Origin of the sequence: Pseudomonas sp. SC3(2021), assembly GCF_019856535.1 — a bacterium.
GTDB classification, from domain to species: domain Bacteria; phylum Pseudomonadota; class Gammaproteobacteria; order Pseudomonadales; family Pseudomonadaceae; genus Aquipseudomonas; species Aquipseudomonas monsensis.
In genome coordinates, this window is sequence record NZ_CP082236.1 from 279871 (window position 1) to 335539 (window position 55669).

Genomic DNA, 55669 nt, shown 5'->3' on the forward strand with positions numbered 1-55669 from the left:
TTCATCCCCGTTCGACTGCGAAGCAGTCGCAAATCCCGATCACGCATTTACCGGGCTGTCGGGGAGGCGCAGCGCGCCCAACGGGGATAAATCCCCTCGCCACAAAAGCACTGTGAACCGCGCAAACGAGCCATCTTGGTGCAACGCATTTACCGCGCCCGTTTCCGTGCACCAATCCCCGCCTCGCCATCCTTGCGCCACCTTTTAAAACACTTGTTCGGGACTCTGGTTCGGAAATTGCTACTTTCTATGTGTCGTACGCGTTCCAGTAACAATAATTCTGCGCCACAAGCGCTCATATTGGTTCTTAGGGATTGAATAATGAAAAAAGCATTGCTGACCCTTTCTGCACTGGCGTTGTGCATGGCCGCCGGCTCCGCGCTGGCCAAGGAATACAAAGAGCTGCGCTTTGGCGTTGACCCTTCGTACGCACCGTTTGAGTCGAAAGCGGCCGACGGCAGCCTGGTGGGCTTCGATATCGACCTGGGTAACGCGATCTGCGCCGAACTGAAGGTCAAGTGCAAGTGGGTCGAAAGCGACTTCGACGGCATGATTCCGGGCCTGAAAGCCAATAAATTCGACGGTGTGATCTCGTCGATGACCGTGACCCCGGCCCGCGAAAAAGTCATCGACTTCTCCAGCGAACTGTTCTCCGGCCCGACCGCTTATGTGTTCAAGAAAGGTTCCGGTATCACTGCAGACGTCGCGTCCCTGAAAGGCAAAACCGTCGGCTACGAGCAAGGCACCATTCAGGAAGCCTACGCCAAAGCCGTGCTGGACAAGGCCGGCGTGAAAACCCAGGCCTATCAGAACCAGGACCAGGTGTATTCCGACCTGACTTCCGGCCGTCTCGACGCGGGCATTCAGGACATGCTGCAAGCCGAACTGGGCTTTTTGAAGTCGCCACAGGGCGCCGACTATGACGTCAGCAAGCCAGTCGACAGCGAATTGCTGCCAGCCAAGACCGCTGTCGGTATTAAGAAAGGTAACACTGAGCTGAAGGCCCTTTTAGATAAAGGTATCAAAGCGTTACACGATGATGGCAAATACGCCGAGATTCAAAAGAAACACTTTGGCGATCTGAACCTGTACAGCGGCAAATAATGCCCCGGCGCCCATCACTCGATGGGCGCCTTTTCCATCCGCTCAGGTTGCTGATTTATGTTCGAAAACCTCTTACAAAATCTGGGGCTCTCCGCCTTCAGCCTCAAGGGCTTCGGTCCTTTGCTGTTGGAAGGCACCTGGATGACCATCAAATTATCGGCGTTGTCGCTGCTGGTGGCCGTGTTGCTCGGCCTGATCGGCGCCAGTGCCAAGCTGTCCAAAGTCAAACTGGTGCGCCTGCCAGCCCAGCTCTACACCACGCTGATTCGCGGGGTGCCGGATCTGGTGCTGATGCTGCTGATCTTCTACAGCCTGCAAACCTGGCTGACTTCGCTCACCGACTACATGGAATGGGAATACATCGAAATCGACCCGTTCAGCGCCGGGGTGCTGACCCTGGGCTTCATTTATGGGGCGTATTTCACCGAGACCTTCCGTGGCGCGATCCTCGCCGTACCGCGCGGTCAGGTCGAAGCGGCCACCGCCTATGGCCTCAAGCGTGGCCAGCGTTTTCGTTTCGTGGTGTTCCCGCAAATGATGCGCTTTGCCTTGCCGGGCATCGGCAACAACTGGATGGTGATGCTCAAGGCCACCGCGCTGGTGTCGATCATTGGCCTCGCCGATCTGGTCAAAGCCGCGCAGGACGCCGGTAAAAGCACTTATCAACTGTTCTACTTCCTGGTTCTCGCTGCCTTGATCTATCTGCTGATCACCAGTGCTTCCAACTTCATTTTGCGTTGGCTTGAACGTCGCTACGCCGCCGGTGCCCGGGAGGCCGTACGATGATCGAACTTCTGCAGGAATACTGGAAGGCCTTCCTTTATACCGACGGCAACAACATAACCGGGCTGGCGATGACGATGTGGCTGCTCAGCGCGTCGATTTTCTTTGGTTTCCTGGTGTCGATTCCATTGTCGATCGCTCGGGTTTCATCGCACTTCTACATTCGCTGGCCGGTGCAGTTCTACACTTACCTGTTCCGGGGCACGCCGTTGTATATCCAGCTGCTGATCTGCTACACCGGGATCTACAGCCTGGCGGCGGTACGAGCGCAGCCTTTGCTCGACAGTTTCTTCCGCGATGCGATGAACTGCACGATCCTCGCCTTTGCCCTGAACACCTGCGCCTACACCACGGAGATTTTCGCCGGGGCGATCCGCAGCATGAACCATGGTGAAGTCGAAGCGGCCAAGGCCTACGGACTGACGGGCTGGAAGCTGTATGCCTACGTGATCATGCCTTCGGCGCTGCGCCGTTCGTTGCCGTACTACAGCAATGAAGTGATCCTGATGCTGCACTCGACCACCGTGGCCTTCACCGCGACCATCCCCGACATCCTGAAAGTTGCGCGGGACGCCAACTCGGCGACATTCTTGACCTTTCAGTCGTTCGGCATCGCCGCGCTGATCTACCTGACCATTACCTTCGCGCTGGTCGGCCTGTTCCGCCTCGCCGAACGCCGATGGCTGGCCTTCCTCGGGCCGACTCACTAGGAACCTTGTAATGCGACACCAGATCCATGACCTGCTGGCCCCGCTGCCGGGGACCGCAAGACAGATCCACAGCTTCCACTTCGGCCCGGAGCAGGCTAAAGGCAAGATCTACATCCAGTCGTCGCTGCATGCCGACGAACTGCCCGGGATGCTCGTCGCCTGGCACCTCAAGCAGCGCCTGGCGGAGCTGGAAGCCGCCGGGCGCCTGCGCAGCGAAATCGTGCTGGTGCCAGTGGCCAATCCGGTCGGCCTCGAACAAGTGCTGATGGACGTACCGCTGGGCCGCTACGAACTGGAGAGCGGGCAGAATTTCAATCGCTGGTTTGTCGACCTCAGCGAAGAAATCGGCAACGACATCGAGGGCAAGCTGAGCGATGACCCGCAACGCAACCTTGAGCTGATCCGCGCCAGCCTGCGCAACGCCCTCGCCCGCCAGACCGCCGGCACGCAACTGCAATCCCAGCGCCTGACCCTGCAACGGCTGGCCTGTGACGCCGACATGGTGCTGGACTTGCACTGCGACTTCGAATCAGTGGTTCATCTGTACACCACGCCGGAAGCGTGGCCGCAGGTCGAGCCTCTGGCACGCTACATCGAGTCACAGGCGAGCCTGCTGGCCACCGATTCCGGCGGCCAGTCGTTCGATGAGTGCTTCACCCTGCTGTGGTGGCAACTGAAGGAGCGCTTCGGCGAACACTTCGACATTCCGCTGGGCAGTTTCTCGGTGACCGTCGAACTGCGCGGCCAGGGTGACGTCAATCACCCGATGGCCAGCCGCGATTGCCAGGCCTTGATCGACTACCTGATCCAGTTCGATGCGATCGTCGGCGAAACCAGACCGCAGCCGCCCTTGGCATTCCCGGCCACGCCACTGGCCGGCGTCGAACCGGTGACCACGCCGGTCGGCGGCCTGCTGGTGTACACCGCAACGGCCGGTCAATACCTCGAAGCCGGGCAACAGATCGCCGAAATCATCGACCCGATTCACGACCGGGTCACCCCCATTCATTGCACCAGCGCCGGCGTGATGTACGCCCGCTCGCTGCGACGCATGGCCACTGCCGGCATGGTCATCGCCCATGTTGCGGGCGCTGAAGCCTATCGCAGCGGCTACCTACTTTCGCCTTGAGGATGTCTGTCCCATGTACAAACTGACCGTTGAAGGCCTGCACAAAAGCTATGGCGACCATCAGGTGCTCAAAGGCGTTTCGCTCAAGGCCAAGACCGGCGACGTGATCAGCCTGATCGGCGCCAGCGGCTCGGGCAAAAGCACCTTTCTGCGCTGCGTCAACTTCCTCGAACAACCCAACGACGGCGCCATGAGCCTTGATGGCCAGGCGATCCGCATGATCACCGACCGCCACGGCATGCACGTCGCCGACGCCGATGAATTGCAACGCCTGCGCACGCGTCTGGCGATGGTGTTCCAGCATTTCAACCTGTGGAGCCACATGACCGTGCTGGAAAACATCACCATGGCTCCGCGCCGGGTGCTGGGTTGCAGCAAACAGGAAGCCGACGACCGTGCCCGGCGCTATCTCGACAAGGTCGGCTTGCCGGCGCGGGTCGCCGATCAATACCCGGCGTTTCTCTCCGGAGGCCAGCAACAGCGCGTGGCGATTGCCCGCGCGCTGGCAATGGAGCCGGAGGTGATGCTGTTCGACGAACCGACCTCGGCGCTCGATCCGGAATTGGTGGGGGAAGTGCTGAAGGTGATTCAGGGGCTCGCCGAAGAAGGCCGGACGATGATCATGGTGACTCATGAGATGAGCTTCGCCCGCAAAGTCTCCAGCCAGGTGCTGTTCCTGCATCAGGGATTGGTTGAAGAAGAAGGTGCGCCCGAAGATGTGCTCGGCAACCCGAAAAGCGAACGCCTCAAACAATTCCTCAGCGGCAACCTCAAATAGCCATTAGTGCAAAACCCTGTGGGAGCGAGCTTGCTCGCGAAAGCATTCTGTCAGTCACATTGATTTTGAATGTTCCGCCGCCTTCGCGAGCAAGCTCGCTCCCACAGTGGAGCTCCGCAGCCTACAAAAATCAAACTTGTCCGCCCGCCCCGTGGTCTCTGGAAGAACACCTCCAGAGCGCGCGCAGCCCGCATGGCGAAATCCTCCGACCTCGCAAAAACCTGGTTCAGCGCCCGTGGCTGGAAGCCGTTCGCCTTTCAGAAACAGCTGTGGGCTGCGGTCAAAAACGGCGAATCCGGCTTGCTCCACGCCAGCACCGGGGCCGGTAAAACCTATGCGGTCTGGTTCGCCGCGCTCAATCGCTTTGCCAAATGCGCCGCCGTCGTTGAAACGCCACGCAAACGCAAACCACCGGCCGAACCGCTGACCGTCTTGTGGATCACGCCTATGCGTGCCCTCGCCGCCGACACCGCGCGCGCCTTGCAAAGCCCGGTCGATGATCTGCGCCTGCCGTGGAGCATCGGCCTGCGCACCGGTGACACCAGCAGCAGCGAGCGTGCCCGCCAGAGCCGACGCCTGCCGACAACCCTGATCACCACTCCGGAAAGCCTGACCTTACTACTGGCCCGCGCCGACGCCCGCACCGCGCTCTCGACCCTGCGCATGATCGTGGTGGATGAATGGCACGAACTGCTCGGCAACAAACGCGGCGTGCAGCTGCAACTGGCCCTCGCCCGCTTGCGTCATTGGCAACCCGAGCTGATTGTCTGGGGAATCTCCGCGACCCTCGGTAATCAATCCCACGCCGAGCAGGTGCTGATCCCACAGGGTGGCGGCGTGTGTGTGCAGGGGCAAAGCGAAAAATCGCTGACAGTCGACACCCTTCTCCCGACCGCCATCGAGCGTTTTCCGTGGGCCGGGCACATCGGTCTGAAGATGTTGCCGCAGGTCGTGGCCGAGCTCGATGCCTGCGCCAGCAGCCTGGTGTTCACCAATACCCGGGCGCAGTCGGAAATCTGGTATCAGGCCTTGCTTGAGGCGCGGCCGGACTGGGCCGGGTTGATTGCGTTGCATCACAGCTCATTGTCCCGCGAGACCCGTGACTGGGTTGAGCACGCCTTGAAGGAAGGTCAATTGAAGGCAGTGGTGTGCACGTCGAGCCTGGATCTGGGGGTGGATTTCCTGCCGGTGGAACGCGTGCTGCAAATCGGTTCGGCCAAGGGTGTTGCGCGGTTGATGCAACGCGCCGGGCGCTCGGGCCACGCACCGGGACGCACCTCAAGGGTGACCCTGGTACCGACACACAGCCTTGAACTGATCGAAGCGGCCGCCGCCCGCGATGCTGTCGAGCAACGGCGCATCGAACCGCGCCAGTCACCACACAAGCCACTGGATGTGCTGGTGCAGCACCTGGTCAGCATGGCATTGGGCGGCGGATTTGTTCCTGATGAGCTGTACGAAGAGGTCCGTGGGGCCTGGGCCTATCGTGACCTGACCCCGGCGGATTGGGCCTGGGCGCTGGCTTTCGTACGTCATGGCGGGATGTCTCTGACGGCCTATCCGGATTACCGTCGGGTCGAACCGGACGAACACGGCGTCTGGCGCGTACCCGATGCACGCTTGGCGCGCCGCCATCGCATGAGCATCGGCACGATCGTCAGCGATGCAAGCATTCATCTGAAGTTCTGGAGCAAGGGCGGTGGCGGCAAACAACTGGGCAGCGTCGAGGAAGGTTTTATTGCAAGGCTGAAACCGGGCGACGGGTTTCTGTTTGCCGGGCGTTTGCTGGAGTTGGTGCGGGTGGAAAACATGACCGCTTACGTCAAACGCAGCACCGCGAAAAAAGCCGCCGTGCCACGCTGGAATGGCGGGCGCATGCCGCTCTCCAATGAACTGGCCGAGGCCGTGGTCAGGCGCTTCAGCGCCGCCGCAGAGGGCGCGTTCGCCGGCCCGGAAATGCACGCCTTGCGGCCATTGCTGGACACCCAGACACGCTGGTCTGGCCTGCCCACCACCGATAATTTGCTCGCAGAAGTGCTGAAGTCCCGCGAAGGCTGGCACCTTTTCCTCTACCCGTTCGCCGGTCGTCAGGTGCATCTGGGGCTCGCCAGCCTGTTGGCCTGGCGCGTCAGCCAGCGCCAGCCGCTGACGTTCTCCATCGCGGTGAACGACTACGGGCTGGAATTGCTCAGCGCCACGCCTGTGGACTGGGCCGAGCAACTCGATACCGCGTTGCTCAGCCCCGAACAGTTATTGAAGGATGTGCTCGCCAGTCTCAATGCGGGCGAGTTGGCCCTGCGGCGCTTTCGCGAAATCGCCCGAATTGCCGGGCTGGTGTTCGCCGGTTACCCCGGCGCGCCGAAAAGCACCCGTCAGGTGCAGGCCTCCAGCGGCCTGTTTTTCGAAGTGTTCAAACAATACGACGCCGACAACCTGTTGCTGGCCCAGGCCGGGGAAGAAGTCTTACGAGAAGAACTGGATATTCAACGTCTGGAACAGACACTGGAGCACATCAACCGGATGAAACTCGACATGCATCAGATAAAGCGTCCTACGCCACTGGGGTTTCCACTGCTGGTGGAACGCATGCGCGAAAGCATGAGTTCAGAGAAACTCGCTGACCGCATCAGACGTATGGTCGGTGACCTGGAAAAATCCGCCGACAAGGGCAAATCCCGATGAGCGCGCCCTACCCTGTGCGGTTGGCAGGTGAAGACCTCTGGTTGCTGCCGGAGAAGGCGCTGTACTGGCCAGCGCAACAAGCCTTGCTGATAGCCGATGTGCATTTCGGCAAAGCCGCCGCTTACCGCAGCCTCGGTCAACCGGTCCCGCAAGGCACCACGGCAAGCAATATCGCGGTGATTGATCGATTGCTGGCGAAACTGCCCTGCCGGCAACTGATATTTCTCGGCGATTTTCTGCACGGGCCCGGCTCCCATGCAGCGGGTACGCTAAACGCCTTGGCGCAATGGCGAGCGCGCCACGCCGAACTGCCGATGACACTGATCCGTGGCAATCACGACAAACGCGCGGGCGATCCGCCTGATTCGCTGAATATCCGGGTCGTGCCTGAACCGCTGCTGATAGGACCGTTCGCTTTGCAGCATGAACCGGACCCGCATTCTGAAAGACACGTGCTGGCCGGTCATGTGCATCCCGTGTATCGGCTGCATGGCAAGGGTCGACAAAGTTTGCGCCTGGCGTGTTTCAGGCTCAGCGAAGGCATCAGCCTGCTACCGGCCTTTGGCGCATTTACCGGGGGTTATCCGGTCGAGAAGGAGAAAAGCTGCAGGATTTTCGTCATCGGTGACAACGAAATATGGCCAGTCAGTTGAAGTCGTCGCAGCCCTCGACTGACTGGCCATTGGTTTTCAACGCAGATCAGGCAACCGGTGCCGGTGGCGGCTCGTCCGGAAGGATAGGATCGCCCGGCTCGGTTGGTTGTTCGTTGGGGGTATCGGGGTCGGGCTGACCGGGAATTCCACCGGCCATGCTCAGAGGCGGGTGCGCCAACAATGACCAGGCCAATACGCCAACCTGATTGGGCTCAAGCCTTGCCAGTTCGGCAGTGATTTGCGGATCGATCTTCATAGGGCACTCCTCGGCGAAGGCCCGTTTCGACAGAAACAAAAACGGGCAGTACACCCCATAGAGTGTCTGCCCGCCAAAGAATTCCCGTGATCTGTCGGATGGACGGATCAGGTACGCGGCAAGGTCACGCCACGCTGGCCCTGGTACTTGCCGCCACGGTCCTTGTAGGAAACTTCACATTCCTCGTCGGACTCAAGGAACAGCATCTGTGCCACGCCTTCGTTAGCGTAGATTTTCGCCGGCAGGTTGGTGGTGTTGGAGAACTCCAGGGTCACGTGACCTTCCCACTCTGGCTCGAGCGGGGTGACGTTGACGATGATGCCGCAACGCGCGTAGGTGCTTTTACCCAGGCAGATGGTCAATACATTGCGCGGGATGCGGAAATACTCGACGGTGCTGGCCAGGGCGAAAGAGTTCGGCGGGATGATGCAGACATCGCTGTGGATGTCGACGAAGCTGCCGGCATCGAAGTTTTTCGGATCGACGATGGCCGAGTTGATGTTGGTGAACACCTTGAAATGGTTGGTGCAACGCACATCGTAGCCGTAGCTCGACACGCCGTAGGAGATCACACGGCTGTCGTCGCTGCCGCGCATCTGACGCTCGACGAACGGCTCGATCATGCCGTGTTCCTGCGCCATGCGGCGAATCCACTTGTCCGATTTGATGCTCATGGCGGGTGTCCTGAATAGCGAGGTGGAAAAATTCTGTCCGGCATCTTACCGGGCGCGCCGCCGCGTTCAAAGTGCGGGGTGCAATTCTCGTCGAACACCCTGGAATGACAGGCTCTGGCGACGAACCGTCGCACCGCCGATCCTTAAAACAGAGAAACCTGTGCAAGAAGCATTGGCACGTCTCGGAAAAAGGGTTAAGGTGGCGCCACTGTGCTGCTTGTGTCACTGAGAATCTCTACACGATATGTTGAATTTCGATCCAACCATCTACAAGAATTTTTCCTGCTCTTTGCACTCAGTCTCGGCCAGGGTTCTTCCTGAGTCGCAGTTATCTTTGTTCAAGGAGTTACACCATGTCTAATCGCCAAACCGGTACCGTTAAGTGGTTCAACGATGAAAAAGGCTTCGGCTTCATCACTCCACAATCCGGTGACGACCTGTTCGTTCACTTCAAAGCTATCCAATCCGACGGCTTCAAAAGCCTGAAAGAAGGCCAACAGGTTTCTTTCATCGCTACCCGCGGTCAGAAAGGCATGCAAGCTGAAGAAGTACAAGTTATCTAACTTGTAGCTTCTTTAGAAAAGAGCCCCGCCCTTAAAAGCGGGGCTTTTTTGTGGGCGCTTGTTTTCCAGGCGTAAAAAAAGATCGCAGCCTTCGGCAGCGCCTACAGGATGTACATTAATCCTCTGGAGCTGCCGAAGGCTGCGATCTTTTTGCCTGTGCCTTACCAGGCCACGCCAAACCCTGCGGTATAGCGGGTCTTGTTCAGGTCCGCATCCTGGGTTCCGCTGATGATGTCGCGCTCGGCCTTGAGGTTGAGCGACGCCCAGTCGGTGACCTTGTAGCGCAAGCCCAATTCGGCATCCAGCGCGTAGTTGGCGACGTCGGAGAGCGGCTTGCCCAGCTCGCCACTGGTGAAGAACTCGACTTTCTTGCCAATCAGGTAGCGGTTGTAATCCCACTTCATCGCGACCGAGTAGAAATTGTCCTTGCCGCCATCGCTGTACTCGTAATCGGTACGGTTGAGCAGCGAACCCAGCGAGAACGCGCCCAGTTCGTCATCCCAGAACTGGTAACCCGGACCTGTACCGACCACGCGCTGACGCGACAGCTCTTCGACGTAATCCCGCTTGTAATTCAGACGCCCCTGCCAGAACCACTTGTCGGTCAGGAAGCGGTCGAGGGCGTATTCAGCGCGCCAATTGTTAGTGGTGACCTGTTCGTCCTGCACTTCGCGGTTGTATTCGCCTTCGCCGGTGTGGCGCCAGCGACCATGACGTGCAGTGGTCTTGAAGTCGATGTCATAGTCGTCGGTGTCCTTTTCCGCGCGCTGATAATCCAGGGCGAGGCCGACGTTGCCCTTCCAGACCAGATCCTCGACCACCGGTTTCGGCTTGAGAATCTGCTGAATGCTCGCCAGCTCGACGGTTTTCGGTGCTTCGCCATTGGCCAGGGTGACCTTGCCGTCATCGGCTGCGGTCAGTGACTTGGCTTTTTCACCGGTATAAGCATCCTGTTTGACCAACAACTCTTGATCACTTTCCAGGGTCTTGACCTGTTTCCAGTCGATCGTGACTGCACCCGCATATTGGGTCTGGATCAGCAATTTACCGCCATCGAACAGGGAAATTTTGCCACTGAGCTTGTCACCGTTCTTCAACCAGACGGTATCGGCAAGCAAGGGCGTAGACGCGCTGAAGACAGCAAGGCACAGCAAGGTTCTGGACAACATAAGCGGACTGAGGGCTCAGGATTGCAAAAAAAGATCGGCATTATCCGTAGGAATAATGCCCTGACAAGGACTGACCGGGCGATTTCCATTGAGTTCATTTCTCAATAGCGCTCCGAGGGATTACGCTTGAGTCATCAACATGAGCATGCTCAGGAACCGCGTACGTGACAGACCCGACCCACGCAGACGAAAGCGAAGCGCAAATCCGACGCACGGCGCTCTACTCGACCCTCGCCCAAGTGCCGGAAGGCAAAGTCGTCAGCTATGGCCAGTTGGCTGAACTGGCCGGTTTAGGGCGCGCCGCCCGCTGGGTCGGCCGCACCTTGAGTCAATTGCCAGGTGATACGCGCCTGCCCTGGCACCGTGTGCTGGGTGCCGGCGGTCGGATCAGCCTGCCGGCGGGCAGCCCTTCGGGCGATGAACAACGGGCAAGATTGCGCATGGAAGGCATCACCGTCCTGAACAATCGTGTGGATATTCAGCGCCATGGCTGGCGTCCGGTAGAGCACAGCGGTTAGAGTGCGCGCTTTGTTTTCGCAATCTTGAGGCAGACTTCAGCCCATGCCCCGTAAAACCTGGCGCGCCGCGCTAGCCGCTTATGCCAGTCCTTCGACGCTCGTGCTGTTGTTGCTCGGTTTCGCCGCCGGCCTGCCGTACATGCTGGTGTTCTCTACGCTTTCCGTCTGGCTGCGTGAAGCCGGTGTCGCCCGTGAAACCATCGGCTACGCCAGCCTGATCGGCCTGGCTTACGCGTTCAAATGGGTCTGGTCACCGCTGCTCGACCAATGGCGCCTGCCGTTGCTGGGCAAACTTGGCCGACGACGTTCCTGGCTGGTGCTGTCGCAGACACTGGTGATTCTCGGCCTGATCGGCATGGGCTTCTGTGATCCGCAGAAACACCTGTCCTGGCTGATCGCCATCGCCGTTGTCGTCGCCTTCGCCTCTGCAACCCAGGACATCGCGGTCGACGCCTATCGCCTGGAAATCGCCGATGACAGCCGCCAGGCCGCACTGGCCGCCAGTTACATGTCCGGCTACCGCGTCGCCGCCCTGCTGGCCACGGCCGGTGCACTGTTCTTTGCCGAAGGCTTCGGCTCGACCGGCTTCAACTATCAACACTCGGCCTGGACCGGCACCTATGCCCTGTTCGGGGTGCTGATGATCCCTGCCCTGCTGACCTCGCTGCTGATGCGCGAACCACCCGTACCGCTGCGCACGCAGTTGCAGGCCGGCCGCTACAGTTTTGTGCATCAACTCGCGTCGGTATTCGTACTGATCGTGTTACTGGTGTCGGTACCGGCGATGTTCACCCAGCTCTACAACACCGACTTCGCCGAAGTGTTGTTTGGCACCATGAGCCCGCTCGACCTGTTGCTCGAAGACCGCGCCTTCCTGCGTGCGATCCTTTACACGCTGCTCACCTGGATGTGCCTGTCGGCGATGGGGCGTCGTGGCCTGGCGCCGGTGCTGACTCCGGTCAACGACTTCATCCTGCGCTACCGCTGGCAGGCGCTGCTGTTGCTCGGACTGATCGCCACCTATCGGATGTCCGACACCGTGATGGGCGTAATGGCCAACGTGTTCTACATCGACCAGGGTTTCACCAAGGACCAGATCGCCAGTGTCAGCAAGATTTTCGGCCTGATCATGACCCTTGTCGGCGCGGGCATGGGCGGCCTGCTGATCGTGCGTTTCGGCATCCTGCCGATCCTGTTCATCGGCGGTACGGCCTCGGCGGGCACCAACCTGCTGTTTGTGATGCTCGCCGACATGGGCCCGAACCTGCAGATGCTGGTGGTGACCATTTCCCTCGACAACTTCAGTTCCGGGCTGGCCACCTCGGCGTTCGTCGCCTATCTGTCGAGCCTGACCAACCTCAAGTTCTCCGCGACGCAATACGCCCTGCTCAGCTCGATCATGCTGTTGCTGCCACGCCTGATCGGCGGCTATTCCGGGGTGATGGTCGAGAAGTTCGGTTACCACAACTTCTTCATGATCACCGCGTTGCTCGGCGTACCGACCCTGGTGCTGATTGCCCTGCACTGGTTCCAGGAAAATCGCCGCGAGGGCCCTACGCCCACCCCCGAGCCGGTGCCGACGCCGGTTGCGGAAGAGTCGTAAGACATTTCACCCACGGCGGGAGGAATCCCGCCGTTGGACCTCACCGCCGGCCACGCTTCTGTACGTCAGCAAAACTCGCCGGTACACTGCTCCGTCATTTCCAGTCATAGCAACCGACAACGGCCAACCATGCGCACCAGTCAATTTTTGCTCGCCACACAGAAAGAAACGCCTTCCGATGCGGTCGTGATCAGCCATCAGCTGATGCTGCGCGCCGGCATGATCCGCAAACTTGCCTCGGGCCTGTACACCTGGCTGCCGATGGGCCTGCGAGTCATGCGCAAGGTTGAAGCCATCGTTCGCGAAGAAATGAACGCCGCCGGCTCTCTGGAAGTGTTGATGCCGAGCACCCAACCGGCCGAGCTGTGGCAGGAATCGGGGCGCTGGGACGAATACGGCCCTGAGCTGCTGCGCATCAAGGATCGCCACGGTCGCGACTTCTGCGCGGGCCCGACCCACGAAGAAGTGATCACCGATCTGATGCGCAACGAGTTGAGCAGCTACAAACAGCTGCCAATCAACCTGTACCAGATCCAGACCAAATTCCGTGACGAAATCCGCCCACGCTTCGGTTTGATGCGCGGCCGCGAATTCATCATGAAGGACGCCTACTCCTTCCACGCCGACCAGGCATCGCTGCAGGTCACCTATGACCGCATGCACCAGGCGTACTGCAACGTGTTCACCCGCCTGGGCCTGAAATTCCGTCCGGTTGAAGCCGACAACGGCTCGATCGGTGGCGCCGGTTCGCACGAATTCCACGTACTGGCCGAATCCGGCGAAGACGATATCGTCTTCAGCAACGGTTCCGACTACGCGGCGAACATCGAAAAAGCCGAAGCGGTGCCACGCGAAACTTCGCGCGCCGCTCCGACCGAAGAGCTGCGCCTGGTCGATACGCCAGACACCAAGACCATCGCGGCGCTGGTGGAGAAATTCAATCTGCCGATTGAAAAGACCATCAAGACCCTGATCGTGCGCGCCGAAGAAGAAGGCAAGCTGATCGCGCTGGTCATCCGTGGCGACCACGAACTCAACGAAATCAAGGCTGCCCAGCAACCTGGCGTGGCCAGCCCGCTGGTCATGGCCACCGATGCCGAACTGCGTGACGCCATCGGCGCCGGCGCCGGTTCCCTCGGCCCGCTGAACCTGCCATTGCCGATCATCATCGACCGCTCGGTCGAGCTGATGAGCGACTTCGGTATCGGCGCGAACATCGACGACAAGCACTACTTCGGCGTGAACTGGGAGCGTGACCTGCCGGTTCCGACCGTCGCCGACCTGCGCAACGTCGTGGCCGGCGATCCAAGCCCGGACGGCAAAGGTACCCTGGAAATCAAGCGCGGCATCGAAGTCGGGCACATCTTCCAGCTGGGCAACAAGTACAGCAAGGCGATGAAGTGCGAAGTGCTGGGCGAGAACGGCAAGCCTGTCACCCTGGAAATGGGTTGCTACGGCATCGGCGTGTCCCGCGTGGTTGCCGCCGCCATCGAGCAGAACAACGACGAAAACGGCATCATCTGGAGCGACACCCTGGCGCCGTTCCAGATCGCTCTGGTACCGCTGCGTTATGAAACCGAGCAGGTGCGCGAAGCCACCGACAAGCTGTACGCGGAACTGACCGCTGCCGGCTTCGAAGTGCTGCTGGACGATCGCGACAAGAAAACCAGCCCGGGCATCAAGTTCGCGGACATGGAGCTGATCGGCATTCCGCACCGGATCGTGGTCAGCGACCGCGGTCTTGCCGAAGGCAACCTGGAATACAAGAGCCGTACCGAGGCCGAAGCGCAAGCGCTGCCGGTCGCCGATGTAGTGCCCTTCCTTCAGGCCCGTATCCGCCGCTGATTCCAGATAGAGACCTCATGTTCAAGCGAAACACCTTGGGCCTCGGTGGCACCGCCCTGTGCGGTGCCCTGCTGGTCAGCGGCTGTGCCAATCACATGTCACAGCGCAGCGAGCACGAAGAGCGGGTCGAGCGCAAACTGCTCGACCACAGCCTGCAGATCGATGTCGGTGAGCCCAAGGAGCTTGAGCTGCCGCAGCGACGCGTGAAAATCAACGAACAGAAGACCTTCGAAGTCACCGAGTTCGAAGTCACCCGTCGTTACGACCGTTACACGCCTTACCAACCCTGGCGGGAGGTCTACGAGATTCCGCTCGGCGCGGTGGCCGTGGTGGCCGGTATCGGCGCGAATGTGGTCAATGTCTTCGCTCTGGGTAACCTGCCGGACAGCGTGACCAAGGATTGGCTGAACTACGGCATTGCCGGGGTCAACCCGTTCATGAACGTGCAGTCCCATGGGCGTGCGCAACAGAACCTGGCCGGCATAGATGAAGTCCAGCGCGACAAGCGCATGGAGTATTCGAGCCTGCCGTGGAGCGAGCGGCCGGTGCAGGTCAAGGCCGGCAAACAGACCTTCGACATGACCACCGACCGCAACGGCGTGCTGCGCCTGAACCTGCTGGACAGTCCGTTCGCCGAAAATGACCTCAATCATGTCGGCAAACTGCAGATCAGCGTCGAGGACGGCAAGGATGACGTGCACAGCGACTCGTCCCTGACCATCAGCAGCCACCTGCGCAGCAAGTTGCTGGAAGCGCACGGGCTGATTTACGACGATCTGGAAGACGACGAAGTGAGTCAGTGGGTCCACCGGGTCAAACGTCTGTCGGAACTGGGGCTGGAAGAAGAAGCCAGCGAGCTGGAACAAAGCCTGATCGAACTGACCCGTAACGATCCTGAGTTGCAGACCGAGTTTCTCAAGTCGCTGACCAAGGATGCCGGGCGCCTGGTGGCGGATCCGGGACCGAATTAAAAGCTAAAAGCATCGCGGGCAAGCCCGCTCCCACAGTGTTTAATGGTGAAACACACATTGTGTGAACTCCAAAAATCCCTGTGGGAGCGGGCTTGCCCGCGATGACCATCCGAAATTTGTCGCAAAACTACCGCTCAAACAACTCCATCTGCTCAAACCCGCCGCGCAAATCCTCCAGCCTTACCCCGACCCCGAGCAACCGCACCGGTTTCCCGCCGCGATTGAACGCCTGCGTCAGCATCAACTGATAACTGCCCAGATCGCGCCCTGCCCCGGCCTGCTCCAGCGTGGTCTGGGTAAAGTCATGGAATTTCACTTTGACGAATGGCTTGCCCGGTCGATAACTGCTGTCGATGCGCGTCATGCGGGTTTTCAGGGTTTCCAGCAGTTCGGGCAATTTATCCAGGCAACTGCGCAGATCCGGCAGGTCAACGTCGTAGGTGTTTTCGACGCTGATCGACTGACGCCGACTGTCATTGTGCACTTGCCGGTCATCAATCCCGCGGGCCAGGCTCCAGAGTCGCTCGCCAAAACTGCCGAATTCGCGCACCAGCGCCAGTTTGCCCCACTCACGCAACTGCAGGCAGTCGACGATACCAAGCTTGCCCAGCCGGTCGGCGGTGACCTTGCCGACGCCGTGCAACTTGCTCACTGGCAAACCGCTGACAAAGTCCTCGACCTGGTCCGGGGTGATCACGAACAAGCCGTTGGGCTTTTTCCAGTCGCTGGCGATCTTTGCCAGAAACTTGTTTGGCGCCACGCCGGCGGAAACGGTGATGTGCAACTGATTGGAGACGCGTCGGCGGATGTCCTGGGCAATGCGCGTGGCGCTGCCGCCGAAATGCGCGCTGTCAGACACGTCGAGGTAAGCCTCATCCAGCGACAGTGGCTCGATGAGGTCGGTGTAGTCGGCAAAGATCGTGTGAATTTCCTTCGATGCTTCCCGGTACGCATCCATGCGCGGCTTGACGATGGTCAGGTCCGGGCACAGCTTCAAGGCATGCCCGGAGGCCATGGCCGAGCGCACGCCGTACGCCCGCGCCTCATAGTTACAGGTGGCAATCACCCCGCGCCGGTCCGCCGACCCTCCCACTGCCAATGGCTTGCCCGCCAGCCGCGGGTCATCGCGCATCTCGATGGCGGCGTAGAAACAGTCACAGTCGATGTGGATGATTTTTCGCTGAGTCATGTCAGAAAAGGGAACGTGGCGAACCGGATCAGCAGTATCTCACTGAGACCTGTATATAGCACCAGTGGTTTGAATGTTCTTTCCCAGCGGTAGGAAAAGTCCTTTGAATTTGTTTTTTCAATTGAAACTGAGCACCCAATAGAGCTGAAAGCCTTGCCCCACCTGCCCTACGGCAGGACAAGGCACCTGTGAAGGAACGCTAACCGATTGAACCTCAAGAGATTTTATCCAAATCCAGGTTGACACTCCGGCGATCCTCTGTAGAATGCCGACACACAGACGCGGGATGGAGCAGTCTGGTAGCTCGTCGGGCTCATAACCCGAAGGTCGTCGGTTCAAATCCGGCTCCCGCAACCAAACATCAAAAAAGGCTACTCGAAAGAGTGGCCTTTTTTGTGCACGTGTGTTTTTGCAGATCGACCTGCCCACAATGCTGCAGGCAAACAGGAATTCGTTGTATTTCCGAAACTTAACCCATGACCTGCGACCGTTTGCCGCGATTTCACGCTTATTTGACCCTTTTCGGGATTAGCGGTTGACACTCAGCCGTTCGCCTGTAGAATGCCGCCACACAGACGCGGGATGGAGCAGTCTGGTAGCTCGTCGGGCTCATAACCCGAAGGTCGTCGGTTCAAATCCGGCTCCCGCAACCAAACATCAAAAAAGGCTACTCGAAAGAGTGGCCTTTTTTGTATCTGTTGAAAAAGTCCTTTCGCAACAATGATCTGTCACTGTGCAGTGAATCGTCCAGGATCATCAGACCCGCCCACTTGCGACTATGCTTTGCGTCGCGGGCAAGCAGTCTGCAATCCATGACTGCCCTCGCCGATACCCGGTGAGAGGCGTAGTATTTTGTGATTATTTTTTTCTACAGGGATTGGTAACTTGGCTGGATACCCCCATCCTGTCGCGCACAATCCAAGAGGTGATTGATGCGCGCCAACTCGTCTGATCCACAAGACACCGTCACAGCGGAAAATCCGATCAAACCCGAGCGTTTGCGCTTGCTGGATCGGCTGAGCAAATACCGTCAACCCATCGGTCTGGTGGTCACGCTGCTGCTGTTTACGATTGCGCTGATTGCCTGTCGTCATCTGCTCGTCGAACTCGATCTCGACGCGCTGCACGACTCGATTCTCGACGTGCCGAAACCGGCCCTGCTCGGTGCATTCGGTGCCACCGTCGTCGGTTTCATCATTCTGCTGGGCTACGAATGGTCGGCCAGCCGCTACGCCGGGGTCACCTTGCCACCGCGCACACTGGCGCTGGGCGGCTTCACCGCGTTTGCGATCGGCAATGCCATCGGCCTGTCGCTGCTGTCCGGCGGCTCGGTGCGCTACCGTTTATACGCACGACTGGGACTGGGGGCGTCGGAAGTCGCGCACATGACCCTGTTTGCCAGTCTGTCGCTGGGCTGCGCGTTGCCGCCGCTGGCTGCGCTCGCCACGCTGAGCGACCTGCCCGCCGCGTCCCAGGCGCTGGGATTGTCGCAAGGCCTGCTCGGCACCGTCGCGGTGACCGTGTTGCTGGCTGGCGCCATTCTCGCAATCGGCATCTATCGTCGGCGCCTGCCGGAACAACCCTACCGCGACAACCTGTTGGTCAAGGCTGGCCGCCGCACACTGCGCCTGCCGGGCCGTCGCCTGACGTTCCTGCAACTGGTCATCACCGCGCTCGACGTGGCTGCCGCTGCCACCGTTCTGTACCTGTTGCTGCCGGAAGCACCGCCGTTTGGCGCCTTCCTGCTGGTGTACCTGCTGGCCCTGGCGGCGGGTGTACTCAGCCATGTCCCGGGTGGCGTGGGGGTGTTCGAAGCGATTCTGCTCGCCGCCTTCGCCGATAAACTCGGCGCCGCGCCTCTGGCTGCTGCGCTGCTGCTGTATCGGCTGATCTACGTGGTGCTGCCGCTGCTGGTGGCCTGCGTTCTGCTGCTGATCAACGAAGGTCAGCGCCTGTTCCAGACCCAGACCATGCGCGCCGCGTCTGGCCTGGCCGCGCCGATTCTGGCGGTACTGGTGTTCCTGTCCGGCGTCGTGCTGCTGTTCTCCGGCGCCACACCGGAAATCGACACTCGCCTTGAACACATCGGTTTCCTGATCCCGCATCGCCTGGTCGACGCCTCGCACTTCGGCGCCAGCCTGATCGGCGTGCTCTGCCTGTTGCTGGCCCAGGGCCTGCGTCGGCGCCTGTCGGCCGCGTGGATGCTGACCACCATTCTGTTGCTGGTGGGCGCCCTGCTCTCGCTGCTCAAAGGCTTCGACTGGGAAGAAGCGACCCTGATGACGCTGACGGCGGCCCTGCTCGGGGTGTTCCGTCGCTCCTTCTATCGTCCGAGCCGCCTGACCGAACTGCCCTTCTCGCCGCTGTATCTGGTGTCCAGCCTCTGCGTGCTGGGCGCCTCGACCTGGCTGCTGCTGTTCGCCTATCAGGACGTACCGTACAGCCATCAGCTGTGGTGGCAATTCACCCTCGACGCTGACGCCCCACGGGGTCTGCGTTCGCTGCTCGGTGCCGCCGTGCTGTTGCTGGTGATTTCCCTGACCTGGCTGTTGCGCACCGCACGTCCGGTCATTCATCTGCCGACACCGGACGAACTCGATCGCGCAGCAAAGATCCTCATGGCTTCGGCGCAACCTGACGGCGGCCTCGCGCTGACCGGTGACAAGGCGCTGCTGTTCCACCCCAACGACGAGGCGTTCCTGATGTACGCGCGTCGTGGCCGCAGCCTGGTGGCGCTATACGACCCGATCGGTCCTGGTCAGCAACGCGCTGAAATGATCTGGCAGTTCCGTGACCTGTGCGACATCCATCACACACGGCCGGTGTTCTATCAGGTGCGCGCAGAAAACCTGCCCTACTACATGGACATCGGCCTGACCGCGATCAAGCTCGGCGAAGAGGCCCGCGTCAATCTGCAGCGCTTTGACCTGGAAGCCAAGGGCAAGGAAATGAAGGATCTGCGCTACACCTGGAACCGTGGCACCCGCGATGGCCTGTCGCTGGAAATCCATGAGCCGGGTCAGGCGCCGATGGACGAGCTGAAAGTGATTTCCGATGCGTGGCTGACCGGCAAGAACGTGCGTGAGAAAGGTTTCTCCCTCGGCCGTTTCAGCGACGATTACCTGAAGCATTTCCGCATTGCGGTGATTCGCTTCGAAGGCCGTCCGGTGGCGTTCGCCAACTTGCTCGAGACTTACAGCCACGACCTGGCCAGCCTCGACCTGATGCGCGCGCACCCGGATGCCCCGAAGCTGACCATGGAATTCATGATGGTCGGCCTGATTCAACACTATAAGAGTCACGGATACGCGCGCTTCAGCCTGGGCATGGTGCCGTTGTCAGGGTTGCAACCCCGGCGCGGTGCACCGCTGACCCAGCGTCTGGGCTCGATGGTTTTCCGCCGTGGTGAGCAGCTGTACAACTTCCAAGGCTTGCGCCGCTTCAAAGACAAGTTCCAGCCTGACTGGGAACCCCGTTATATGGCCGTGCCCGCGGGACTTGATCCGCTGGTGGCGCTGGCCGACACTGCTGCCCTGATCGCGGGCGGCTTGACTGGATTGGTGAAACGCTGATGATTCAACGCTCCCTGAAGTACATCCTGGCCGCATTGATTGTGCTGGCCGTGATTGTCGGCGGCGGTTACTGGTACCTCAAACGTCCGGCCCCCCAACCGACCCTGCAACCGCTGACGGCCGCCGACGGCACCGTCATGACCCGCGTGATCCCGGGCACCCAGCCCAAGGCGCAGGTGCTGGTAGCGGTCAATGACGACCAGAAGCTGACCGACAACCAACTGAGCACCCTGAGCCGCAGCGCCTCGGCGCAGATCGTTCAGGTGATTCTGCCCAAGGACTGCCTGCAACAAAGCCGCGCCCTGCAGACCGGCCTGCGCGAACTGAACGGCCCCGCTACGCTGGTCAGCGGTATCGGCCCTGGCGCCGTGCTGGCGTGGCGCTGGTTGTCCGAGCAGAAGGACGACAAGGCCCAGGCCATCTCGGTTGACCTGGCGCTGGAAAAACCCGGCTGCACCCACCTGCTGCCAAAATCTGCGGCTCACGGCCACTGGCTGGTGGCGTGGAACGACAACCCGGACGACACCAGCGCCGGTTTCGTGCGCGATCAACCAAACGCCGAAACCAGCATCAGCGACTACGACATCAACCTGCCGCAAGTGCTGAACAACGAACTGCGCAAGATCCTCGTCGGCGGCGACAAGGCCAACGGCGGCCTGGCGATTCCGGTGGTGGAAGTGCCGGCAGGCCAGGCGAAAGACACCGTGACCCTGTTCCTCTCCGGTGACGGCGGCTGGCGCGACCTCGACCGCGATGTGGCCGGCGAGATGGCCAAGATCGGCTACCCGGTGGTCGGCATCGACACCCTGCGCTACTACTGGCAGCACAAGAGCCCGGAGCAAAGCGCGCTGGACCTGACCGAACTGATGCAGCACTACCGGCAGAAATGGGGCACCAAGCGCTTCATCCTGACCGGTTACTCGTTCGGTGCCGATGTCCTGCCGGCGATCTATAACCGCCTGCCGGACACCGAGCAGCAGCGCGTCGACGCAATCATCCTGCTGGCCTTCGCCCGCACCGGCAGCTTCGAAATCGAAGTCGAAGGCTGGCTCGGCAACGCCGGCAAGGAAGCCGCCACCGGTCCGGAAATGGCCAAGCTGCCGGCCGCCAAAGTGGTGTGCATCTATGGCGCCGAAGAAACCGATGAAAGCGGCTGCACCGACAAGACTGCCGTCGGCGAAGCGGTGAAATTGCCCGGCGGCCACCACTTCGACGAGAACTACCCGGCGCTGGCCAAGCGTCTGGTGGACTTGATCGAGAAGCGTCAGAGCAAGGATCAGCCGGCAGAGTGATTCGAGCCGGCGACACGAAAAGCCCCCGCAGCCTTACGGTTGCGGGGGCTTTTTACATGCCGCCGAACACCAAGAAACCAATGTGGGAGCGGGCTTGCTCACGAATGAGGTGGATCAACCGGCAGATTCGTAAATCTGACATTGCGCCTTCGCGAGCAAGCCCGCCCCCACTGGGTTCATTTCGTGCCTGACGTTTAGATTCGCTTGCACCTGGTCTCGCAATATCGGATGGCGCCCACAGACCTTGTAGGCAAACTCCGAATCTCATATTTGAACGGCTAGCTCCACTATTGGGCTGTTTTTCGACGGGATACTCTGCGGACGTCGCTGGCTCATTCAGCGATCAGGTGTGGTAACCCGGAGCAACCAGCGCGACAGCGCGTCCATCAAGTCATGGCAGCTGCGCGTGGGACGCCTGCGGGCGTGCCCCTTTCCTCGGTTCCCGGTTTATCACCCTGCGTACAGCTGCCTCCCTTTCGCGAGGTAACGAAAGTCGCGGCACTTCGAACCAAGGAGTAACACGATGACCGAAACTGATCTGTACGGACTCGCACACCTTAAAACCATCGGCTTCACCCCCTTCCTCTACCACTCGGATCAAGCGTTTTTCAACGTCCGCTCCGGCATCCCGATCATTGATGCCTTGTCCCAATCCTCCGACTTGCTATACCTCGCCAAATCCTTCGCCGAGGACGCGGCCTTCATCAAAGACACCGACCGCCATGCCTGGGCTGCGCATTACCTGACGGTGATGGGCAAAGCTTTGCTGGATGATGTGATTCAGACACTGATGCCACGATCTGTGCGGGCCAATGCCGAATCTGAAGACATGCCTGATCGCAGGTAACACCACGGCCCTTTGTGAGAACGGGGTCTGCGGTGAATGTGGGGTTTATACAAAGCCACAAAAAAGCCCCCGCCAGCCACAAGGCTGACGGGGGCTATCAGTAGATGCAGAGCTACATCTCGACCTGCGTCCCCAGTTCAATCACCCGGTTCAACGGCAGATTGAAGAAGCGCAAGTTGCCATTGGCATTCTTCAACATGAACGCAAACAGCGCTTCACGCCAACGGGCCATGCCTTCGAGTTTCGAGGCGATCACCGTTTCGCGGCTGAGGAAGTAGGTGGTGCGCATCGGGCTGAAGTCCAGGTCATCCAGATGGCACAACTTCAGTGCCAGCGGCACGTCCGGCTCATCGGTGAAGCCGAAGTGCAGGATCACCCGGAAGAAGCCTTCGCCGTGGGCCTCGACTTCGAAGCGACGCGATGGCGGCACACGCGGGATGTCTTCGTAGACCACCGTCAACAGCACCACTTGCTCGTGCAGCACCTGGTTATGCAGCAGGTTGTGCAACAGTGCGTGCGGCACGGCGTCGGAGCGTGCGGTGAGGAACACCGCAGTGCCCTGCACGCGGTGCGGCGGTTGCACGCGGATGCTGCTGATGAAGATCGGCAGCGGCAGCGCGCCTTCGTCGAGACGATCGACCAGCAGTTCCTTGCCGCGTTTCCAGGTGGTCATCAGGACGAACAGCACGATCCCCGCGAGTACCGGGAACGCACCGCCCTGAATGATCTTCGGCACGTTGGCCGCGAAGAACATGCCATCGACCAGCAGGAAGCCGAGCAGAATCGGCACGGCCAGCAGCGGTGGCCATTTCCACAGCAGCAGGATCACCGCCGCCACCAGAATGCTGGTGATCAGCATGGTGCCGGTCACCGCCACACCGTAGGCAGACGCAAGTGCGCCGGAGGATTCGAAACCGATCACCAGCAGGATCACGCCGACCATCAGCGCCCAGTTCACCGCACCGATGTAGATCTGCCCCTGTTCGGCACTGGAGGTGTGCTGAATGTGCATGCGCGGGATGTAGCCGAGTTGAATCGCCTGGCGGGTCAGCGAGAACGCACCGGAAATCACCGCTTGCGAAGCGATCACCGTGGCCAGGGTGGCCAGCACCACCAACGGCACCAGCGCCCAGTTCGGCGCCAGCAGGTAGAACGGGTTACGCGCCGCTTCCGGGTTTTCCAGCAGCAAGGCGCCCTGGCCGAAGTAGTTCAGCACCAGCGCCGGCAACACCAGCGCCAGCCAGGCGCGGGCAATCGGCTTGCGACCGAAGTGGCCCATGTCGGCGTACAACGCTTCGGCGCCGGTCAATGCCAGCACCACCGCGCCGAGAATCGCCACTCCCATGCCCGGATGCACTATGAAGAACCGCACACCCCAGATCGGGTTCAGCGCATTCAGCACTTCAGGGTGTCTGACGATCCCGCTGACACCCAGACCGCCCAGCACCAGAAACCACGCCACCATCACCGGACCAAACAGCTTGCCGATGCGATCGGTGCCATGCTTCTGGATCAGAAACAACCCGACCAGCACCACCAGTGCCATCGGCACCACCCAGCGCTCCAGACCATCAAACGCCAATTCCAGCCCCTCGACCGCCGACAACACGGAAATGGCCGGGGTAATCATGCTGTCGCCGTAAAACAGCGCGGCACCGATCAACCCCAGAATCACCAGCACCGCCTGCAATTTCGGGTAGCGGCCCGATGCACGTCGCGCCAGGGCAGTCAGTGCCATGATCCCGCCTTCACCCTGGTTGTCGGCGCGCAGTACGAACAACACGTACTTGATCGTGACTACCCAGATCAGCGACCAGAAAATCAACGCCAGAATCCCGAAGACTCCGTCGTGATTGACCGGCACCCCATAATGACCGGCGAACACCTCTTTGAGGGTGTACAACGGGCTCGTGCCGATGTCGCCGTAAACCACCCCGACTGCCGCGACCAGCATGCTCAGCGGTTTTGCAGCCGAATGCTCGGCGCCCGCCGCCTGACTACTTGCCTGACCCATCCAACACTCCTACTTCTCAGAACCGGCTTCTTTGAATGAAGCACTATGCTTTGTGGTGCAGCATGCGCTGTTTTACCCGTTGTTACAGACGTTTTGTTGACTGTAAAAAATTGGTAAAGCTCAACGGCGCGAAGCATAGCGCAGCACTCGTCGTATTTCCCTGCATAAAGCTGGTCAAGTGCGTTGCTCACCGCTAGAATTGCGCACTTTTTGATCAGAGGCGCCGTTCAAGCGCCCATCCGTCGGCTTCCACACCAGGCAAGCGACGTCACAAAACACCGAGGTTAGACATGTCCACCACTCCTGCGCCGGCCAATCCCAAGGTTGGCTTCGTATCTCTGGGTTGCCCGAAAGCACTGGTCGACTCCGAGCGCATCCTGACCCAGCTGCGCATGGAAGGCTATGACGTGGTGTCCACCTATCAGGACGCCGATGTCGTGGTGGTCAACACCTGCGGTTTCATCGACTCGGCCAAGGCTGAATCGCTGGAAGTGATCGGTGAAGCGATCAAGGAAAACGGCAAGGTGATCGTCACCGGTTGCATGGGCGTGGAAGAAGGCAATATCCGCGACGTACACCCGAGCGTGCTGGCCGTGACCGGTCCGCAGCAGTACGAGCAAGTGGTCAATGCCGTGCACGAAGTCGTGCCGCCGCGTCAGGATCACAACCCGCTGATCGACCTGGTGCCGCCGCAAGGCATCAAGCTGACGCCGCGCCACTACGCCTACCTGAAAATTTCCGAAGGCTGCAACCACAGCTGCAGCTTCTGCATCATCCCGTCGATGCGCGGCAAACTGGTCAGCCGTCCGGTCGGCGACGTGCTCGACGAAGCCCAGCGTCTGGTCAAGTCCGGCGTCAAAGAGCTGCTGGTGATCTCGCAAGACACCAGCGCCTACGGCGTTGATGTGAAATACCGCACCGGTTTCTGGAATGGCGCGCCGGTGAAAACCCGCATGACCGAACTCTGTGAAGCGCTGAGCACCCTCGGCGTCTGGGTGCGTCTGCACTACGTTTACCCGTACCCGCACGTTGACGAGCTGATCCCGCTGATGGCCGCCGGCAAGATCCTGCCGTACCTGGACATCCCGTTCCAGCACGCCAGCCCGAAAGTGCTGAAGGCAATGAAACGCCCGGCGTTCGAAGACAAGACTCTGGCGCGGATCAAGAACTGGCGCGAAATCTGCCCGGACCTGATTATCCGTTCGACCTTCATCGTCGGCTTCCCGGGCGAAACCGAAGAAGACTTCCAGTACCTGTTGAACTGGCTGACCGAAGCCCAGCTCGACCGTGTCGGCTGCTTCCAGTACTCGCCGGTAGACGGCGCACCCGCCAACGATCTGGACCTGGAAGTGGTCCCGGACGACGTCAAGCAGGATCGTTGGGAGCGCTTCATGGCGCACCAGCAAGCGATCAGCTCGGCACGCCTGCAGATGCGCATCGGCCGCGAGATCGAAGTGCTGGTGGACGAAGTCGACGAGCAAGGCGCAGTGGGCCGCTGCTTCTTCGACGCCCCGGAAATCGACGGCAACGTGTTCATCGACAACGGCAGCAACCTCAAGCCGGGCGACAAGGTCTGGTGCAAAGTGACTGATGCTGACGAATACGATTTGTGGGCTGAGCAGATCTGATCTGAACGTCAAAAGCCCCTCACCCTAGCCCTCTCCCAGAGGGAGAGGGGACTGATCGAGGTGCTCTTCAGAATGACAGCGACTTGAAATATCGAGTTGAACTCAGGTTTTGAACAGCATGAAGATCAGCTCCCTTCCCCCTCGCCCCCTCTGGGGGAGAGGGTTGGGGTGAGGGGGAGAGATCTTGCTGGCCACAGAAATAGCCAGCCAGACACCGCAACAAATACAGAAGGCCCCGCTCTTTTTTACGAGATGCGGGGCTTTTTTACGGCTATCGTTTGCTGGGGGAAGGACTCCCGCTTATCCACATTAGAAGAGGCAGACGGGCATGCGTCAGCATTCGGTCATCCATACGCCGAAACTCAGCGATTATCAGGAACTGACCCGGGTCTGGGAGGCCTCGGTCCGCGCGACCCATGATTTTCTGCCGGACAGCTACATCGAGCTGCTGCGCAATCTGGTGCTGACCCGCTACCTCGATGCGGTGATGCTGATCTGCACCAAGGACGCTCAGCAGCGCATCACCGGGTTCGCCGGGGTCGCGGCGGGCAAGATCGAGATGCTGTTCATTGATCCCGCCCATCGGGGCCAGGGCCTGGGCAAAAAACTGCTCACCTACGCCATGCAACACCTGAACGCCGATGAACTCGACGTCAACGAACAGAACCCCCAGGCGCTGGGCTTTTACTTCAAGCAGGGCTTCGAAGTGATCGGCCGCTCGGAAGTCGATGGCATGGGCCAGCCGTATCCGTTGTTGCATATGCGTTTACGGCAGAACCAGCAGCGCTCCAGTAACGGCTGACACACCATGGCCAGCTCCCACAAGGAATACGAACACCGTGTAAATGGAACCGGACTTAACCGGCACCACACAGGTACAATGCCCACCCCTTTTTTGTTACGGCCCTGTCATGACTGACCCGATTCGCCTCTCCAAACGCCTCATCGAACTGGTGGGTTGCTCCCGCCGCGAGGCCGAGCTGTTCATCGAGGGCGGCTGGGTCACCGTGGACGGCGAAGTCATCGACGAGCCGCAATTCAAGGTGGGCGACCAGAAAGTCGAGCTCGACAAGGACGCCAAGGCCACCGCGCCGGAGCCGGTGACGATTCTGCTGAACGTGCCGGCGGGTATGGATGTCGACACCGCCATGCAATCGCTGAGCGCCGAGACCCTCAGCGAGGAGCACCGCTATGGCAAACGCCCGTTGCGCGGACATTTCCTGCGCCTGACCGCCAGCGCCGACCTGCAGCCCAAGGCCAGCGGCCTGCTGGTGTTCACCCAGGACTGGAAGATCCTGCGCAAGCTCACTGCCGATGCGGCCAAGATCGAGCAGGAATACGTGGTCGAAGTCGAAGGTGACATGGTCGCCCACGGCCTCAACCGCTTGCAGCACGGCCTGACTCACAAGGGCAAGGAGCTGCCGCCGGTCAAGGCCAGCTGGCAGAACGAAAACCGCCTGCGCTTCGCCATGAAGAATCCGCAGCCGGGGATCATTGCCCAGTTCTGCGAAGCGGTGGGCCTGAAGGTCATCGGCATCCGCCGCATCCGCATTGGCGGCGTCTCGATCGGCAAAGTCCCGGTCGGCCAGTGGCGCTATCTGTCCGGCAAAGAGAAGTTCTAAGGCTTCCGCTGCCGCCACACATTCCGGCAGTACGCCCGCGTGCTGCCCACAACGCTTATCAGGAATACCGACATGGTTCATAACGACGTACTGCGCAGCGTGCGCTACATGCTCGACATCAGCGACAAGAAAGTGGTCGAGATCATCAAACTCGGCGGCATGGACGTCACCCTTGCCGACGTGGTGACCTGGCTCGACAAGAAAGAAGAAGACGAAGAAGGTTTCGTGCGTTGCCCGGACGAAGTCATCGCGCACTTCCTCGACGGTCTGGTGATCTTCAAGCGTGGCAAGGACGAAAGCCGTCCGCCGCAGCCGATCGAAGTCCCGGTCACCAACAACATCATCCTGAAAAAGCTGCGTGTGGCCTTCGAGCTGAAAGAAGACGACATGCACGCGATCCTCAAGGCCGCCGAGTTTCCGGTGTCCAAGCCTGAGCTGAGCGCGCTGTTCCGCAAGGTCGGCCACACCAACTACCGTCCGTGCGGCGACCAGTTGCTGCGCAATTTCCTCAAAGGGCTCACGCTGCGCGTCAGAGCTTAAAAGCAGCCCCAAGCTGCAAGCTGCAAGTGGCCACCCTGCTTTTACTTGCCGCTTGCAGCTTGCAACTCGAAGCTGGCCGCATGGCCCCCCATTCCCTGCAAAAATAGTGGCTCCGCTTTTCGTGGCTGACGACTAGGGTGTACTGATCCCTAATCCTCAGGACTCGCCATGCATCCGTACTTCTCCCTGCAAGGCCGCACCGCTCTGGTGACCGGCGGCACCCGTGGTATCGGCAAAATGATCGCCAAGGCTTTTGTCGAGGCCGGCGCCCGTGTTTACGTCTGCTCCCGCGACGCCGAAGCCTGCCATCAAACCGCTGAAGAACTCGGTGCCTTGGGCACTTGTCACGGCGTGGCGGCGAATCTGGCCAGCGAAGACGGCGTGCACGCACTCGCCGCGCGTCTGGGCGAGCAGATCACTCACCTGGATATTCTGGTCAACAACGCCGGCACCACTTGGGGCGCGCCACTGGAGAGTTACCCGGTCAAGGGCTGGGAAAAGGTCATGCAGCTCAACGTGACATCAGTGTTCAGTTGCATCCAGCAGTTTCTGCCGTTGTTGCGCAAGGCCGGTTCGGCAGCGAATCCGGCGCGGATTATCAATATCGGTTCGGTGGCGGGGATTTCCTCCTTTGGCGAGCAGGCTTATGCCTACGGGCCGAGTAAAGCCGCCCTGCATCAGTTGTCGCGGATTCTGGCCCGGGAGCTGGTCAGCCAACACATCAACGTCAACGTGATTGCACCGGGACGGTTTCCGAGCAAGATGACCCGGCATATCGGCAACGATGAGCAGGCGCTGGCCGAGGATACGGCGCTGATCCCGATGAAACGTTGGGGGCGCGAGGAGGAGATGGCGGCATTGGCGATCAGTCTGGCGAGTACGGCCGGCGCCTATATGACCGGGAATATCATTCCGCTGGATGGTGGGTTCAGCCTCTGACATCGGCGGTGCGGCCTTCGCGAGCAAGCTCGCTCCCACATTGGATCTATGGCGTGCACAAGATCCCTGTGGGAGCGAGCTTGCTCGCGAATAGGCCAGCCCTGCCACCACCAGACTTGAGGTTGGACGGGTTATCATGCCCACCCTGCCCCGCCTCGAATTCAAACCATGACTTACAGCGTCTCTCCCATCGGCTACGTGCGCTCCTGCTTCAAGGAGAAGTTCGCCATCCCCCGCCAACCGCAACTGGCCCCCGCTGCCCGTGGTGTGCTGGAACTGGTGGCGCCGTTCGATCAGGGAGATGCCGTGCAGGGTCTGGAGCAGGTCAGCCATGTGTGGCTGCTGTTCCTGTTTCATCAAGCACTGGAAGAAAAACCTCGCCTGAAAGTGCGCCCGCCACGCTTGGGTGGCAACAAATCCATGGGCGTATTCGCCACCCGCGCCACGCACCGACCGAACGGCATCGGCCAATCAGTGGTGAAACTGGACAAGGTCGAAGCCAATCGCCTGTTCATCTCCGGGATCGACTTGCTTGATGGCACGCCGGTTCTCGACATCAAACCCTACGTGCCATACGCCGACATCATCTCCGAAGCCGCCAACAGCATCGCCAGCGCCGCGCCACAGTTGATTGACGTGCAATGGACGGATTCGGCGCTGCAACAGGCGCACACGCACGCTCAGCGCCTCGGCGAGCCGTTGGTTGAGCTGATTGAACAGTGTCTGGCTCAGGATCCGCGCCCGGCGTATCAAACCCCGCTGCCCGAGCGCGAGTACGGCGCGCAATTCTGGGATCTGGACGTGCGCTGGCATTACCCGACACCGGAGCAGATCCGCGTGCTCGAAGTGATCCCCGCCGAGGCGTAATCCCCGGAAACGAAAAAGCCCGCGCTGCCTTCTCAGGCAACGCGGGCTTTTACTGTGTCACCACAACACCAATTGTGGGCGCGGGGCTTACTTCTCGACGAATGCACGCTCGATCAGGTAATCACCCGGCTCGCGCATCCGCGCCGAGATCTTCAGGCCGAAGCTATCGAGCACTTCGCTGGTCTCGTCGAGCATGCTCGGGCTGCCGCAGATCATCGCGCGGTCGTCCTGCGGGTTGATCGGTGGCAGACCGATGTCGCTGAACAGCTTGCCGCTGCGCATCAGGTCGGTCAGACGGCCCTGGTTCTCGAACGGCTCGCGGGTCACGGTCGGGTAGTAGATCAGCTTGTCACGCAGCGCCTCGCCGAAGAACTCGTTCTGCGGCAGGTGCTCGGTGATGAATTCGCGGTAGGCGACTTCGTTGACGTAACGCACACCGTGCACCAGGATCACTTTTTCAAAGCGTTCGTAGGTTTCCGGGTCCTGGATCACGCTCATGAACGGCGCCAGACCGGTACCGGTGCTCAGCAGATACAGGTGCTTGCCCGGATTCAGGTCGTCCAGTACCAAGGTGCCGGTAGGCTTTTTCGAGATGATGATCTCGTCGCCTTCCTTCAGGTGCTGCAGTTGCGAAGTCAGCGGACCGTCAGGCACTTTGATGCTGAAGAACTCGAGATGCTCTTCCCAGTTCGGGCTGGCAATCGAGTAAGCGCGCATAAGCGGGCGGCCGTTGGGCTGTTGCAGGCCGATCATCACGAACTGACCGTTCTCGAAGCGCAGGCCCGGATCGCGGGTGCACTTGAAGCTGAACAGAGTGTCGTTCCAGTGATGAACACTGAGGACACGCTCGTGGTTCATGTTGCTCATGTACGTGGGACTCCTGGATATTGGGTCTGCGCTTGCCTGGAAACGGCCGACGGTGCGCAATTGCATCGCATTCTAATAGCGACGACAATATCTGTTAACTGGATTATTAAGATAAGGGTTATCGGTTATATAGATATGCGATTTACTCTCCGTCAACTGCAAGTCTTCGTCGCCGTCGCCCAGCAGGAAAGCGTATCCCGTGCTGCGGGTCTGCTCAACCTCTCGCAATCGGCTGCCAGCACCTCGATCACCGAACTGGAGCGCCAGTCCAGCTGCCAGCTGTTCGATCGCGCGGGTAAACGCCTGAGCCTCAACGCCCTTGGCAAACAACTGTTGCCGCAAGCGGTGGCCCTGCTCGATCAGGCCAAGGAAATCGAAGACCTGCTCAACGGCAAATCCGGGTTCGGTTCGCTGTCGGTGGGGGCGACGCTGACCATCGGCAATTACCTGGCAACCCTGCTGATCGGCGGTTTCATGCAGCGCCACCCGGAAAGCCAGGTGAAGCTGCACGTACAGAACACTGCCAATATCGTGCAACAAGTCGCCCATTACGAAATTGATCTGGGTCTAATCGAAGGCGATTGCAGCCACCCGGACATCGAAGTGCAGAGTTGGGTCGAGGATGAGCTGGTGGTGTTCTGCGCGCCGCAACACCCGCTGGCCAAACGCGGCAGTGCAACCATGGAAGAATTGACCCACGAGGCGTGGATTCTGCGGGAACAGGGTTCCGGCACGCGGCTGACCTTCGATCAGGCCATGCGTCATCATCGCAGTGCGCTGAATATCCGGTTGGAGCTGGAACACACCGAAGCGATCAAACGCGCGGTGGAATCGGGGCTGGGGATTGGCTGCATCTCGCGGCTGGCACTGCGCGATGCATTTCGGCGCGGCAGTCTGGTGCCGGTGGAGACACCGGACCTGGACCTGGCCCGGCAGTTCTACTTCATCTGGCACAAGCAGAAATACCAGACTTCCGCCATGCGCGAGTTTCTCGAACTGTGCCGCGCTTTCACCGCCGGGGTGCAGCGCAGCGACGAGATCGTCTTGCCAAATATCGCTTAAAGCAGAATCACTGCCCACACCAGGGCAATCATGCTCAGTGCCACGAATTGTGCGGCGCTGCCCATGTCCTTGGCGTTCTTCGACAGCGGGTGCAATTCCAGCGAGATGCGGTCGATGGCCGCTTCCACTGCCGAGTTCAGCAACTCGACGATCAGCGCCAGCAGGCAGACAGCGATCAACACCGCCTGCTCGACACGGCTGACATTCAGGAAAAACGTCAGTGGGATCAACACCACATTGAGCAGCACCAACTGGCGGAATGCCGCTTCACCGGTGAAGGCCGCGCGCAGACCGTCGAGCGAATAACCGGAAGCGTTGAGGATGCGTTTCAGGCCAGTCTGGCCCTTGAAAGGTGACATAAAGTGAAAACCAACCAAAAAGGAGTGGGAAAGCTAGTTCAACAAAAGTCAAAAAAGCGTGAAGTCGCGCGCTTTATCAGCTCGAAATTGACTCAAGTTGTTGCAGAAGCAAGGCCGCCTGAGTCCGGGTGCGCACATTCAACTTGCGAAAGATCGCTGTCACGTGGGCCTTGATGGTCGCTTCCGACACACTCAGCTCGTAGGCAATCTGCTTGTTCAACAACCCTTCGCAGACCATCGTCAGCACGCGGAACTGTTGCGGCGTCAGGCTGGCGAGGCCATCGCTGGCAGCCTTGGCTTCGTCGGACACGCTGACCGCTTCGAAGGCCTGCGGTGGCCAGAACACATCGCCGTCGAGCACTTTGCGCACCGCTTCCTGAATCACGCTCAGGTCGCTGGACTTGGGAATAAAGCCGCTGGCGCCGAACTCGCGGGACTTGACCATGACCGAGGCTTCTTCCTGCGCCGACACCATCACCACCGGAATCTGCGGGTATTGCCCGCGCAGCAGCACCAGGCCGGAGAAACCGTAGGCGCCGGGCATGTTCAGGTCCAGCAGGACCAGATCCCAGTCGGCCTTTTCGGTCAGACGCGCTTCCAGCTCGGCGATACTCGCCACTTCCACCAGCCGTACATCCGGGCCGAGGCCCAGCGTCACCGCTTGATGCAGTGCGCTACGAAACAGGGGGTGATCATCGGCAATCAGGATGTCGTATGTGGCCATTTTTCAAATGATCCTGTTTTTGATGGCAGACGCGGTGCATTCCGGCCTGACCCAAGCAACTCAAGATGCCGCTTGAAAGCGGTATCCACAGGGGCACGTTCAACGCCAATAACCAGCAAACACGGCGTTTCAAACCTTGGCCGCACCCTAAACGGCGCCAAGCATGCCCAGCGTTAACCGGGTGGTCAAGCAGCACCGCCCCTGCGCTGTACAGTATGGGCCACTATTGGGCCAACACCGCTTGCGGCTTTCGTATAAAGGGTCGCAACTCGGCATGGGCCGGCGTCGACTCGTTGACGTCCCGTTGCTGTTTGGCGCCCAGATAATGCTGGCTGAACACGTCGAAATAGGCATCCAGCGCCGAGGCGGCGTCGCTGTCGCCCGCCAGTTCCAGGCACAACGCTGCCACTTCGGCGGTGCACAGATGCTCGCTGCGGGTCGAACGGCGCAAGCGGTAACGCGACAGTTTGTCGGGCAGCAGGCTCAGGATCGGCAAACGGTCGAAATACGGGCTCTTGCGAAACATCTTGCGCGCTTCGGTCCACGTTGCGTCGAGCAAGATGAACAGCGGGCGCTTATGACTATCGGCGGCAACGGCGTTGGTCACCCGCGACGGTTCGACGTACTCGCCGGGGAACACCAGATACGGCTGCCATTGCGGGTCGTTGAGCAGCGCCAGCATCTGCGGGTCGGGCTCGGTGCGCGACCAGATGAATGCATGGTTGTCCCGCACCACATCGGCAATCAGCCAACCGGTGTTGCTCGGTTTGAACACTTCCTTGCCGGTCATGATCAGGCACACGCCAGAGCGCGTTTCTACACTTGGCCGCCAGGCACACAGGCAATGGCTGCTGATCACCCGACAATCGCGGCAACGTTCGGAACGAAAGCCACGGGCCTGAATCGGTTTGATGCCCTCATCCTCGCGCTGATCGCGCAGGCGGGCTACGGCATTGGGGGCGTGATTCATCGCAGGCAACGCCGACAGACAGGAAAACTCGACACGAACAGCACTCGGCAAGGCAATAAAGGCCGGCAGTTTACCAGAGCGACGGGCACAAGCCTGTACCGTCCAGACCGGCTCCCCTATAATTCGCCGCCACTGAACGCACAGCCCCTTGGCTGGTCGAACCACCAGTCACCGAATCAGGAGAGTTTCATGCTGCGCCTAATCGTTCCCACCGCTGCCATTCTGCTGGCGTCGTCCTTCACCGCTCAAGCGGCATCCTTGAGTGAGCAGAATCTGAACAGAGAGCTGCGCAACGTCGCCGCTCAAAGCAGCGTCGGCACGCCACGGGCCATCAACGAAGACATTCTCGATCAAGGCTACACCGTCGAAGGCACGCAACTGATCAACCACCTGAGCGTGCAACAAAGCCACGCCGACAAAATGCGCGCCGACCCCAAAGCCGTGTATTTCCAGTTGGGCGCCTCGGTGTGCAACAACCCGTCGTACCGCAAACTGATGGCCAAGGGCGCGATCATGCGTTACGACTTCACGGAAGTGAAAACCAACAAGGCGATCGGCTCCGCGAGCTATCAGGAATCGGATTGCCCGAAAGCGGCCCCGGCGAAGAAGAAGTAATCATCGTGAATTGGCGCGCCGCTGTTCATCCTCGGCGCGCAGTTCGGCCAGCAAGGCCTGTAAATAGCGTGAACGACGCTCCCCGCCTGCCAGTCTGCGGCAGCACTCCTCTTCGAGACTGATTTGATTGGCCTCGGCCGATGCCTTCAACATCCGATACAACTGCGCATCAATCTCCAGAATCACTCTGGCCATGTGTCCCGCCTCCTTGCCAACCGCTAATCCTTGAATAGCGTGCACCTTGCGTACGGTCGTGACGCAAAGTTGTCGTACGGCGCCTTTAAGTTAGTTAATCAGAGCGTTTGGCCGCCGGCGTACGTTCGGACGAGCGGTGACGAGATCGGCCCCTACCTCCATTAGCGGTTGCCAGGCACAACGTTGCGGCGCAATGATCAAGTCAGCGCAAATGCTCGCAAGGGTCTAGATTCAGAGTATTCCCGATCACGTGCAAACGGCGGCCAAGGACCTGCCGATCGGAAGTGTTATTGCAGCGCGGCACTGACGCCGCATGTCAGGGCCACTCGCTCTGTGCATAAGGAGACGTTGAATGCCTTACCAACCGAATGACCTGCTCAGTCGTCATTTTCAGGAAAACGGCCCCGACCTCATCAGCAAGGTCGAAGAACAACTCAACCGTGTTTCCCCCAACAGCCCGAACATTCCCATCTACCGCGACATGATCCTGACCGTGCTACGCATGGCCCAGGAAGACCACAACCGCTGGAACGCCAAAATCACCCTGCAAGCCCTGCGTGAACTGGAGCAGGCGTTTCGGGTGATGGAACAGTTCAAGGGACGACGCAAAGTCACGGTGTTCGGCTCGGCGCGCACGCCAGTCGAACATCCCCTGTACGCCATGGCACGAGAACTCGGCGCCGCCCTGGTTCGCTCGAACATGATGGTCATCACCGGGGCCGGGGGCGGCATCATGGCGGCCGCGCATGAAGGGGCCGGCCGTGATCACAGCCTCGGTTTCAACATCACCCTGCCCTTCGAGCAGCATGCCAACCCCACCGTCAACGGCACCGACAATCTGCTGCCGTTCCACTTTTTCTTCACCCGCAAGCTGTTTTTCGTCAAGGAAGCCGACGCGCTGGTGCTGTGCCCGGGTGGCTTCGGCACGCTGGATGAAGCACTGGAAGTACTGACACTGATCCAGACAGGCAAGAGCCCGCTGGTCCCGGTGGTCTTGCTGGACACACCGGGCGGCACGTTCTGGCAGGGCGCGATGGACTTTATCCGCCAGCAACTGGAGGACAACCACTACATCCTGCCCACCGACATGAAGCTGATGCGTCTGGTCTACAGCGTCGAAGAAGCAGTAGAAGAGATCAATCAGTTTTACAGCAACTTCCACTCCAGCCGCTGGCTCAAGCGTCAGTTCGTGATTCGCATGAATCACAAGCTCAGCGATCAGGCGCTTGAGCACATGCAGTCAGCCTTCGCCGATTTGTGCCTGAGCGACCAGTTTCATCAACACGCCTACAGCGGCGAAGAACACGATGAAGCACAGTTCAGTCATCTGGTGCGGCTTGCCTTCGCCTTCAATGCCCGCAATCACGGACGTTTGCGGGCGTTGGTGGACTACATCAACCTGCCGGAAAACTGGGCACAGTCCGCACCACAAATCGCGCAACGCAGTCGCGAACCGTCGAAGGTTATTTGAAGGCAAAAAAAAAGCGGCCCGCTATTTCCATAGCGGGCCGCTTTTTATTTAACCGTGTTAATCGTCCATGTGCCTGCCGCTGAACAAGCGGTTGATCATCTCCATCGAGAACCCCCGATAAGCGAGAAAACGGCCCTGTCTGGCCCGTTCCTTGGCATCGTTGGGTAGCTGCCCGGAGAACTTTCGCTGCCACGTTTCCTGAAGTTGCTCCTGCCAACTGATACCGCTCTCGCGCAGGGCGACTTCGATATCGGCACGTTGCAAGCCACGCTGGCTCAACTCTTCACGAATTCGCAGAGGGCCATAGCCGGAACGGGCACGGTAGGAAACAAAGCTTTCAAGGTAACGGGCTTCGGACAGCAGTCCCTCTTCCGTCAAACGGTCGAGGGCTGTCTCGATCATCTGCGCCTCAGCGCCGCGCTGGCGCAGTTTGCGCGTCAACTCGACTCGACCATGCTCGCGACGTGCGAGCAGGTCCATGGCGGTTCGCCGCACCGCGACGAGCGTATCAAGTACGGCGGTGGTCATCGCTGCAATCAGATATCAGCGTCAGCCAGGTCGTCTTCAGTCTCTTTGACTGCAGAGGCCTTGGAATCGGCGATCACGGCTGGCGACAGCAGTTTGTCACGCAGTTGCTTCTCGAGCTTGGCGGCGACTTCCGGGTTGTCCGCCAGGAACTTGGCCGAGTTGGCCTTGCCCTGACCGATCTTGGTGCCTTCATACGCATACCATGCACCGGACTTCTCGACGAAACCGTGCAGCACACCCAGGTCGATCATCTCGCCGTTGAGGTAGATGCCCTTGCCGTAGAGAATCTGGAACTCGGCCTGACGGAACGGCGAAGCGACCTTGTTCTTCACAACCTTGACGCGGGTTTCGCTGCCGACCACTTCGTCGCCTTCCTTCACCGCGCCGGTACGGCGGATGTCGAGACGAACCGAGGCATAGAACTTCAGCGCGTTACCACCGGTAGTGGTTTCCGGGCTGCCGAACATCACGCCGATCTTCATGCGGATCTGGTTGATGAAGATCACCAGGCAGTTGGCGTTCTTGATGTTACCGGTGATTTTACGCAGCGCCTGGGACATCAGGCGGGCTTGCAGGCCCACGTGCATGTCGCCCATTTCGCCTTCGATTTCAGCCTTCGGTACCAGGGCTGCCACGGAGTCGACGATGATCACGTCAACGGCGTTGGAGCGCACCAGCATGTCGGTGATTTCCAGGGCCTGTTCGCCGGTGTCCGGCTGGGACACCAGCAGGTCGTCGACATTGACGCCCAGCTTGCCGGCGTACTCAGGGTCGAGGGCGTGTTCGGCGTCGACGAATGCGCAGGTCGCGCCGGCTTTTTGCGCCTGGGCGATCACGGACAGCGTCAGTGTGGTTTTACCGGAAGATTCAGGACCGTAGATTTCAACGATACGGCCTTTTGGCAGACCGCCGATGCCGAGTGCGATGTCCAGACCCAGAGAGCCAGTGGAAATGGCCGGGATCGCCTGACGGTCCTGATCGCCCATACGCATTACGGCACCCTTGCCGAATTGACGTTCGATCTGACCCAGGGCCGCAGCCAAGGCTTTCTTCTTGTTGTCGTCCATTAAAGTCCTCACGTAATCAATAAGGCCTGACGGCCAACACCTGTATAAGTAGCCAGTATTATTCCACAGCGTTCGCGGATCGCCTACCCCTGATTTTCGATTTCTCGTGCCGCTAGTCGCAGGAGCCCCTCTAGCGCGGCCTTCACCGTTTGTCGGCGGACCTCGTCGCGGTTGCCGGGGAAGTGCTGAACTTCGCTGCTCAGCGCATCGCCGACACCAAAGGCCAGCCATACGGTACCCACCGGTTTGTTCGGCGAGCCGCCGTCAGGGCCGGCAATCCCGCTGACCGCCACGGCAAACCGCGCCCGGCTGTGTTTCTGTGCGCCGCGCACCATCGCCTCGACTACTTCGCGACTGACCGCGCCCACCGTACCGAACAATTCGGCGGGCACATTCAGTTGCTGGGTTTTCTGTCGGTTGGAGTACGTCACGTAGCCGGCCTCGAACCATGCCGAACTCCCCGGAATGCGGGTGATCGCTTCGGCAATACCGCCACCGGTGCAGGACTCGGCGGTGGTGACGTGGGCGTTGAGCAATTGCAGGCGTCGGCCAAGTTCGGCAGCCAGTTGAGTGAGGTCTTTCACGGCGTGCTCCGGATCGGGTGGAATGCCTACCACCGTACACGAGCCGGTTGCGCTTTCAATACACAGACTCATTCAAAATGTGCGGGCGCCAGCGCTCTGACATAGGCCTGACACGCCTGCAAGGCAATCAGTCCGCGGTCGCCTGTGTCGGTGATGGCGATAATTCGTTGAGCATGCGCCGGGTCAAGTCGGGCGCGTACGGTTGCATGATCCACGCCGCCGGCGCTGGCGGCGGCTGGCAGGTTGCAGCCTTTGGCAACGTCGCTGGCGTCGAGAAGGACTGACAGGCGCACATCAGCAGTGGCAAGACGATCGCGCAGGCGATCCTGATCACGTTGGGCATCGCTGAGTGCTCGATAGTGGGTTTGTTCACTGGCCGCGAGGCGTTGCTCGAGGGTCAGACGTTTATCCTGCTCGGCCTGCTGCGCGGTGGCAGCCGTCAACGTCAGTTGATTGAGGGTCTCAGTGTTTAATCGCGCCTGCTCGGCCAATTGTCGCCCGTAACGCCAGTCCTGAAATTGCCAGGCCGCAGCAAACGCGCCAGCGGCCAGCAACAGAACGCCGATCATTCGCCAGGGGATTGGCATAGCACCGCCCTCGCCCGCGCCCAGATGTCGAGGCGATCCTGCAGGCCATTCAACCCGCCGTTGATTCGGCGAGTGATGCTGTTGAACTGATCGCGATCGGCCAGTTCGTTCAGGCCGTTCAGTTCCCAGAACCACGCCGCGGATTCGGCTGCCCATTGCGGTTGCTCGAGCAATTCGGGCAACGACAGCAAGCGCTCATCGCCGAACAGTCCGAGGCTGCATTGGCGGTAGTTGCTGCGCCCGGTGATCTGGATCAGTCCGCGACCACGGTACCTTTGCCCATCGCCGTCAGCTTCGGGGGTGTTGCCCAGACGCAAGGCCAGCGTGCCGGTGTCATATTTGCTCAGGTATTGGTTGTTGCCCAACTCGCGCACGTACTGCAATTGCCCCGATTCATGGCCGACCTGCGCGAGGAACGCGGCGATGCGTTTGGGGCTGTCGATGTGACGCCGGGCCATGGCGGCGTTGAGCACAGAAACAAAAACGCCCGCTTGAGAGCGAGCGTTGGGCAGGATGGCCTGCAGGGTCAAAGTATTAAGCAACATTGGCGCATCCTTTGCGGGGCACGACGCAGAGGTGTTGTTTTCTGCGCTGTTCATTGTTCAGGTAAAGGCGTCAGAACACCGATCCCGGGGCAGCGTTCGAGGAACGCGAGATATCGGGAGTCGGTGTCGGCAACCTTTCCTTGTGCGGGCCAGACGACAGGGTCCTGAGGGCATGAAAATATCGACTGGATAGTGGTTTCTTTTTCATCGGAAAACTGCACGTGGATAACAGACATTTGGCTGACCTCTCAGATGTAGTAGCTGCCGGAGACAATGTTGAATGCGCCGGAATTGGTGTTGGCGAAAGTTACGTAGATGGTTTGCGGAACCAGCAGCGGCATCATCACCGAGGTATTTGAGTAGGAAACCTGGTTCGATACAGCAGCCGATGCCGTGGCGACCTGGAATGCAACACTGGCCAGCGGTGCAACAGAAATACCAACACCAAGCCCGACCTGGTTTTGCATCGAGGATATATAAAGGCCAACGTGGGTGGCATTGGGTGGTATATGACCGGCAATATTGACGCCTGTCATAACAGTACTGCCAACCGTTGCGCTGTAAAGCGAGCGGTTTTCAATGGTTATCTGACGCCCCAACTGATACGCCACACGCATCTGACCTGCGGCGTTGGTCGCCAACACGCTCACCAGCGCCGAAGCTGTATAACCGGCAGGCATAGAGGTGCTGCTGTAGATGCGTGGCGCGACGACACCGGTCGAGTTGACTGCCATCAATGCCGAGGTAGCCGTACTGGGGTTGTAGATGACGTACAGGGCTACATACCCGTTTGCCACGACAGCGCCGTTATCCGTACCACCGGCACCGGCAGCCCCCAGGTTGATCGTGCGGTTGAAATTAGTCAGCCGATAGGAGCGTCCCAAAACTGTACTGACGATGATTTCATCAGCGGTCATTGTCGCGATCTTGGAGTCTGCCGGAATAAACATCCTCAGATTAGTGGCTGCGCCCGCTAACGGCAGAGCCGTCAGCAATCGCTGCTCCAGCTTGAACGGTGAAACTGCACTTTCATCATCCGTCGCAGCATTGATCTTCTGCTGGGTGGCGATCTTCACCGTTCCCTGAACAGCTTCAGTTGCCGGCTTGGTCTGATTGGTGATCAGACTGACGATCGACTTTTTCAGCTGAGTACTATCCGCTTCGTCAGGGCTAATACCGGCTTCAATGATGACGTTAAGTATCTCGCTCGTCACGTTGTTGCCCCACACGGCAGGGATCAACGATCCCGGTGTGCCGGTAGTGATGTTTTCATCGACAAACTTGCCATCGACCAGGCCGATAGCAGGTACGCTTTTTGGAAAATCCATTATTAGATCCCTTAGTTGTAATTAATAAATACCAGCGTGTGCGCCGGTGCATTGCGGTGGATGAGGCACTCCAGGGCACTGCCCGGATTAACCCCGAAGCGCTCACCCCAGTAGCTGGCCCCGAAACGCCGCCCCAAGCTCTGGCGTCCGCCCGTGTTGAGAACCCATATGTATTGCGACCGCCAACTGCCAAAACACGATCTGCCAAAACGTGAACGCCCCATTCGAGGCACTTCGAACTCAGTTACAAATGCGTTGGGATACCCTTGGCTGCGGGCAATTTCGATGAAGTACGTTGCGTTTTGCGCGCCTACTGCCGTAAGCCGCTCCCGCACTGCTATCCGTCGATCACCGAACAGTGGCGTGGCGCCGAGGCATGGGTCGGGCAGATCCATCACCCGCTCCCAGTCCGGCACCAGTTCGCTGACGCCGGCGGGGTCCATTTCGTTGAGCAGGTCGGCGGCGCGGGCGTCGAGGCGTGCCAGTTCGACGGCGACGCCTTGCAGGACTTCTTCGAGCTCCGGGACTTGCTCCGGGTCCCAAGCGGGACCGGCGGGCAGCAAGGCGCGCAGTTGCGCCTGATATTGCGCGGCGGTTTTTATGCCCCCCATACGCAACCTCCGAAAGTCAGCAGTTCGCTCTTGCCGGCAGACACGTCAGCCGCCGGTGCGGTGAGCGTGTGATCGTATTCGCCGCCGGCGCTGCTGATGGCTTCGCGGATATGGCTGATCAGCAGCGGCACGCCGAGATCGGCCTCGCGGTTGTGCAGATCGCGCAACTGCGCTTCGACCGCCGCGCGCACGGCGGTGGTGTCGGGGTTGACGCTTTTGAAGCGATAGACCACCGGCACCTGAATCGGTCGCTGCACATGCACCTCGGCAGTCACCGGACGCAGCGGTTCGATGTAGTCCTGAACCTCGGCCAGTTGCTCATCGTTCGGTACCGGTTGCGGATCGTCGTCGCGCATGATGAACACCGTCACCGTGCCCGGGCCGAGCAAGCCGCCACGGCACCAGGCGCGGGTCACGCCCGGCACCTCCAGCGCCCAGGTTTCATAGTCGCTGGAGGAGCCGCCGTGGGGGATAACGCGATAGGAGCGAATCACTCGCGAGCGCAACGACTCCAGACTTTCTCGCGCCACACCGCCGCTGAGCCCCGGCGCCAGAACGACAAAACTGCTGCCGACGACACCGGCAATAGGCTGCACCGGCGTCAGCGTCAGACCCGCGTCGGCGTTGCCGAGGCTGCCGGCGTCGAGCGCAGCGATTGTGGTGCTGTTGCTGCCATTGCTGGTGGTGCGCGCAGCGGTGACTTTGTAGGTGCGGCCATCATTGGATTGCAGCAACGTGTCAACATCGAGCACGGCACCCGCCGTCGCAGTAAAACTCACACTGCCGGTGGCCGCTTGTGCAGGCTTGCGCGGCTGGTTCAGACGTAAAGTGGCGATGCGCTCCAGCGTCGATTCATCGGCCTTGTCGGGCAAGATCTGTTGGGCAATCCAGTCGAGATATCCGTACAGACCATAAACCGCGCCGCCGAGGGTACGGGCCAGCACTTGTGCATCGGACTGGCGCAGCGAATCGCCGGCCAGGTCGCTTTGGGTGCGCTTGATCAGCACCGGCAGCGAAGGGGTTTCAAACGGCATAGATCACCTGCCAACTGTTATCGGGGTTGATGTCCAGACGTTCGCCGTCGGCCAGGGTCAGGACCGTGCGCAGGTTCAGGCGCTGGGCGTCGAGGCGTTCGCTGATGATGTCGATGGCACGGCAATGCCCGTCGTCGATCAGCCATTGCAGGGCTTCGCGGGCATAGAACTCGGCGTCCATCTGGGTCTGTCGGCTCAGCTTGACCCGGCGCAACAGCCACAGCCGCGAGCCGATACGGTCATCGGCAACGGTGGGAAAACTGTCGCCCCACCAGCCGAAGCGTTCATCGTCGTCGAGGGCGTCGTCATTGGCGGCACGGCGCCAGGTGAACAGGCTGATGAGCACGGCACGGGTCAGTGCAGCGTGGAGGTTCTGGCTGACAAACATCACTGGCCTCCTGCCGGCGCACCGGTCTTGCCGCTACCGGGCTGCACGTCGACGTGCACATGTTTGATCTGGCTGATGCCACCGGCGAGCTGGTCGCCGGTGGAGACGATCTTGCCGGTCTGGTTGATCACCGGCGTATCGACGTTCACAGCGTTCGTGGCGCGGATGTTCAGCGTGGCGGTTTCGATGTCGATGATCCGCCCGCGCTTGAAGTGAATTTTGTCGCCCTCGTCGGTGTAGATCGCCACTTCGCCGGCCGCCAGCGCTTGCAGGCGATAACGCCGATCAGCGATGACCAGCGCGATGGCATGGGAACGGTCGCCGCCAAGAAAAGTGACGACACCTTCGGCACCCGCCAATGGACGACTGGTGAACCCGTACGGTTCGAAGTGCTCGACGTCGTCGTTCAGTTCACCGGCGGTGAGGCGCATTTGCAGCGATTGCAGCTTGGATGCCGAGTTGGCGAGCACGACGGTGCCGCGCGCCAGCAGGCGTGTCAGTAGGCTCATGATGTTGTCCTCAAGGCTCGGCCAGGCACAGACAAACCCAGTGGGAGCGGGCTTGCCCGCGTTGGCGGTGAGTCAGGCAAAGATGTGTTGCGGCGACCGTCGCTTTCGCGGGCAAGCCCGCTCCCACAGGGTCCAACGGCGTTTACAACAGTTCAGGCTCAAGCCTGTTTCGGTGGGGTTGGATCAGGATCGAACGTATGCGGTGGCGCCACTTGCAGCGTGGTCACCGAACCTTGTGCCGACAGCGAATACGTCACTTTGGAAATCAGCATGTCGCCGTCAAACCCCAGTACCGGATCCTTGACCCGGACCAAGGTGTTGTGGCGCCATAAATCACCATTGGACTGGCGCCAGCCCTGCACCTGATAAGTCGTGGTCTGGGCCCGCCCGACACGGGTGGCACTTTCCCAGAGGGCACGTTGCAACGACAGGTCAGGATTGATCTGCAGGCCTTCGTTGATCACCGTCACGCGTCGGCGCTTGTACCCCAGATCGGTAGCAATCGACTCGATCTCGCTGACCGCCGCCCCGCTCTTCTGATCGTTGCCTTTTTGTTGGCCAATCACCCGATATTCGGAAAACACCTGGCTGTAATCCATCGCTGCACTGGCCGACAAAATGTTCTTGCCCAGTTCCAGTACATCACTGGCCCGGCCACTGCTGCCAGGCCGGGCCAACAACAGCCGGCCTTGCGCGTCATCGGTGGAGAACACCCGAAACAACGAGAGCAAACGGTCGATGGATTGAAACACCGTCTCGCCCGGGACGATGGTGTAGCTGCCGAGTCGCGCCGTCTCCGCAATCTCGCTGACCACATTGACCTTATAGGAAGACGCCAGCGCTTCGACGATGCTCAGCATCGGCTGGTTTTTCCATTGGTTCGGGCGATTGATCGCGGCGCAATCCACCAGATCCTGGGTACAGGAACTGCCTTCGATGCTCAGACTGATCTGCCGCCCGTCATAGCGGATCGGCGCCTTGAACACATACCCGGTCAAGACCAGATCCTTGCCGATGCGCACCTCGCAGGCATCGCCGGCGGCGATGCGCTGATCCACGGTCTGGCCCGGCCATTGCCAGGTGATATCGAGTTTGAACGTACGAAACTGGCGCTCGAGATCGGCGGTGATTTCAACACTTTTCCAGCCGCCGTATTCCATATCGCCTACGGTCAGCGTGACGCGATTATCCATCTCGCTCATGGCTCACTCCCTGGAGACTTTCACGTCATTGGGCGACAGGAACCCGGGATGGGCAGCCGCATTGCGCTGGATCACTTCAGTGACACGCGTGGCGTCGGTGAATTGTTTGTAAGCCACCACCAACGCCGGCAGGCTTTCCTGGAAGGACTTGCTGACCAGTCGCACACCAGACGAGGCGACAGCCTTGAGGTGCGCATTCAAGGCATCCTTCACGTCATTGATCGCTTGAAAGTGCGCTGGTCCGGCCTTGTCCAGCATCGGATCGAGCGCCACTGCCACCGCATCACGCAACGCCTGCATGTCGTCCGTGACCGGTACTTCCTGACGGCTGACCGGCTGCCTGGATTGATGATCCAGAGACGGTGTCGATGACAGCTTCACCGGTGTCGACGCCACGGGCATGGAAGCTACCCATTGCGCCACCTTGACCAACATCGTGTCCTGCACCAGATCGGCCATGGCTTGCGCCGCTGCCGTGGTGTCCTTACCGGTGGTGAGCTTCGGCGCATCGGCCTTGCGGATCGCTTCGAGTTGTTGCGACACGTCGGCAATCACGCCACGGTAGCCTTCCCTGGCGAACGCTTTCAGTTCCTTGATATCGCCGAGCAGGCCCTTGAACTCTGCCGCCACTTCCCTGGGCAGCTCCTTGACCGCCTTGACCAGTTCAGTGATCTCTTTGTACTGGTCGATCAGTGGCTGGAGCTGTTCCTTGATCACCTCGTAGACCCCGGTCAGGCTGTTACGCAGATTGGCAATGCCGATCCGCGCTGCCTTGATCAGCGTCATTGCCTGTTCGAAGCGCGCCACCGCCGAACCCAACAGCGTGTCGGCCTTGGCCAACAGGACTTTCTGGGTGCTGACGCTTGCGGTCGGAAACGGCAACGGCTGGTCGGGATAGAACTTCAGCGTGAACGTGACCAGCCCACCGTCCTGGCGGGTGTGGGTCATGTCGCATTCGCCGACCTTGACCTGCAGGCGCCCCAGCCACGGGTGCACCAGCTCGCCACTGCCCTGCTCCAGCGCCTTGAGCAGCTTGTCGCGCTGCTCCAGGCAATCGGCGCCGACGATGAAGGCCGTCAGATCGTGGGTCTTGGCCTGCTGGCCGAGATCCTCGAAAAACGGCAGGTCGCGTTGCGGATATTCGTGCAACTGACCTTTGCGACCGACCGGGGTTTTCGCCTGATCGATCCAGAACCCGACACCGCGAAAGGATGCCGGCAACAAACGGTCACGCCAGTTCATTGGAACCTCCCACGGACAGCGAGCGATAACCGATGCGCGACGACAGCGCCAGGCCCGGTTGATTGGTGTGCGGTTGATCGGTGCGCAGCCCGACCGGTGCATTTTCGAAGCGCACGGTCAGGCCGCCTTCGAGTTGCGTCCGGTTGTTGGCGGCGCTTTGCTGGATCAGGGTGTTCGAGGTTTGCACCAGTGAGCCGCCCTGCAACACCGGCTTCTCTGGCACCGGCACTGCGGCCGGCAGGCTGCCCGAAGGCGACAATTCGATCGAGGGCGATTCGCTGTTGCCCTTGAAAAACACCGGCGCCAGCTCGCCTTTGCCTTCAGCATTGGTTTTCAGCTGAGCCTGAGTGAAGACATCCACCCGGGCCTTGGCGTCGGCAATCAGTTCACCGAAACCGCCGTTGAAAAACGCCTTGATCGGGGCGATGGCGTCCTGAAACTTCTGCGCCCACTTTTCAATCCAGGCCGTGACGGGGGCCCAGTTCTCGATGATCTTTTCCAGCGGCGACCAGCCCAGTTGCTCACGAATAATCGCGTAGGTCGCGAGGAACGGCAGCTTGATGTAATCCCAGATCGCCGTGAACACGCTGACCACACCGCCCCAGATTGCCTGAATCACTTCAAGCGGCGACCAGTCGAAGAAGCTCTTGAGAAACGCCTGCACGGGGACCGACACCGCCCTGAGCAAATCCCAGATCGAAGAGAACAGACTGACGATCGGTCCCCAGTTGTTCAGAATCAGCCCTTGTGGCGAATAGTTGAACACGGTCTTGTAGAACTCGATCACCGGCGCCGCAATCGCTTTGAGGCCGTCCCACAACGCCGAGAAAAACGCCATGACCGGCCCCCAGTTGCTGATCAAAAGCCCCAACGGCGTGTAGCTGAACATCGTTCTGAAGAACTCGGCCATCGGCACCACCACCGGCGCGATGGTCTGCCAGAGCCCGATGAAAAACGTCGAGAGCGGTTTCCAGTAAGCCACGATCAGACCGGCCGCCAGGGCAATACCGGTAGCGATCAGCATGACCGGATTGGCTTTCATCACCAGGCTCATCACGTCGAGCACCTGGGTCGCACCGGTCACGGCGGTTTGCATCGCCGAGAAGGCAATCGCGCCTGCCGCCAGGCCTTGCACCAGTTCAGGGTTGTCATTGAGCAAGTTGCCCACCCCGGTCATCAACGGTTCCAGCCCGACCACCACCGCCCCCACCGCCGGCACCAGCGCGGCATTCACTGCCGTGGACACCTTTTCCATCGACGCACTGAACACGTTCATGTTCTGCGCAGCGACTTTCGGCGCGGCGGGCAGGTCGACGGTTTTCGCCGTCTCGCTGACCTCGGTCAATTTGCCTTGAAAGGCTGCCGCCGATTTGATGCCGTCCACAAACGGCGTGATCACGCTGCCGCCCTTGAACAGCCCGCTGATATCCAGCTTGCCAAGGCCGGTCTGTTCGAGGTTTTTCTTGAAACTCTCGACCCTGGCCCGGAGGGCGCCGAGTTTGGGCGACAGCTCATCAATGCCCGTGATCAGCACCGGCGTTTTCACTTTCTTGTCTTCGTCTGCCATCACTGCACCTGCTGCATCGCATTGATCCGTTGCGCGTGCTCCAGCGATTCGCGGAGCACATCCAGTGGCCTGGCCATCATCTGTTCGGGGTCAACCTTCCAGAACCAGGCCAGGTCATAGGCGACGGCGATCAGGTCGGTGATGGCGCCGACGCCGCACTCATGAAAAAACTCGCGACGGCCCAGCTCAGCGCGTTGAGGTCTGCCAGATCGAGCTGGTTGACCGACGACGGCGGAATGCCGGCGCACACCGCGATGTACTTGGCCGCCACATCCATGTCGAGGCTGACTTCTTCGCTCTTGTCGATCTTGTACGGCAGCGCCTTGATCGCTCGTACTTCCTGCACCGTCGGACGGCGCAGGACGAGTTCGGTCAGGGGCTCGCCGTGAGCTTCGATCGCAACCTGAAGCTTCACGGCGCCGCTCATTGCCAGGTCCCCTTGATGCCTTCGAATTTCAGTTCGATGGTGGCGTCATCGCCCTTGGAGACCGGCTCTTCGACCAGATAGGCACCGGCCAGCACGTAGACTTTGCCGTTGCTGAATTCGCAGGTGACGGTGATGTCGGTGCCTTCGATCAGCTTCTTCAGCGGGAAGTCGGCGGTGTGCAGCGCGGTCACTTTGAACGACGGCGCAATGTCGGTTTCCTTGTAGAAGCCGGGTACGACGGTTTCGCGTTTGACCGCCATCAGCGGGGCTTCGCAGCCGCCGTTGATGGTCAGTTGTGCGCCGTCGACTTTGACGTAGCAGGTGCCTGCAATCAGTTGACCCATGGTGTTACTCCCTTCAATAAAAAAGCCCACGCGAGGTGGGCTGAAATCGCACGTTCAGACGCTGTTTTTAAGCGGCGGCGTCGTACTGCAGACGGAATTGGTTGAGCAGTGCGAACACGCGCAGACCGTTGATGTAGTCCGGCGGGAACAGCACGTTCACGCGGCTCGGATCCTGCACGTCGCGCTCGACGATCAGGTGCTCGGCGAACAGCTCAGCGTTCTCCACGTGGCCTTCCAGTTCCAGCTTGGCGTACTGGGCGATCAGCTCGCCGCGAATGGTCGCCGGAGTCACGATCGGCTGGCCGGCGCCGAAACGGGTGCCGTCGGAAGCCAGTTTGTGGCGACCGTATTTGCTGGTGATCACGCTTTGCAGACGACGCACGATGAACGCCGACTGGTGCATGGTTTCGCTGTCCAGGTAGGAGTTGTCGGCCTGGCCGTAAGCGTTCTTCTGGTAGGTGGTGATCGAACGCTGGATGCGCACGTAACCGCCTTCGTAGTAGGCCGTGGCGATGCCGTAGTTGAGCAGCGACTGACGCTCGGTCAGGGTGAAACGCTCGCTGGCCGGCGCCGGATCAACGCCCGGCAGGCTGCCGCTTTGCGTCGGACGGCTGGCGTCGGCAGAGATGAACACGGCGGTGCGGGCAGCCAGTGCGGCGGCCTGTACCCAGACCGGTTGCGGCACGCCCGGCTCCAGCGCCTGAATGGTCATGTGCTGATCGTTGCGTGCCTGGCCTGCAGCGACCAGGGTCCCCACAGTGCCGCGTTTGGCACTGTAGACGTGACCGAACAGTTGCTTGGCCCAGGACCAGCGACCGGTGCTGTCATCCATGACCGCTTGCCAGGTGTTGAGGGTCGACAGATCGGACCACGGCAGTGCGATGAACTCGAACGGCTCGTCGCCCAGTGCCGCCACGGCAGCGATTTGATCCGGCACGCCAACGCCACCGGTCATCGGGGTAATGGCCGTGACCAGACCCGCCGGCGTTTCTTCGCCGTTGCTCTTGCCCAGACGGTTGAATTGCAGGCTGATGTCGTTACCGCTATCGCCGGTCCATTTGGCGCTCAGGGTCACCACGCCTTCGGCGGCCACGGCACTCACTGGCAAATCCGCCGTGGCATTGACTTTGAGCGCCAGCGCGGTGGCGGCCTGTGCGGCAGTCGCGCCGGTGACGACGCTACTCTGAACGCGCACGCCGCCGACGTACAGATTGAGCACCCCCGCCTGCGTAGCGGCACCGGTCAGGGTCAGTACGCCTTTGGCGATGCTGCCTTCGCTGTTGTGCAGCGGCAGGCACCAGATTTCACCGACCGGATCGGACTTGCGGAAGGTCTCGTACATCGAGGCGAGCATCGAGCCCTGTCCACCGATGCTTTTGGCCAGCGCCACGCTGGAAACCAGCACCAGTTTGCCAGCATCGGCCGGCGCGATATTGTCGTTGACCTGAGCCACGATCAAACGACGCATGCTCGAGCTCGCGGTATTGGCGGCCGAGTTGTCCATCTCGGCGTAGAACAGCGGTACACGAATGTCCGCGGGGATGTTGCTGAATCCGATCGCCATTATTTGGCTCCCTGTGGTTTAGCCGCTTTTGCGGTTTTGAGTGTGATGTCGCCGTCGGCCAGACGCCGGCGCCACCAGGCGCTGTCCAGCACTTCACGGCCTTCGAGCGGGAGCAGATCGCCCGCCTCCGGGTCAGGTACGGCACGGCCAATGACCGGCAGCACAGTGATGCGTTTGCTCATGGGGTTACGTCTCCAGAGAAAGTCAGTTCCACGCGCCCATCGGGGCCCGGGCGTTTCAGGTTGGGGTCGGCCGGGTCGATCGCATCGACCCGAACCGTGGCCCCGCTAAAGGACGACAAACCGTCCAGTTCGCGTTCGTGCCAACTCTCCGCAGGCTGACTCGGCAGATTGCGGCCGAGCTGGAACTCGGCAAAAAAGCGCAGCCGGTAGAACCCGCGACTGCTGTTGATCGAGACCATTTCGCCGCCGTCATAGACGATGGCGCCGTAGCCGTCGCCCGGCTTGAACCCGACCAGTGCGCGCCACAGCTCGGCGCGCAGGTCATGCAACAGATCCAGCGCTTTTGTAGCGTCGGCTGCGTCAAGCGCGAGGACGATTTCGAAGCGGTCGCGGATTGGTTGGGCGATGAGGTTTTGCGCGGTGCTGTTGCTGGCCACATCGGCGATTGGCAGCACGTGGGCCGAAGGTGTTGGCAGATCGGTGTTGCCTTGCAGCAAGGCCAGATCGACACCGACGGCAATGTGGTTGGCAAGGCTTGGGCATTGCGCACGCAACTGCGTGAGGATCGGGGTGATCTTCATGAGGGTGTTCCAGAGTTGAGTGAAATGCGGTCTGCAGAACACTGCAAAAACCTGTGAGAGCGAGCTTGCTCGCGAAAGCGGTGTTTCAGTCGATGACTCTTTGAATGTCAGATTGCATTCGCGAGCAAGCTCGCTCCCACAGGGCTATGTGTGGTCAGTCCTTGGCTTCAGCCTTGGGATCGAGACAGCTGGCATCAATCACGCAGCGATAGCTTTCCTCGCGCTTGCCGCTGGCGGTGACCTTTTTGATCGACCAGCGACCGCGCATGAAGTCCGGCCAGGTGTCATCGAGCACCAACAGGCCTTCGGCGGCCAGCAGCGGATCGCCCGGGCAGGTGACCTTCAGCGTGTATTTTTCGCGCAGCATCTTGCGCACTTCGGCTTCGCCGATGGCTTTGGCTTCTTCTTCACTCGCCTGTTTCTGGCGAATGACCTTGTAGGGTGCGGAACCGGTGATCACCTCCTGCAGCTTGCCAAGAGCACCGTCCCAGAAGCTGGTCTTGCAACCCTGATTCTGGGTGCGGGCAGTCTCTTCCAGTGTGGCGCTGATAAAGGCGTGATCACCCGGTCGATTGTTGCTGGTCACCGATAGCCTGACGTCCGGTATCACCTGGCCCGAGAGGTTTTTCAGCTGCGCCGGTTTCGCCAGCACGTAGAGGTCGTTGAACGGTTTGGCCACCGCGTCGTACTTCTTTGCCAGTCGCGTGATAAAGCTCATGTCGGTCTCGTTCGACTGGTCGACATGAGCAATCCGGATCAGCGCCAGTTCAGGATCGACGCGCGGCGAAAAACCGTGCCGCGAGACCAGTTCGCGAAACAGTGCGCCAAGGGTGGTGGGGCCATGACTGGCCGTACGCCGTTCCTTGAATCCGGTTTCGTCCTTGCCGCTGAAAGGCGCGGCCGTAGCGACCAGCGTCAGGCGCAGCGGGAACAGCGTTGGTGTCAGTCTAGTCACCTTGAACTGGCCCTTTTCGACCAGCCCGGACTCCAGATAACCCACCCGCAGGCCGATGGTTCCGCCCAGGGTCGGCAAGCCTTCGAGGCCTTCCAGGTCGATCACCAGTGTCAGTTGATCGGACTCCATCCCGGCAGCATCAACGTGCTCCCAACTGATCAGACGCTGGTTCAGCAGGTCCTTGTTGGCCCCGTAGATTTCGATCGCCGGGGTAAATCCCTGTGTCATGCAACCTCCTTAGTCCCAGGCCAGAACCGGTTTGATCGCGGCGGGTTTGCTGTCGAGTTCCGGCAGCGTCACCCATACACCTGCCGGGAGAATCGGACCACGTTCGGCCAGGGTCGGGTTGAGTTTCCACAGGGCTTCTTCGGCGCTGTCATCGCTGCGACCGGTTTCGCGGTACAGCAACAGATTCACCGAATCGCCGGCCATGCTTCGTACCTTACGCATTGTTGAACTCCGCCAGTTCAAGGGTCCAGTCGACCACCATCGCCGTACCATCATCGATGACGCAGGTCTGGGTTTCCTGAACCATGGTGATTCGCCACAGGCCCCAATTACGGCCGATGCCATCAATCAGCGGTAGCGGCACACGAAGGGCTTGCAGCGCCCGCAGCTCATCCAGCCGATCCATGGCCACCGCGTACATTGATTTACCGGTGATGGTCAGGGTTTCGGGTTTCTGGCCAATTTGATGGGACTTGGGTTTGCTGGTGAGAATCTGCAGTTCCGTCCAGCCGCCGTCGGACTTGCGCAGAAAACTGCTGTAGGCAAAGCCGCGTGACAGGCCAAAGATGAAACTGCCCAGGGCCATTTGTTGTTTCATGTGGCGACTCCATCGGTCAGGGCTGCGTCACGTCGTGTGGCGAGGGGATTGACCGGCATGATCTGGCCCAATTGCCCCATGGTTGTTTGCACCACCAGATTGGCCAGTGCCTGGGCGCTGGTCTGGTCCTGACCATTGATGTTAATGGTTGAGTTGAACGTGACCGGCTGGCTGGCGGCTGTGGTGGCAGATGCCCCGGGGATCGTGGAAATCGCCGAGGTCGCGATAAGGTCTTTGCTGACCTGTGCAGGTGAGCCGAGACGATCGACTTGTGTCCCTAGCTTGTCGCCCAGGGAATCACCGATCGCGCCCCCCGCCATGCTTCCGAGCCACCCGCCAATTGCCGTGCCCACACCGGGCAAAATCAACGTGCCAAGTGCTGCACCGACGGCGGCCCCAGCAGAAGACCCTGCCAACGAGGCACCGGACGACACGACGGCACGCTTATCGCCCTTCATGACACCGGTGACCATTTCATATCCGGCACTGAGCAACCGCAGCGGCGGTGCCCGTTTGGCAAGCAGTCTGCCTGCCCTGGCGTAAGAACCGGACAGTGAAGCAGCCGGTGCAGGACTGACGGCTGATGAGCCTGCAAATGCCGTCATGGTTCCCGGCCAGTACGTGCCGGACATGCGGGGCAGAACGGGTGGTGCCAATGGTGCACTGATCCGTGGTGGCCGAGGGGTCACCGTACGGGGGCTTTTCGCACCTTGACCGGTTTGTTCACGTCGGACTCGAGGCTTGATGCTTGACCGGCGAGGCTTGAGTCTGTCACCCGTCCCGCCGCCCAGCGGTTTGCAGCAGCAGTCATGGCCCGCGCCATTTCCGGCAGACGTTTTCTTGGCTTTCGGGTCTTCAATATCGGCAATCAAACCGCCAAGACCAAGCGGCAATTTTGAAGCGACGCCCTTGAGCAGTTTGTCGGTGAAATTGCCGAATGCCTTGGCCATCACCGCCACCACGATGGCCGACAGTCCAACGCCCGCAAGGGCCAACGCCGTCGAGGTCTTGGGATGGGCTTCAGCCATATCGGCCACGCCATTAGTCATATTCGTCAGCGAGTCCAGCGTGCCGGTCGCATCCGGCGCTAACGCCGTGATCAGACGATTGAGACTGGCATCGAACGCATTCCAGCTTCGCTGAGGATCTTTGCCCGCAGGCTCGGCGCTGCGTTCAATCGCGCCGCTGTAAGCCGGTGTCAGTGGATCATTGGGCTTGAGCAATGAAAGCGGCGTCTGTGCCTCGCCGGGTTTGCCCATCCACTGGCGCACGCCCCCCTCACCCTTGAATGGCGATACGAGGCTGCTCTGGGTCGCTTGCGAGGACACAAGCGTCGACGTTCCTTCCAGTGTGGCCGGCGCGACCAGCGAAAACGCTTTTTGCAGGTCTTCGGGTTTCGCCAGCAGTTTGCGTACACCGTCGTCGCCACTGAAAAGTGTCTTGATCAGTGCTGCTTGCTGCTCTGCCGGTTGTTGCTTCAATGCCACCAACGCTTTGACAAGGTTGTCCGGTACGTTTCCGGTCAACTTGCCGGGATCAAGGCCCAACGCCTTCCAAGCCGACTGCTCGGCCGCCGAGCCTTGGGTGCCTTTGCCCAGGGCTGCGCTGATACTTTTCACCGCCGCGCCGGCACCGGCCTTGTCGACATCAGCGTTGAGCAACGCGGCTGACAGCGCCGCCAACTGCTCGGGCAGGATCCCGACTGCAACGGCCGACTCGCCGGATTGCTGCACGACCGAGCCGATGTCGGCAGCCGTCGCATTCAGTCCGCTGTTGCCCAGATGCTGAGTCGCATCGGCCAGCAGCTGACCTTGAGTGCGATCCAGTTTCATCGACACTTGCCAGGCCGACAGCATTTCACCGGCCGACTTCAGGCTGATGCCGAACGCCGCCGCATTGACCGCTGCATCCTGGGCAAAGTCCAGCAGCACCTGTTCCTTGTCGGCGCCCTTGAGACCCGCGCCAATCCCGGATCGGCCAGCCGCGACTTCGACCTGCACCAGATCCACGACCGTCGCCCCACTGCCGGCAACTCGTTTGTCGGTGGCCAGTTTGAGGTTGGCTTTCGACATTGTGTCGAGGTCGCCAGTCAGGCCTTGAACCTGCTTGATCTGGGCCATGGCGGTTTCCAGGGCCATGGCCGATTGCAGGTAGGCCGGAGGCGAGCGTTGTTCAATCTCAGCCTTGAGCTTTGACTTGCTCTCGCCGCCAGCCGCCGGCGCGGCAGTTACCATTGGCACCTTGAACGATGCCAGGGCCGTGTTCAGCCCCAGGACAACGGCGCCGAGTTTGATCTGTTCACGCACCAGACTGCGGATGTCCAGGCTGGCCGTGAGCAGCGCCTCTTTCAGCTCGGACAGTGGTTTGATCAGGCTGTCTGTGGCCGATCCCCCTGCCGACAAACCGGAACCCGCGCCGCCCGTTTGCGCGGCGTACATCAGCGAAAACGATGTGTTTGCCATGCCGCTCTACTCCTGTTTCACGCCAAGGCGAGTGATCGCTATGTCGTAGCGGCGCAACGCCTTTTCGGCGTCCCATTCCAGAATCTCCGCTTCACTTACCGGGTAAATGAGCGGGACGATATCGAGGATTACTTCGATGTCGCGTTCCGAAAGTAGGCCGCCGGCTGGTTTAAAAAATCGTCGATGCGCACCTGCAATTGCGTCCAGTCAGGGACGCTCAAGTGGGCCAGATCGGGGATCATCAGGCCGGTGCAGTGGGCGGTGATGAACTCGGCGCGTTCCTTGGCCGTTTTCAGTTTTTTCATCACTTTGGTGGCGCGCAGTGCGGGCATTTCCAGCGACAGCGAGGTCACGGTGCGGCCGGTCACGGCAAGCGGTTGCAGCAGTTGCACCTGGTCAGGATCGGCGGACTTTTCCGCGTCCTCGACCTGCTCCAGAAAGTACGACGCCGGACGGGTCGACATCTCGTGCACGTACTGGGCAATGCTCACGTAATCCGGGCGTTTGAGCTGATCGAGTTCCTTGACCGACAGGCCAGTGGCGAGCAGCGCCAGTTCGAAGAACTGATCGTCTTCATCATCGCCGGCGCGTTCCAGTGCTTCTTTTTGTGCGGCGTAGAACAGTGGCTTGAGCTGGATCTGCTCGATCTGCGCGCCGTCATCGCCGGTGATCGGCGACAGCAGGTCATGCTGGGGTGGCATCCACGACATGTATGAATTCCTTGGTGATTCGTAAAGATCCACTGTGGGAGCGAGCTTGCTCGCGAAAGCGGAGTGGCATGCAACATTGCTGTCGACTGACTTGACGCCTTCGCGAGCAAGCTCGCTCCCACAGGGTTTGGTGATTGCCTTCAGCCGTGGGTTACGGCATCAGCACCGCACGACGGGCATCACCGAGGATGTCGACGCCGTTGAGCACGAACTTC

At 60.3% G+C, this 55669-nt stretch carries 57 protein-coding genes, 2 tRNA genes and 1 pseudogene (1 of these 60 cut by a window edge); 26 read left to right on the forward strand and 34 right to left on the reverse strand.

The window, feature by feature from the left end; all coding sequences use genetic code 11:
- Positions 1-321 precede the first annotated feature (321 nt).
- From K5Y35_RS01325 to pdeM, 7 genes are all read left to right on the forward strand, one after another.
- Complete coding sequence (locus K5Y35_RS01325; RefSeq protein WP_007918608.1) at positions 322-1104, forward strand: transporter substrate-binding domain-containing protein; 783 nt, start codon at positions 322-324, stop codon at positions 1102-1104.
- 57 nt (positions 1105-1161) lie between these two features.
- On the forward strand, positions 1162-1890 hold the full coding sequence (locus tag K5Y35_RS01330) for an ABC transporter permease (RefSeq protein WP_123465232.1): 729 nt from the start codon (positions 1162-1164) through the stop codon (positions 1888-1890).
- Positions 1887-2597 carry an ABC transporter permease gene (locus K5Y35_RS01335; protein WP_123465230.1) on the forward strand — a complete coding sequence of 237 codons (711 nt, stop codon included), beginning with the start codon at positions 1887-1889 and terminating at the stop codon, positions 2595-2597. The genes K5Y35_RS01330 and K5Y35_RS01335 overlap by 4 nt, the downstream gene beginning before the upstream one ends.
- 10 nt (positions 2598-2607) lie before the next feature.
- Complete coding sequence (locus K5Y35_RS01340; RefSeq protein WP_222833538.1) at positions 2608-3726, forward strand: succinylglutamate desuccinylase/aspartoacylase family protein; 1119 nt, start codon at positions 2608-2610, stop codon at positions 3724-3726.
- 13 nt (positions 3727-3739) lie between these two features.
- Entirely contained in the window at positions 3740-4504 is a 765-nt protein-coding gene (locus K5Y35_RS01345; RefSeq protein ID WP_222833539.1) for an ABC transporter ATP-binding protein, read from the forward strand.
- Positions 4505-4696: 192 nt separating this feature from the next.
- On the forward strand, positions 4697-7186 hold the full coding sequence (locus K5Y35_RS01350; RefSeq protein WP_222833540.1) for a ligase-associated DNA damage response DEXH box helicase: 2490 nt from the start codon (positions 4697-4699) through the stop codon (positions 7184-7186).
- A complete protein-coding gene (gene pdeM, locus K5Y35_RS01355; RefSeq protein ID WP_222833541.1) occupies positions 7183-7839 on the forward strand; it encodes a ligase-associated DNA damage response endonuclease PdeM in 657 nt (218 codons plus the stop codon). The genes K5Y35_RS01350 and pdeM overlap by 4 nt, the downstream gene beginning before the upstream one ends.
- Positions 7840-7885: 46 nt before the next feature.
- Here the strand turns inward: pdeM and K5Y35_RS01360 are convergent, their stop codons facing one another.
- Positions 7886-8095, reverse strand: coding sequence for a hypothetical protein (locus K5Y35_RS01360; protein ID WP_222833542.1), 210 nt, complete (start codon positions 8093-8095; stop codon positions 7886-7888).
- Between the two features lie 107 nt (positions 8096-8202).
- Positions 8203-8769: a dCTP deaminase gene (gene dcd / locus K5Y35_RS01365; protein ID WP_007940589.1), complete on the reverse strand. Its 567-nt coding sequence runs from the start codon at positions 8767-8769 to the stop codon at positions 8203-8205.
- A gap of 353 nt (positions 8770-9122) precedes the next feature.
- Between dcd and K5Y35_RS01370 the strand changes: the two genes are divergently transcribed.
- A complete protein-coding gene (locus K5Y35_RS01370; protein WP_002554837.1) occupies positions 9123-9332 on the forward strand; it encodes a cold-shock protein in 210 nt (69 codons plus the stop codon).
- Positions 9333-9493: 161 nt separating this feature from the next.
- On the opposite strand, the gene K5Y35_RS01375 is transcribed toward K5Y35_RS01370, so the two are convergent.
- Entirely contained in the window at positions 9494-10501 is a 1008-nt protein-coding gene (locus tag K5Y35_RS01375) for a DUF481 domain-containing protein (protein ID WP_123465218.1), read from the reverse strand.
- 164 nt (positions 10502-10665) lie between these two features.
- Between K5Y35_RS01375 and K5Y35_RS01380 the strand changes: the two genes are divergently transcribed.
- The 4 genes from K5Y35_RS01380 to K5Y35_RS01395 all read left to right on the forward strand — a co-directional run bounded on the left by K5Y35_RS01380 (position 10666) and on the right by K5Y35_RS01395 (position 15438).
- A complete protein-coding gene (locus tag K5Y35_RS01380; RefSeq protein ID WP_123465216.1) occupies positions 10666-11019 on the forward strand; it encodes an MGMT family protein in 354 nt (117 codons plus the stop codon).
- A 43-nt stretch (positions 11020-11062) separates the two neighbouring features.
- The gene (locus K5Y35_RS01385; protein WP_222833543.1) at positions 11063-12622 is read left to right on the forward strand and encodes an AmpG family muropeptide MFS transporter; all 1560 of its coding nucleotides are present in this window, start codon (positions 11063-11065) and stop codon (positions 12620-12622) included.
- 129 nt (positions 12623-12751) lie between these two features.
- Positions 12752-14467 carry a proline--tRNA ligase gene (locus K5Y35_RS01390; protein WP_123465212.1) on the forward strand — a complete coding sequence of 572 codons (1716 nt, stop codon included), beginning with the start codon at positions 12752-12754 and terminating at the stop codon, positions 14465-14467.
- Between the two features lie 17 nt (positions 14468-14484).
- Positions 14485-15438 (forward strand): hypothetical protein, encoded by a 954-nt coding sequence (locus K5Y35_RS01395; RefSeq protein WP_128615699.1) that lies wholly within the window; start codon positions 14485-14487, stop codon positions 15436-15438.
- Between the two features lie 127 nt (positions 15439-15565).
- On the opposite strand, the gene dinB is transcribed toward K5Y35_RS01395, so the two are convergent.
- A complete protein-coding gene (gene dinB / locus K5Y35_RS01400; protein WP_186744459.1) occupies positions 15566-16627 on the reverse strand; it encodes a DNA polymerase IV in 1062 nt (353 codons plus the stop codon).
- Between the two features lie 280 nt (positions 16628-16907).
- On the opposite strand from dinB, the gene K5Y35_RS01405 reads away from it, so the two are divergent.
- The 5 genes from K5Y35_RS01405 to K5Y35_RS01425 all read left to right on the forward strand — a co-directional run bounded on the left by K5Y35_RS01405 (position 16908) and on the right by K5Y35_RS01425 (position 22338).
- A tRNA-Met gene (locus K5Y35_RS01405) sits at positions 16908-16984 on the forward strand.
- A gap of 219 nt (positions 16985-17203) precedes the next feature.
- Positions 17204-17280: transfer RNA gene (locus K5Y35_RS01410), tRNA-Met, on the forward strand.
- Between the two features lie 279 nt (positions 17281-17559).
- Positions 17560-20199, forward strand: coding sequence for a bifunctional lysylphosphatidylglycerol flippase/synthetase MprF (mprF, locus tag K5Y35_RS01415; RefSeq protein ID WP_123465207.1), 2640 nt, complete (start codon positions 17560-17562; stop codon positions 20197-20199).
- A complete protein-coding gene (locus K5Y35_RS01420; RefSeq protein ID WP_222833544.1) occupies positions 20199-21491 on the forward strand; it encodes a virulence factor family protein in 1293 nt (430 codons plus the stop codon). The genes mprF and K5Y35_RS01420 overlap by 1 nt, the downstream gene beginning before the upstream one ends.
- Before the next feature lie 523 nt (positions 21492-22014).
- Entirely contained in the window at positions 22015-22338 is a 324-nt protein-coding gene (locus K5Y35_RS01425) for a DUF3077 domain-containing protein (RefSeq protein WP_123465205.1), read from the forward strand.
- Positions 22339-22450: 112 nt separating this feature from the next.
- Here the strand turns inward: K5Y35_RS01425 and K5Y35_RS01430 are convergent, their stop codons facing one another.
- Complete coding sequence (locus tag K5Y35_RS01430) at positions 22451-24292, reverse strand: potassium transporter Kup (RefSeq protein ID WP_410055917.1); 1842 nt, start codon at positions 24290-24292, stop codon at positions 22451-22453.
- Positions 24293-24642: 350 nt separating this feature from the next.
- Here K5Y35_RS01430 and rimO point away from each other — a divergent pair, with 350 nt between their 5' ends.
- The 6 genes from rimO to tsaA all read left to right on the forward strand — a co-directional run bounded on the left by rimO (position 24643) and on the right by tsaA (position 29948).
- Complete coding sequence (gene rimO / locus K5Y35_RS01435; protein WP_003222282.1) at positions 24643-25980, forward strand: 30S ribosomal protein S12 methylthiotransferase RimO; 1338 nt, start codon at positions 24643-24645, stop codon at positions 25978-25980.
- Between the two features lie 328 nt (positions 25981-26308).
- Positions 26309-26782, forward strand: coding sequence for a GNAT family N-acetyltransferase (locus tag K5Y35_RS01440; RefSeq protein WP_123465201.1), 474 nt, complete (start codon positions 26309-26311; stop codon positions 26780-26782).
- 109 nt (positions 26783-26891) lie between these two features.
- On the forward strand, positions 26892-27602 hold the full coding sequence (locus K5Y35_RS01445; RefSeq protein WP_128613564.1) for an rRNA pseudouridine synthase: 711 nt from the start codon (positions 26892-26894) through the stop codon (positions 27600-27602).
- 72 nt (positions 27603-27674) lie between these two features.
- Positions 27675-28142: a DUF1456 family protein gene (locus tag K5Y35_RS01450; RefSeq protein ID WP_123465197.1), complete on the forward strand. Its 468-nt coding sequence runs from the start codon at positions 27675-27677 to the stop codon at positions 28140-28142.
- Between the two features lie 168 nt (positions 28143-28310).
- A complete protein-coding gene (locus K5Y35_RS01455; protein WP_128613565.1) occupies positions 28311-29081 on the forward strand; it encodes an SDR family oxidoreductase in 771 nt (256 codons plus the stop codon).
- Positions 29082-29249: 168 nt separating this feature from the next.
- A complete protein-coding gene (gene tsaA, locus K5Y35_RS01460) occupies positions 29250-29948 on the forward strand; it encodes a tRNA (N6-threonylcarbamoyladenosine(37)-N6)-methyltransferase TrmO (RefSeq protein WP_222833546.1) in 699 nt (232 codons plus the stop codon).
- A gap of 87 nt (positions 29949-30035) precedes the next feature.
- Here the strand turns inward: tsaA and fpr are convergent, their stop codons facing one another.
- A complete protein-coding gene (gene fpr, locus K5Y35_RS01465) occupies positions 30036-30815 on the reverse strand; it encodes a ferredoxin-NADP reductase (RefSeq protein ID WP_003222277.1) in 780 nt (259 codons plus the stop codon).
- 135 nt (positions 30816-30950) lie between these two features.
- On the opposite strand from fpr, the gene K5Y35_RS01470 reads away from it, so the two are divergent.
- Complete coding sequence (locus K5Y35_RS01470) at positions 30951-31877, forward strand: LysR family transcriptional regulator (RefSeq protein ID WP_186745204.1); 927 nt, start codon at positions 30951-30953, stop codon at positions 31875-31877.
- Here the strand turns inward: K5Y35_RS01470 and K5Y35_RS01475 are convergent.
- From K5Y35_RS01475 to K5Y35_RS01485, 3 genes are all read right to left on the reverse strand, one after another.
- Complete coding sequence (locus K5Y35_RS01475) at positions 31874-32236, reverse strand: diacylglycerol kinase (RefSeq protein WP_042607041.1); 363 nt, start codon at positions 32234-32236, stop codon at positions 31874-31876. The genes K5Y35_RS01470 and K5Y35_RS01475 overlap by 4 nt on opposite strands.
- A 76-nt stretch (positions 32237-32312) precedes the next feature.
- Entirely contained in the window at positions 32313-32960 is a 648-nt protein-coding gene (gene erdR / locus K5Y35_RS01480) for a response regulator transcription factor ErdR (RefSeq protein WP_123465189.1), read from the reverse strand.
- Positions 32961-33183: 223 nt separating this feature from the next.
- Positions 33184-33930, reverse strand: coding sequence for a tRNA-uridine aminocarboxypropyltransferase (locus K5Y35_RS01485; RefSeq protein ID WP_123465187.1), 747 nt, complete (start codon positions 33928-33930; stop codon positions 33184-33186).
- A 189-nt stretch (positions 33931-34119) separates the two neighbouring features.
- Between K5Y35_RS01485 and K5Y35_RS01490 the strand changes: the two genes are divergently transcribed.
- Positions 34120-34545, forward strand: coding sequence for a PA3611 family quorum-sensing-regulated virulence factor (locus K5Y35_RS01490; RefSeq protein ID WP_123465185.1), 426 nt, complete (start codon positions 34120-34122; stop codon positions 34543-34545).
- On the opposite strand, the gene K5Y35_RS01495 is transcribed toward K5Y35_RS01490, so the two are convergent.
- On the reverse strand, positions 34546-34740 hold the full coding sequence (locus K5Y35_RS01495; protein WP_123465183.1) for a hypothetical protein: 195 nt from the start codon (positions 34738-34740) through the stop codon (positions 34546-34548).
- A gap of 352 nt (positions 34741-35092) precedes the next feature.
- On the opposite strand from K5Y35_RS01495, the gene K5Y35_RS01500 reads away from it, so the two are divergent.
- On the forward strand, positions 35093-36211 hold the full coding sequence (locus K5Y35_RS01500) for a TIGR00730 family Rossman fold protein (RefSeq protein ID WP_123465181.1): 1119 nt from the start codon (positions 35093-35095) through the stop codon (positions 36209-36211).
- 57 nt (positions 36212-36268) lie between these two features.
- Here the strand turns inward: K5Y35_RS01500 and recX are convergent, their stop codons facing one another.
- The 24 genes and pseudogenes from recX to K5Y35_RS01620 all read right to left on the reverse strand — a co-directional run.
- Positions 36269-36739, reverse strand: a complete 471-nt coding sequence (gene recX, locus K5Y35_RS01505) for a recombination regulator RecX (RefSeq protein ID WP_123465179.1) — start codon at positions 36737-36739, stop codon at positions 36269-36271.
- Between the two features lie 8 nt (positions 36740-36747).
- Complete coding sequence (gene recA, locus K5Y35_RS01510) at positions 36748-37806, reverse strand: recombinase RecA (protein ID WP_003222269.1); 1059 nt, start codon at positions 37804-37806, stop codon at positions 36748-36750.
- Positions 37807-37889: 83 nt separating this feature from the next.
- Entirely contained in the window at positions 37890-38390 is a 501-nt protein-coding gene (locus K5Y35_RS01515) for a CinA family protein (RefSeq protein WP_123465177.1), read from the reverse strand.
- Positions 38391-38458: 68 nt separating this feature from the next.
- Positions 38459-38977 carry a lysis system i-spanin subunit Rz gene (locus K5Y35_RS01520; RefSeq protein ID WP_222833547.1) on the reverse strand — a complete coding sequence of 173 codons (519 nt, stop codon included), beginning with the start codon at positions 38975-38977 and terminating at the stop codon, positions 38459-38461.
- Positions 38956-39522 (reverse strand): glycoside hydrolase family 19 protein, encoded by a 567-nt coding sequence (locus K5Y35_RS01525; protein ID WP_222833548.1) that lies wholly within the window; start codon positions 39520-39522, stop codon positions 38956-38958. Before K5Y35_RS01525 ends, K5Y35_RS01520 begins: the two co-directional genes overlap by 22 nt.
- 1135 nt (positions 39523-40657) lie before the next feature.
- A pseudogene (locus tag K5Y35_RS28045) lies at positions 40658-40850 on the reverse strand (hypothetical protein); the annotation flags it as partial.
- 11 nt (positions 40851-40861) lie between these two features.
- Positions 40862-41461, reverse strand: coding sequence for a YmfQ family protein (locus tag K5Y35_RS01535; protein WP_222833549.1), 600 nt, complete (start codon positions 41459-41461; stop codon positions 40862-40864).
- Positions 41449-42495 carry a baseplate J/gp47 family protein gene (locus K5Y35_RS01540; protein ID WP_222833550.1) on the reverse strand — a complete coding sequence of 349 codons (1047 nt, stop codon included), beginning with the start codon at positions 42493-42495 and terminating at the stop codon, positions 41449-41451. The genes K5Y35_RS01535 and K5Y35_RS01540 overlap by 13 nt, the downstream gene beginning before the upstream one ends.
- Positions 42485-42883 (reverse strand): phage GP46 family protein, encoded by a 399-nt coding sequence (locus tag K5Y35_RS01545; protein WP_123465166.1) that lies wholly within the window; start codon positions 42881-42883, stop codon positions 42485-42487. Before K5Y35_RS01545 ends, K5Y35_RS01540 begins: the two co-directional genes overlap by 11 nt.
- Positions 42883-43392, reverse strand: coding sequence for a phage baseplate assembly protein V (locus tag K5Y35_RS01550; protein ID WP_222833551.1), 510 nt, complete (start codon positions 43390-43392; stop codon positions 42883-42885). Before K5Y35_RS01550 ends, K5Y35_RS01545 begins: the two co-directional genes overlap by 1 nt.
- A 158-nt stretch (positions 43393-43550) precedes the next feature.
- A complete protein-coding gene (locus tag K5Y35_RS01555; protein WP_186745193.1) occupies positions 43551-44594 on the reverse strand; it encodes a phage baseplate assembly protein in 1044 nt (347 codons plus the stop codon).
- A gap of 3 nt (positions 44595-44597) precedes the next feature.
- Positions 44598-45836 carry a DNA circularization protein gene (locus tag K5Y35_RS01560; protein WP_186745191.1) on the reverse strand — a complete coding sequence of 413 codons (1239 nt, stop codon included), beginning with the start codon at positions 45834-45836 and terminating at the stop codon, positions 44598-44600.
- Complete coding sequence (locus K5Y35_RS01565) at positions 45823-47403, reverse strand: phage tail protein (protein ID WP_222833552.1); 1581 nt, start codon at positions 47401-47403, stop codon at positions 45823-45825. The genes K5Y35_RS01560 and K5Y35_RS01565 overlap by 14 nt, the downstream gene beginning before the upstream one ends.
- A gap of 130 nt (positions 47404-47533) precedes the next feature.
- Complete coding sequence (locus tag K5Y35_RS01570) at positions 47534-47830, reverse strand: phage tail assembly protein (RefSeq protein ID WP_007908778.1); 297 nt, start codon at positions 47828-47830, stop codon at positions 47534-47536.
- Positions 47827-48174 carry a phage tail tube protein gene (locus K5Y35_RS01575; protein WP_007908779.1) on the reverse strand — a complete coding sequence of 116 codons (348 nt, stop codon included), beginning with the start codon at positions 48172-48174 and terminating at the stop codon, positions 47827-47829. The genes K5Y35_RS01570 and K5Y35_RS01575 overlap by 4 nt, the downstream gene beginning before the upstream one ends.
- Before the next feature lie 67 nt (positions 48175-48241).
- On the reverse strand, positions 48242-49738 hold the full coding sequence (locus K5Y35_RS01580) for a phage tail sheath subtilisin-like domain-containing protein (protein ID WP_186745186.1): 1497 nt from the start codon (positions 49736-49738) through the stop codon (positions 48242-48244).
- Positions 49738-49920, reverse strand: coding sequence for a DUF2635 domain-containing protein (locus K5Y35_RS01585; RefSeq protein WP_123465154.1), 183 nt, complete (start codon positions 49918-49920; stop codon positions 49738-49740). Before K5Y35_RS01585 ends, K5Y35_RS01580 begins: the two co-directional genes overlap by 1 nt.
- A complete protein-coding gene (locus tag K5Y35_RS01590) occupies positions 49917-50501 on the reverse strand; it encodes a hypothetical protein (protein WP_222833553.1) in 585 nt (194 codons plus the stop codon). Before K5Y35_RS01590 ends, K5Y35_RS01585 begins: the two co-directional genes overlap by 4 nt.
- A 154-nt stretch (positions 50502-50655) precedes the next feature.
- On the reverse strand, positions 50656-51684 hold the full coding sequence (locus tag K5Y35_RS01595; RefSeq protein WP_123465150.1) for a phage late control D family protein: 1029 nt from the start codon (positions 51682-51684) through the stop codon (positions 50656-50658).
- A gap of 9 nt (positions 51685-51693) precedes the next feature.
- A complete protein-coding gene (locus K5Y35_RS01600) occupies positions 51694-51906 on the reverse strand; it encodes a tail protein X (protein ID WP_007964330.1) in 213 nt (70 codons plus the stop codon).
- On the reverse strand, positions 51899-52282 hold the full coding sequence (locus K5Y35_RS01605; protein ID WP_186745179.1) for a phage tail protein: 384 nt from the start codon (positions 52280-52282) through the stop codon (positions 51899-51901). The genes K5Y35_RS01600 and K5Y35_RS01605 overlap by 8 nt, the downstream gene beginning before the upstream one ends.
- Complete coding sequence (locus tag K5Y35_RS01610; RefSeq protein ID WP_222833554.1) at positions 52279-54744, reverse strand: phage tail tape measure protein; 2466 nt, start codon at positions 54742-54744, stop codon at positions 52279-52281. Before K5Y35_RS01610 ends, K5Y35_RS01605 begins: the two co-directional genes overlap by 4 nt.
- Positions 54745-54872: 128 nt before the next feature.
- Positions 54873-55454 carry a phage tail assembly protein gene (locus K5Y35_RS01615; protein WP_128614953.1) on the reverse strand — a complete coding sequence of 194 codons (582 nt, stop codon included), beginning with the start codon at positions 55452-55454 and terminating at the stop codon, positions 54873-54875.
- Between the two features lie 151 nt (positions 55455-55605).
- A protein-coding gene (locus tag K5Y35_RS01620) for a phage major tail tube protein (RefSeq protein ID WP_222833555.1) crosses the window boundary here: on the reverse strand, positions 55606-55669 show its 3' portion. It continues 443 nt past the right edge of the window; 64 of the gene's 507 nt are visible here — the last part of the coding sequence; its start codon lies off the right edge, out of view — the gene reads right to left on this strand; the stop codon is at positions 55606-55608.

Bases quoted from the DNA above. Each gene is read 5' to 3' on its own strand.
- K5Y35_RS01325 (WP_007918608.1), top strand. From the start codon at position 322: ATGAAAAAAGCATTGCTGACCCTTTCTGCACTGGCGTTGTGCATGGCC.
- K5Y35_RS01330 (WP_123465232.1), top strand. From the start codon at position 1,162: ATGTTCGAAAACCTCTTACAAAATCTGGGGCTCTCCGCCTTCAGCCTC.
- K5Y35_RS01335 (WP_123465230.1), top strand. From the start codon at position 1,887: ATGATCGAACTTCTGCAGGAATACTGGAAGGCCTTCCTTTATACCGAC.
- K5Y35_RS01340 (WP_222833538.1), top strand. From the start codon at position 2,608: ATGCGACACCAGATCCATGACCTGCTGGCCCCGCTGCCGGGGACCGCA.
- K5Y35_RS01345 (WP_222833539.1), top strand. From the start codon at position 3,740: ATGTACAAACTGACCGTTGAAGGCCTGCACAAAAGCTATGGCGACCAT.
- K5Y35_RS01350 (WP_222833540.1), top strand. From the start codon at position 4,697: ATGGCGAAATCCTCCGACCTCGCAAAAACCTGGTTCAGCGCCCGTGGC.
- pdeM (WP_222833541.1), top strand. From the start codon at position 7,183: ATGAGCGCGCCCTACCCTGTGCGGTTGGCAGGTGAAGACCTCTGGTTG.
- K5Y35_RS01360 (WP_222833542.1), bottom strand. From the start codon at position 8,095: ATGAAGATCGATCCGCAAATCACTGCCGAACTGGCAAGGCTTGAGCCC.
- dcd (WP_007940589.1), bottom strand. From the start codon at position 8,769: ATGAGCATCAAATCGGACAAGTGGATTCGCCGCATGGCGCAGGAACAC.
- K5Y35_RS01370 (WP_002554837.1), top strand. From the start codon at position 9,123: ATGTCTAATCGCCAAACCGGTACCGTTAAGTGGTTCAACGATGAAAAA.
- K5Y35_RS01375 (WP_123465218.1), bottom strand. From the start codon at position 10,501: ATGTTGTCCAGAACCTTGCTGTGCCTTGCTGTCTTCAGCGCGTCTACG.
- K5Y35_RS01385 (WP_222833543.1), top strand. From the start codon at position 11,063: ATGCCCCGTAAAACCTGGCGCGCCGCGCTAGCCGCTTATGCCAGTCCT.
- K5Y35_RS01390 (WP_123465212.1), top strand. From the start codon at position 12,752: ATGCGCACCAGTCAATTTTTGCTCGCCACACAGAAAGAAACGCCTTCC.
- K5Y35_RS01395 (WP_128615699.1), top strand. From the start codon at position 14,485: ATGTTCAAGCGAAACACCTTGGGCCTCGGTGGCACCGCCCTGTGCGGT.
- dinB (WP_186744459.1), bottom strand. From the start codon at position 16,627: ATGACTCAGCGAAAAATCATCCACATCGACTGTGACTGTTTCTACGCC.
- mprF (WP_123465207.1), top strand. From the start codon at position 17,560: ATGCGCGCCAACTCGTCTGATCCACAAGACACCGTCACAGCGGAAAAT.
- K5Y35_RS01420 (WP_222833544.1), top strand. From the start codon at position 20,199: ATGATTCAACGCTCCCTGAAGTACATCCTGGCCGCATTGATTGTGCTG.
- K5Y35_RS01425 (WP_123465205.1), top strand. From the start codon at position 22,015: ATGACCGAAACTGATCTGTACGGACTCGCACACCTTAAAACCATCGGC.
- K5Y35_RS01430 (WP_410055917.1), bottom strand. From the start codon at position 24,292: ATGCTGGTCGCGGCAGTCGGGGTGGTTTACGGCGACATCGGCACGAGC.
- rimO (WP_003222282.1), top strand. From the start codon at position 24,643: ATGTCCACCACTCCTGCGCCGGCCAATCCCAAGGTTGGCTTCGTATCT.
- K5Y35_RS01440 (WP_123465201.1), top strand. From the start codon at position 26,309: ATGCGTCAGCATTCGGTCATCCATACGCCGAAACTCAGCGATTATCAG.
- K5Y35_RS01445 (WP_128613564.1), top strand. From the start codon at position 26,892: ATGACTGACCCGATTCGCCTCTCCAAACGCCTCATCGAACTGGTGGGT.
- K5Y35_RS01450 (WP_123465197.1), top strand. From the start codon at position 27,675: ATGGTTCATAACGACGTACTGCGCAGCGTGCGCTACATGCTCGACATC.
- K5Y35_RS01455 (WP_128613565.1), top strand. From the start codon at position 28,311: ATGCATCCGTACTTCTCCCTGCAAGGCCGCACCGCTCTGGTGACCGGC.
- tsaA (WP_222833546.1), top strand. From the start codon at position 29,250: ATGACTTACAGCGTCTCTCCCATCGGCTACGTGCGCTCCTGCTTCAAG.
- fpr (WP_003222277.1), bottom strand. From the start codon at position 30,815: ATGAGCAACATGAACCACGAGCGTGTCCTCAGTGTTCATCACTGGAAC.
- K5Y35_RS01470 (WP_186745204.1), top strand. From the start codon at position 30,951: ATGCGATTTACTCTCCGTCAACTGCAAGTCTTCGTCGCCGTCGCCCAG.
- K5Y35_RS01475 (WP_042607041.1), bottom strand. From the start codon at position 32,236: ATGTCACCTTTCAAGGGCCAGACTGGCCTGAAACGCATCCTCAACGCT.
- erdR (WP_123465189.1), bottom strand. From the start codon at position 32,960: ATGGCCACATACGACATCCTGATTGCCGATGATCACCCCCTGTTTCGT.
- K5Y35_RS01485 (WP_123465187.1), bottom strand. From the start codon at position 33,930: ATGAATCACGCCCCCAATGCCGTAGCCCGCCTGCGCGATCAGCGCGAG.
- K5Y35_RS01490 (WP_123465185.1), top strand. From the start codon at position 34,120: ATGCTGCGCCTAATCGTTCCCACCGCTGCCATTCTGCTGGCGTCGTCC.
- K5Y35_RS01495 (WP_123465183.1), bottom strand. From the start codon at position 34,740: ATGGCCAGAGTGATTCTGGAGATTGATGCGCAGTTGTATCGGATGTTG.
- K5Y35_RS01500 (WP_123465181.1), top strand. From the start codon at position 35,093: ATGCCTTACCAACCGAATGACCTGCTCAGTCGTCATTTTCAGGAAAAC.
- recX (WP_123465179.1), bottom strand. From the start codon at position 36,739: ATGACCACCGCCGTACTTGATACGCTCGTCGCGGTGCGGCGAACCGCC.
- recA (WP_003222269.1), bottom strand. From the start codon at position 37,806: ATGGACGACAACAAGAAGAAAGCCTTGGCTGCGGCCCTGGGTCAGATC.
- K5Y35_RS01520 (WP_222833547.1), bottom strand. From the start codon at position 38,977: ATGCCAATCCCCTGGCGAATGATCGGCGTTCTGTTGCTGGCCGCTGGC.
- K5Y35_RS01525 (WP_222833548.1), bottom strand. From the start codon at position 39,522: ATGTTGCTTAATACTTTGACCCTGCAGGCCATCCTGCCCAACGCTCGC.
- K5Y35_RS01535 (WP_222833549.1), bottom strand. From the start codon at position 41,461: ATGGGGGGCATAAAAACCGCCGCGCAATATCAGGCGCAACTGCGCGCC.
- K5Y35_RS01540 (WP_222833550.1), bottom strand. From the start codon at position 42,495: ATGCCGTTTGAAACCCCTTCGCTGCCGGTGCTGATCAAGCGCACCCAA.
- K5Y35_RS01545 (WP_123465166.1), bottom strand. From the start codon at position 42,883: ATGTTTGTCAGCCAGAACCTCCACGCTGCACTGACCCGTGCCGTGCTC.
- K5Y35_RS01550 (WP_222833551.1), bottom strand. From the start codon at position 43,392: ATGAGCCTACTGACACGCCTGCTGGCGCGCGGCACCGTCGTGCTCGCC.
- K5Y35_RS01555 (WP_186745193.1), bottom strand. From the start codon at position 44,594: ATGAGCGAGATGGATAATCGCGTCACGCTGACCGTAGGCGATATGGAA.
- K5Y35_RS01560 (WP_186745191.1), bottom strand. From the start codon at position 45,836: ATGAACTGGCGTGACCGTTTGTTGCCGGCATCCTTTCGCGGTGTCGGG.
- K5Y35_RS01565 (WP_222833552.1), bottom strand. From the start codon at position 47,403: ATGGCAGACGAAGACAAGAAAGTGAAAACGCCGGTGCTGATCACGGGC.
- K5Y35_RS01570 (WP_007908778.1), bottom strand. From the start codon at position 47,830: ATGAGCGGCGCCGTGAAGCTTCAGGTTGCGATCGAAGCTCACGGCGAG.
- K5Y35_RS01575 (WP_007908779.1), bottom strand. From the start codon at position 48,174: ATGGGTCAACTGATTGCAGGCACCTGCTACGTCAAAGTCGACGGCGCA.
- K5Y35_RS01580 (WP_186745186.1), bottom strand. From the start codon at position 49,738: ATGGCGATCGGATTCAGCAACATCCCCGCGGACATTCGTGTACCGCTG.
- K5Y35_RS01585 (WP_123465154.1), bottom strand. From the start codon at position 49,920: ATGAGCAAACGCATCACTGTGCTGCCGGTCATTGGCCGTGCCGTACCT.
- K5Y35_RS01590 (WP_222833553.1), bottom strand. From the start codon at position 50,501: ATGAAGATCACCCCGATCCTCACGCAGTTGCGTGCGCAATGCCCAAGC.
- K5Y35_RS01595 (WP_123465150.1), bottom strand. From the start codon at position 51,684: ATGACACAGGGATTTACCCCGGCGATCGAAATCTACGGGGCCAACAAG.
- K5Y35_RS01600 (WP_007964330.1), bottom strand. From the start codon at position 51,906: ATGCGTAAGGTACGAAGCATGGCCGGCGATTCGGTGAATCTGTTGCTG.
- K5Y35_RS01605 (WP_186745179.1), bottom strand. From the start codon at position 52,282: ATGAAACAACAAATGGCCCTGGGCAGTTTCATCTTTGGCCTGTCACGC.
- K5Y35_RS01610 (WP_222833554.1), bottom strand. From the start codon at position 54,744: ATGGCAAACACATCGTTTTCGCTGATGTACGCCGCGCAAACGGGCGGC.
- K5Y35_RS01615 (WP_128614953.1), bottom strand. From the start codon at position 55,454: ATGTCGTGGATGCCACCCCAGCATGACCTGCTGTCGCCGATCACCGGC.